The 57,671-nt window shown below is 41.1% G+C and carries 61 protein-coding genes and 6 tRNA genes (2 of these 67 only partly in view); 7 read left to right on the forward strand and 60 right to left on the reverse strand.

The genetic code is table 11. The features are described from left to right. From P9989_RS12735 to P9989_RS12780, 10 genes are all read right to left on the reverse strand, one after another. Nucleotides 1-1,018, reverse strand: the 5' portion of a protein-coding gene (locus tag P9989_RS12735; protein ID WP_283075286.1) for a peptidoglycan D,D-transpeptidase FtsI family protein. Its footprint begins 1,100 nt before the window's first position; 1,018 of the gene's 2,118 nt are visible here — the first part of the coding sequence; it begins with the start codon at nt 1,016-1,018; its stop codon lies beyond the left edge, outside the window. A gap of 90 nt (nt 1,019-1,108) precedes the next feature. Beyond that, the gene (locus P9989_RS12740) at nt 1,109-2,344 is read right to left on the reverse strand and encodes an MFS transporter (protein ID WP_283075287.1); all 1,236 of its coding nucleotides are present in this window, start codon (nt 2,342-2,344) and stop codon (nt 1,109-1,111) included. A 105-nt stretch (nt 2,345-2,449) separates the two neighbouring features. Beyond that, nucleotides 2,450-3,064, reverse strand: coding sequence for a superoxide dismutase (locus P9989_RS12745; RefSeq protein WP_283075288.1), 615 nt, complete (start codon nt 3,062-3,064; stop codon nt 2,450-2,452). A 233-nt stretch (nt 3,065-3,297) separates the two neighbouring features. After that, a tRNA-Phe gene (locus P9989_RS12750) sits at nt 3,298-3,373 on the reverse strand. A 204-nt stretch (nt 3,374-3,577) separates the two neighbouring features. Beyond that, nucleotides 3,578-3,654: transfer RNA gene (locus P9989_RS12755), tRNA-Met, on the reverse strand. 255 nt (nt 3,655-3,909) lie between these two features. Continuing rightward, nucleotides 3,910-4,002, reverse strand: a tRNA-Ser gene (locus P9989_RS12760). Between the two features lie 9 nt (nt 4,003-4,011). Next, nucleotides 4,012-4,088: transfer RNA gene (locus P9989_RS12765), tRNA-Ile, on the reverse strand. A gap of 4 nt (nt 4,089-4,092) precedes the next feature. Then, nucleotides 4,093-4,168: transfer RNA gene (locus tag P9989_RS12770), tRNA-His, on the reverse strand. A 100-nt stretch (nt 4,169-4,268) separates the two neighbouring features. Then, nucleotides 4,269-4,342: transfer RNA gene (locus P9989_RS12775), tRNA-Met, on the reverse strand. A gap of 210 nt (nt 4,343-4,552) precedes the next feature. Further along, entirely contained in the window at nt 4,553-6,190 is a 1,638-nt protein-coding gene (locus P9989_RS12780) for a Na/Pi cotransporter family protein (protein ID WP_283075289.1), read from the reverse strand. A gap of 204 nt (nt 6,191-6,394) precedes the next feature. Between P9989_RS12780 and P9989_RS12785 the strand changes: the two genes are divergently transcribed. Further along, nucleotides 6,395-6,895 carry a DUF1189 family protein gene (locus tag P9989_RS12785; protein WP_283075290.1) on the forward strand — a complete coding sequence of 167 codons (501 nt, stop codon included), beginning with the start codon at nt 6,395-6,397 and terminating at the stop codon, nt 6,893-6,895. A gap of 37 nt (nt 6,896-6,932) precedes the next feature. Here P9989_RS12785 and P9989_RS12790 read toward each other — a convergent pair whose 3' ends face one another. Beyond that, nucleotides 6,933-7,577 (reverse strand): NfeD family protein, encoded by a 645-nt coding sequence (locus P9989_RS12790; protein ID WP_346274845.1) that lies wholly within the window; start codon nt 7,575-7,577, stop codon nt 6,933-6,935. Nucleotides 7,578-7,844: 267 nt separating this feature from the next. Here P9989_RS12790 and ispG point away from each other — a divergent pair, with 267 nt between their 5' ends. Beyond that, nucleotides 7,845-8,948 carry a flavodoxin-dependent (E)-4-hydroxy-3-methylbut-2-enyl-diphosphate synthase gene (gene ispG / locus P9989_RS12795; protein WP_283078909.1) on the forward strand — a complete coding sequence of 368 codons (1,104 nt, stop codon included), beginning with the start codon at nt 7,845-7,847 and terminating at the stop codon, nt 8,946-8,948. A 43-nt stretch (nt 8,949-8,991) separates the two neighbouring features. Here the strand turns inward: ispG and P9989_RS12800 are convergent, their stop codons facing one another. Then, entirely contained in the window at nt 8,992-9,405 is a 414-nt protein-coding gene (locus P9989_RS12800; protein WP_283075291.1) for a DUF4190 domain-containing protein, read from the reverse strand. Nucleotides 9,406-9,602: 197 nt separating this feature from the next. Between P9989_RS12800 and P9989_RS12805 the strand changes: the two genes are divergently transcribed. Beyond that, nucleotides 9,603-9,887, forward strand: a complete 285-nt coding sequence (locus tag P9989_RS12805) for a DUF2624 domain-containing protein (RefSeq protein ID WP_283075292.1) — start codon at nt 9,603-9,605, stop codon at nt 9,885-9,887. Between the two features lie 32 nt (nt 9,888-9,919). On the opposite strand, the gene P9989_RS12810 is transcribed toward P9989_RS12805, so the two are convergent. Together P9989_RS12810 and P9989_RS12815 are read right to left on the reverse strand one after the other, a co-directional pair. Next, nucleotides 9,920-10,813 (reverse strand): deoxyribonuclease IV, encoded by an 894-nt coding sequence (locus P9989_RS12810; RefSeq protein ID WP_283075293.1) that lies wholly within the window; start codon nt 10,811-10,813, stop codon nt 9,920-9,922. A gap of 17 nt (nt 10,814-10,830) precedes the next feature. Next, nucleotides 10,831-12,156, reverse strand: a complete 1,326-nt coding sequence (locus tag P9989_RS12815) for a DEAD/DEAH box helicase (RefSeq protein WP_283075294.1) — start codon at nt 12,154-12,156, stop codon at nt 10,831-10,833. A gap of 159 nt (nt 12,157-12,315) precedes the next feature. On the opposite strand from P9989_RS12815, the gene P9989_RS12820 reads away from it, so the two are divergent. Further along, nucleotides 12,316-13,263 (forward strand): 4-hydroxy-3-methylbut-2-enyl diphosphate reductase, encoded by a 948-nt coding sequence (locus P9989_RS12820; RefSeq protein WP_283075295.1) that lies wholly within the window; start codon nt 12,316-12,318, stop codon nt 13,261-13,263. Nucleotides 13,264-13,303: 40 nt separating this feature from the next. Here the strand turns inward: P9989_RS12820 and P9989_RS12825 are convergent, their stop codons facing one another. The 35 genes from P9989_RS12825 to gpr form a co-directional block, all read right to left on the reverse strand. Beyond that, nucleotides 13,304-14,416: a Nif3-like dinuclear metal center hexameric protein gene (locus tag P9989_RS12825; protein ID WP_283075296.1), complete on the reverse strand. Its 1,113-nt coding sequence runs from the start codon at nt 14,414-14,416 to the stop codon at nt 13,304-13,306. Beyond that, nucleotides 14,413-15,120 (reverse strand): tRNA (adenine(22)-N(1))-methyltransferase, encoded by a 708-nt coding sequence (locus P9989_RS12830; RefSeq protein WP_283075297.1) that lies wholly within the window; start codon nt 15,118-15,120, stop codon nt 14,413-14,415. The genes P9989_RS12825 and P9989_RS12830 overlap by 4 nt, the downstream gene beginning before the upstream one ends. A 63-nt stretch (nt 15,121-15,183) precedes the next feature. After that, on the reverse strand, nt 15,184-15,546 hold the full coding sequence (cccA, locus tag P9989_RS12835; RefSeq protein ID WP_283075298.1) for a cytochrome c550: 363 nt from the start codon (nt 15,544-15,546) through the stop codon (nt 15,184-15,186). Nucleotides 15,547-15,980: 434 nt separating this feature from the next. Beyond that, nucleotides 15,981-17,108 (reverse strand): RNA polymerase sigma factor RpoD, encoded by a 1,128-nt coding sequence (rpoD, locus tag P9989_RS12840; RefSeq protein WP_283075299.1) that lies wholly within the window; start codon nt 17,106-17,108, stop codon nt 15,981-15,983. A gap of 33 nt (nt 17,109-17,141) precedes the next feature. Continuing rightward, nucleotides 17,142-18,959 (reverse strand): DNA primase, encoded by a 1,818-nt coding sequence (gene dnaG / locus P9989_RS12845; RefSeq protein ID WP_283075300.1) that lies wholly within the window; start codon nt 18,957-18,959, stop codon nt 17,142-17,144. A gap of 61 nt (nt 18,960-19,020) precedes the next feature. Then, entirely contained in the window at nt 19,021-19,221 is a 201-nt protein-coding gene (locus P9989_RS12850) for a hypothetical protein (protein WP_283075301.1), read from the reverse strand. Between the two features lie 233 nt (nt 19,222-19,454). Then, nucleotides 19,455-20,267 carry a pyruvate, water dikinase regulatory protein gene (locus P9989_RS12855; RefSeq protein ID WP_283075302.1) on the reverse strand — a complete coding sequence of 271 codons (813 nt, stop codon included), beginning with the start codon at nt 20,265-20,267 and terminating at the stop codon, nt 19,455-19,457. Between the two features lie 28 nt (nt 20,268-20,295). Next, nucleotides 20,296-20,925: a transcriptional regulator CcpN gene (ccpN, locus tag P9989_RS12860; RefSeq protein WP_283075303.1), complete on the reverse strand. Its 630-nt coding sequence runs from the start codon at nt 20,923-20,925 to the stop codon at nt 20,296-20,298. 74 nt (nt 20,926-20,999) lie between these two features. Continuing rightward, nucleotides 21,000-23,087, reverse strand: a complete 2,088-nt coding sequence (gene glyS / locus P9989_RS12865; RefSeq protein ID WP_283075304.1) for a glycine--tRNA ligase subunit beta — start codon at nt 23,085-23,087, stop codon at nt 21,000-21,002. Beyond that, nucleotides 23,080-23,964: a glycine--tRNA ligase subunit alpha gene (gene glyQ / locus P9989_RS12870; protein WP_283075305.1), complete on the reverse strand. Its 885-nt coding sequence runs from the start codon at nt 23,962-23,964 to the stop codon at nt 23,080-23,082. The genes glyS and glyQ overlap by 8 nt, the downstream gene beginning before the upstream one ends. A 326-nt stretch (nt 23,965-24,290) precedes the next feature. Continuing rightward, complete coding sequence (recO, locus tag P9989_RS12875; RefSeq protein WP_283075306.1) at nt 24,291-25,037, reverse strand: DNA repair protein RecO; 747 nt, start codon at nt 25,035-25,037, stop codon at nt 24,291-24,293. An 18-nt stretch (nt 25,038-25,055) separates the two neighbouring features. Continuing rightward, nucleotides 25,056-25,193 carry a YqzL family protein gene (locus tag P9989_RS12880; protein WP_390307315.1) on the reverse strand — a complete coding sequence of 46 codons (138 nt, stop codon included), beginning with the start codon at nt 25,191-25,193 and terminating at the stop codon, nt 25,056-25,058. A gap of 109 nt (nt 25,194-25,302) precedes the next feature. Continuing rightward, on the reverse strand, nt 25,303-26,208 hold the full coding sequence (gene era / locus P9989_RS12885; RefSeq protein ID WP_283075308.1) for a GTPase Era: 906 nt from the start codon (nt 26,206-26,208) through the stop codon (nt 25,303-25,305). Between the two features lie 28 nt (nt 26,209-26,236). Continuing rightward, nucleotides 26,237-26,611, reverse strand: coding sequence for a diacylglycerol kinase family protein (locus tag P9989_RS12890; protein WP_283075309.1), 375 nt, complete (start codon nt 26,609-26,611; stop codon nt 26,237-26,239). Continuing rightward, nucleotides 26,592-27,065, reverse strand: a complete 474-nt coding sequence (gene ybeY / locus P9989_RS12895; RefSeq protein ID WP_283078910.1) for an rRNA maturation RNase YbeY — start codon at nt 27,063-27,065, stop codon at nt 26,592-26,594. Before ybeY ends, P9989_RS12890 begins: the two co-directional genes overlap by 20 nt. Before the next feature lie 425 nt (nt 27,066-27,490). Then, the gene (locus P9989_RS12900; protein WP_283075310.1) at nt 27,491-28,453 is read right to left on the reverse strand and encodes a PhoH family protein; all 963 of its coding nucleotides are present in this window, start codon (nt 28,451-28,453) and stop codon (nt 27,491-27,493) included. A 2-nt stretch (nt 28,454-28,455) separates the two neighbouring features. Further along, nucleotides 28,456-29,667, reverse strand: a complete 1,212-nt coding sequence (gene yqfD, locus P9989_RS12905; RefSeq protein WP_283075311.1) for a sporulation protein YqfD — start codon at nt 29,665-29,667, stop codon at nt 28,456-28,458. Next, entirely contained in the window at nt 29,667-29,963 is a 297-nt protein-coding gene (yqfC, locus tag P9989_RS12910; RefSeq protein WP_283078911.1) for a sporulation protein YqfC, read from the reverse strand. Before yqfC ends, yqfD begins: the two co-directional genes overlap by 1 nt. 72 nt (nt 29,964-30,035) lie before the next feature. Further along, entirely contained in the window at nt 30,036-30,536 is a 501-nt protein-coding gene (locus tag P9989_RS12915) for a hypothetical protein (RefSeq protein ID WP_283075312.1), read from the reverse strand. Nucleotides 30,537-30,565: 29 nt separating this feature from the next. Then, nucleotides 30,566-31,552 (reverse strand): flotillin-like protein FloA, encoded by a 987-nt coding sequence (floA, locus tag P9989_RS12920; protein WP_283075313.1) that lies wholly within the window; start codon nt 31,550-31,552, stop codon nt 30,566-30,568. Nucleotides 31,553-31,574: 22 nt separating this feature from the next. Next, nucleotides 31,575-32,891, reverse strand: a complete 1,317-nt coding sequence (locus P9989_RS12925) for an NfeD family protein (RefSeq protein WP_390307163.1) — start codon at nt 32,889-32,891, stop codon at nt 31,575-31,577. Nucleotides 32,892-33,005: 114 nt separating this feature from the next. After that, nucleotides 33,006-33,449, reverse strand: a complete 444-nt coding sequence (locus P9989_RS12930) for a GatB/YqeY domain-containing protein (protein ID WP_283075314.1) — start codon at nt 33,447-33,449, stop codon at nt 33,006-33,008. A gap of 21 nt (nt 33,450-33,470) precedes the next feature. After that, a complete protein-coding gene (rpsU, locus tag P9989_RS12935; protein WP_079530318.1) occupies nt 33,471-33,644 on the reverse strand; it encodes a 30S ribosomal protein S21 in 174 nt (57 codons plus the stop codon). A 288-nt stretch (nt 33,645-33,932) separates the two neighbouring features. Continuing rightward, nucleotides 33,933-34,604 (reverse strand): deoxyribose-phosphate aldolase, encoded by a 672-nt coding sequence (gene deoC, locus P9989_RS12940; RefSeq protein ID WP_283075315.1) that lies wholly within the window; start codon nt 34,602-34,604, stop codon nt 33,933-33,935. 96 nt (nt 34,605-34,700) lie between these two features. Beyond that, the gene (locus P9989_RS12945) at nt 34,701-35,456 is read right to left on the reverse strand and encodes a 16S rRNA (uracil(1498)-N(3))-methyltransferase (RefSeq protein ID WP_283075316.1); all 756 of its coding nucleotides are present in this window, start codon (nt 35,454-35,456) and stop codon (nt 34,701-34,703) included. 7 nt (nt 35,457-35,463) lie between these two features. Continuing rightward, nucleotides 35,464-36,408, reverse strand: a complete 945-nt coding sequence (gene prmA, locus P9989_RS12950) for a 50S ribosomal protein L11 methyltransferase (protein WP_283075317.1) — start codon at nt 36,406-36,408, stop codon at nt 35,464-35,466. Between the two features lie 119 nt (nt 36,409-36,527). Next, nucleotides 36,528-37,655 (reverse strand): molecular chaperone DnaJ, encoded by a 1,128-nt coding sequence (gene dnaJ, locus P9989_RS12955; RefSeq protein ID WP_283075318.1) that lies wholly within the window; start codon nt 37,653-37,655, stop codon nt 36,528-36,530. A 145-nt stretch (nt 37,656-37,800) separates the two neighbouring features. Beyond that, on the reverse strand, nt 37,801-39,630 hold the full coding sequence (gene dnaK / locus P9989_RS12960; RefSeq protein ID WP_283075319.1) for a molecular chaperone DnaK: 1,830 nt from the start codon (nt 39,628-39,630) through the stop codon (nt 37,801-37,803). A gap of 37 nt (nt 39,631-39,667) precedes the next feature. Beyond that, nucleotides 39,668-40,216 carry a nucleotide exchange factor GrpE gene (grpE, locus tag P9989_RS12965; RefSeq protein WP_390307170.1) on the reverse strand — a complete coding sequence of 183 codons (549 nt, stop codon included), beginning with the start codon at nt 40,214-40,216 and terminating at the stop codon, nt 39,668-39,670. 201 nt (nt 40,217-40,417) lie between these two features. Then, on the reverse strand, nt 40,418-41,434 hold the full coding sequence (hrcA, locus tag P9989_RS12970; protein WP_283075320.1) for a heat-inducible transcriptional repressor HrcA: 1,017 nt from the start codon (nt 41,432-41,434) through the stop codon (nt 40,418-40,420). Between the two features lie 99 nt (nt 41,435-41,533). Beyond that, a complete protein-coding gene (gene hemW, locus P9989_RS12975; protein ID WP_283075321.1) occupies nt 41,534-42,673 on the reverse strand; it encodes a radical SAM family heme chaperone HemW in 1,140 nt (379 codons plus the stop codon). A gap of 64 nt (nt 42,674-42,737) precedes the next feature. Further along, nucleotides 42,738-44,552, reverse strand: a complete 1,815-nt coding sequence (gene lepA / locus P9989_RS12980) for a translation elongation factor 4 (RefSeq protein WP_390307175.1) — start codon at nt 44,550-44,552, stop codon at nt 42,738-42,740. Nucleotides 44,553-44,773: 221 nt separating this feature from the next. Then, nucleotides 44,774-45,025, reverse strand: a complete 252-nt coding sequence (locus P9989_RS12985; RefSeq protein WP_283075322.1) for a hypothetical protein — start codon at nt 45,023-45,025, stop codon at nt 44,774-44,776. 15 nt (nt 45,026-45,040) lie between these two features. After that, nucleotides 45,041-46,201, reverse strand: coding sequence for a stage II sporulation protein P (gene spoIIP, locus P9989_RS12990; RefSeq protein WP_283075323.1), 1,161 nt, complete (start codon nt 46,199-46,201; stop codon nt 45,041-45,043). Nucleotides 46,202-46,283: 82 nt separating this feature from the next. Beyond that, nucleotides 46,284-47,381, reverse strand: coding sequence for a GPR endopeptidase (gene gpr, locus P9989_RS12995; RefSeq protein ID WP_283075324.1), 1,098 nt, complete (start codon nt 47,379-47,381; stop codon nt 46,284-46,286). 152 nt (nt 47,382-47,533) lie between these two features. Between gpr and rpsT the strand changes: the two genes are divergently transcribed. Beyond that, on the forward strand, nt 47,534-47,794 hold the full coding sequence (rpsT, locus tag P9989_RS13000; RefSeq protein WP_283075325.1) for a 30S ribosomal protein S20: 261 nt from the start codon (nt 47,534-47,536) through the stop codon (nt 47,792-47,794). A 128-nt stretch (nt 47,795-47,922) separates the two neighbouring features. Here the strand turns inward: rpsT and holA are convergent, their stop codons facing one another. After that, nucleotides 47,923-48,924, reverse strand: a complete 1,002-nt coding sequence (gene holA, locus P9989_RS13005; RefSeq protein WP_283075326.1) for a DNA polymerase III subunit delta — start codon at nt 48,922-48,924, stop codon at nt 47,923-47,925. Between the two features lie 340 nt (nt 48,925-49,264). On the opposite strand from holA, the gene P9989_RS13010 reads away from it, so the two are divergent. Further along, on the forward strand, nt 49,265-49,399 hold the full coding sequence (locus P9989_RS13010; protein WP_283075327.1) for a YqzM family protein: 135 nt from the start codon (nt 49,265-49,267) through the stop codon (nt 49,397-49,399). Nucleotides 49,400-49,428: 29 nt separating this feature from the next. Here the strand turns inward: P9989_RS13010 and P9989_RS13015 are convergent, their stop codons facing one another. The 3 genes from P9989_RS13015 to P9989_RS13025 form a co-directional block, all read right to left on the reverse strand. Beyond that, nucleotides 49,429-51,699: a DNA internalization-related competence protein ComEC/Rec2 gene (locus tag P9989_RS13015; RefSeq protein ID WP_283075328.1), complete on the reverse strand. Its 2,271-nt coding sequence runs from the start codon at nt 51,697-51,699 to the stop codon at nt 49,429-49,431. After that, nucleotides 51,696-52,277 (reverse strand): ComE operon protein 2, encoded by a 582-nt coding sequence (locus tag P9989_RS13020; RefSeq protein WP_283075329.1) that lies wholly within the window; start codon nt 52,275-52,277, stop codon nt 51,696-51,698. Before P9989_RS13020 ends, P9989_RS13015 begins: the two co-directional genes overlap by 4 nt. Before the next feature lie 78 nt (nt 52,278-52,355). Next, entirely contained in the window at nt 52,356-52,940 is a 585-nt protein-coding gene (locus P9989_RS13025) for a helix-hairpin-helix domain-containing protein (protein ID WP_283075330.1), read from the reverse strand. Between the two features lie 76 nt (nt 52,941-53,016). Between P9989_RS13025 and comER the strand changes: the two genes are divergently transcribed. Next, entirely contained in the window at nt 53,017-53,820 is an 804-nt protein-coding gene (comER, locus tag P9989_RS13030) for a late competence protein ComER (RefSeq protein WP_283075331.1), read from the forward strand. Between the two features lie 69 nt (nt 53,821-53,889). Here comER and P9989_RS13035 read toward each other — a convergent pair whose 3' ends face one another. The 7 genes in view from P9989_RS13035 to yqeH are tightly spaced (at most 12 nt apart) and all read right to left on the reverse strand, a layout consistent with a single transcriptional unit that may run on beyond the window. Continuing rightward, nucleotides 53,890-54,612, reverse strand: a complete 723-nt coding sequence (locus tag P9989_RS13035) for a class I SAM-dependent methyltransferase (RefSeq protein WP_283075332.1) — start codon at nt 54,610-54,612, stop codon at nt 53,890-53,892. After that, the gene (gene rsfS, locus P9989_RS13040; RefSeq protein WP_283075333.1) at nt 54,613-54,966 is read right to left on the reverse strand and encodes a ribosome silencing factor; all 354 of its coding nucleotides are present in this window, start codon (nt 54,964-54,966) and stop codon (nt 54,613-54,615) included. Beyond that, on the reverse strand, nt 54,956-55,555 hold the full coding sequence (gene yqeK, locus P9989_RS13045; protein WP_283075334.1) for a bis(5'-nucleosyl)-tetraphosphatase (symmetrical) YqeK: 600 nt from the start codon (nt 55,553-55,555) through the stop codon (nt 54,956-54,958). Before yqeK ends, rsfS begins: the two co-directional genes overlap by 11 nt. Next, nucleotides 55,539-56,111: a nicotinate-nucleotide adenylyltransferase gene (locus P9989_RS13050; protein ID WP_283075335.1), complete on the reverse strand. Its 573-nt coding sequence runs from the start codon at nt 56,109-56,111 to the stop codon at nt 55,539-55,541. Before P9989_RS13050 ends, yqeK begins: the two co-directional genes overlap by 17 nt. 12 nt (nt 56,112-56,123) lie before the next feature. After that, nucleotides 56,124-56,414 carry a ribosome assembly RNA-binding protein YhbY gene (gene yhbY, locus P9989_RS13055; RefSeq protein ID WP_283075336.1) on the reverse strand — a complete coding sequence of 97 codons (291 nt, stop codon included), beginning with the start codon at nt 56,412-56,414 and terminating at the stop codon, nt 56,124-56,126. Nucleotide 56,415: 1 nt separating this feature from the next. After that, nucleotides 56,416-57,249, reverse strand: a complete 834-nt coding sequence (gene aroE / locus P9989_RS13060) for a shikimate dehydrogenase (protein WP_283075337.1) — start codon at nt 57,247-57,249, stop codon at nt 56,416-56,418. A 12-nt stretch (nt 57,250-57,261) separates the two neighbouring features. Continuing rightward, nucleotides 57,262-57,671: the 3' portion of a ribosome biogenesis GTPase YqeH gene (yqeH, locus tag P9989_RS13065; RefSeq protein WP_283075338.1), read on the reverse strand. 691 nt of this gene lie beyond the right edge of the window; only the last 410 of its 1,101 coding nucleotides appear in the window; the start codon falls outside the window, past its right edge; it ends in the stop codon at nt 57,262-57,264.

The following is a 57,671-nucleotide window of genomic DNA, read 5'->3' on the forward strand; positions in this document are numbered from 1 at the left end:
CTAAGAATCGATTTTCATATGGAGCCTGCTGAACAGCTGAAATCAACTCTTCTTTTACGATTTGATCGACTTTACGCTGCAGCTCCATATCAATTGTCAACACAAGATCTTTCCCTCGAGATCCTTGTCTGACTACCTTAGAATCAACAATATTATTGCTGCTGTCAGTCGTGTATTGAACCTTTTCTTTTACTCCACGCAGCACTTCTTCATATTGCTGTTCTAGGCCACTGACTCCTACACGATCATTTCGACTATAGTCCAGTGACATGTAATATTCTAACCGTTCCCGAGGCACTCCCTGTTCTCGACTGGTAATGTCCCCTACATAATTTTTAAATGTATTCCCAAAAGGATATTCTCTTTCCCAGTCAGAAGTCACATTAATGCCTGGCAATTCTGACAGGTGCTCTGCAACAGTAGAATATTCTTTTTTAGAAATGTTTTCATTTTTAATAACATGTGGTGCTAAAGCATAAGCCTTATCCAATTCCTTTTTAATCGCAATTACTTCTTTCGTTTGGTCATCGTAAGAGTTTACTTCTTCTTCTTTAATACTATCTAACTGAAGTTGATACACTTCTCCATTATCAAGACCTGTTGCCTCTTCTTTCGTTATACGTTTTCGTACCTCTTCTTCATTTTCCAGAAAAAAGTACTCTTTTAAATCACGTGTAGTTAATACATCCTCAAATTCCATATCCATGTATTTTGCCAGCTTTTTCGCAAGTTTTAATTTGTCTTTAGGCTGGACACCCTTTGGCGGTGTATATGTAATCGAATAGAGTGGTTCATTAACAACAATTGGCCGTCCAAAGCGGTCATACATTTCCCCTCTGGGTACTGGAATCGTCGTTGTTGTGTTTTCCGTGCGGTTAACTTTTTCTTGTGCTGCTTCCCCGGTTAAAATTTGAACAACCCCCAATTGTAGGATTAGAGCTGCAAATAATAAGAAAACAACAAAAAAGATAATATTTAAACGGAAAGGGACATGTGATTTTTTCTTTTTCTTCCCCATATTTTTCCTCTCCCCTTGCTAACAAAGTTCCACATTACAGTATATCATTTATACCCCTGCCATAATAGTCGAAGCACGGAAGAAAAAGTTTCATTCCTGGACAAATTTCATTTTTTTCAAGTTGATATCTTTAATAAAGAAATACACGAGTAAATGGCCAGCACCTACGATTAGCAGGATATATGGTATTCCTGTTTCAGGCGGAATGATCATAATGGCCAGTAAAAAAGTAAGAATTGATAAAACCCGGCCTCCATCCAAGAAAATCTCCCTTACCACAATGTATTCTATCCGCATTTCCCCAGCGTTCCAGGACTTCCCAATTACATCATACGTCAAAGACACATAAGGAACGTAAAAGAATGGGAAGAAAATACCCGCAATAGCACCATAAAGAAGAAGCAGGCCAAGGCTGTCACTTATGATTAACAAAAACACAGAAAGCGACAAGGCCAATCCCGCAAAAAATATCGCTTTTTTCCTGTATCGTGGCCTTACCCATTTGCCTACTAAAAAGAAAAACAAGAACGAAAATCCAGAATAAACCAGATTAAAGACACCTAGTGAAAATTCACTTTTCGTCAAAAGGAAGATCCATATGGATACAGCAAATAAGAACGTACCTTCACGAAACCCCTGGGATACATGTGCTTGTAAAATTCGATTCCAACTGTCATTATTTTTTCTTTCATCCATGATTCTTCTGAATGAAAAGTTTCCCTTGGCCTTTCGTCTCGATAATCCAAAACTTACTATAACTGCAACGATAAACAACGTAAATGAAATACCGAAAATCACGGTATAGCCAGTAAAGTTATCTAATCTCGAAATAACAAACCCCGCAAAAAGCGGCCCCGTCATTCCACCAAACGATTGAAGAATCCCTAAAAACCCATTAAAGAAATCTCTCGTGTCTGGTTCTGTAATTTCAAATGTCAATACGTTAAAGGCTAACCAGTAAAACCCATAACCCACTCCAAGCAGAGAGCCCAAAAACAAATTATACGAAGCTGCCTGCTCCCCTATTATTAAAACCATTAGAAAAAATAAAGAGAGAACGGTTACCCCCGCTCTCAAAACGATGACTCGATCTATCCGTTTCGTCCATTTTCCAGCCAAAATAAATGTCAAAGGCTGCATAATATATATACATAAATTATATAAAGCAATCTCAGAATAACTGTTCGATTGTTTCCACAAGTAAATATTAACAAACGTACTCGACAGAAAAATCCCAAGAGAATACAGACCACCAATTAGTAATAAAAGGAGTAGATCTCTTGATACATTCTCTTGATTAAGCCAAGTCTTCAGCATTCTCATCATAGTCGTATATCTCCTTTACATTCTGTTCTTAGTGTTGGCAGAACAGAAGCAGATATACAAAAAAGAACGGCACGGAAATTTCCGTGCCGTTCTTAACTAGCTGACTTATTTAGCTGCTTCGTAACGTTTCGCTACTTCATCCCAGTTTACTACGTTCCAAAATGCTGCAACATAGTCAGGACGACGGTTTTGATAATTCAGGTAATAAGCGTGCTCCCAAACATCAAGACCAAGGATTGGAGTTTTACCTTCCATGATCGGAGAATCCTGGTTAAGCGTGTCAATGACTTCAAGCTCGCCATTATTTACTACTAACCAAGCCCAGCCTGAACCGAAACGGCCTTTGGCAGTTGCTTCGAATTTCTCTTTAAACTGGTCGAAGCCACCGAAAGTATCGTTGATTTTAGTAGCAACTTCACCAGTTGGCTCACCGCCGCCATTTGGAGAAAGAACAGTCCAGAACAAGCTGTGGTTCGCATGTCCACCACCATTACGACGAACAGCCGTACGAATATCTTCTGGGACAGCAGAAAGATTATTCGCTAAAAGCTCATCCAATGATTTGTCTTGAAGAGTTGACTGTCCTTCAAGAGCAGCATTTAGCTTCGTTACATACGTGTTATGGTGCTTCGTATGGTGGATGTTCATTGTCTCCTTGTCGATAGTTGGTTCTAGTGCATCGTAAGCGTAAGGTAATTCTGGTAGTTCAAATTTAGCCATGATTAAACTCCTCCTTTTTATAATATGTACAACTGATTAGTTCTAAGGAACCTCTCTATTGTACAATACCAAACGGTTTTTTTTGTTGCAAATTATTAGCATAACAAAATTTGCAATCCACAATTTCAATACCCTTTACCATTTTCTGATAAACATTAAATATGGTTCAAAATTATTTATTTTATAATTTGGAAATAAAAAAACAAGCAATCTTTTGCTTGTTAACGTTAAAGTGGTGGCTCGGGACGGAATCGAACCGCCGACACACGGATTTTCAGTCCGTTGCTCTACCGACTGAGCTACCGAGCCATGATTAATGAAATTTTCGTCCCTGATTTTGTGTCCAAGTAGATTCGAGGATGATCTGTGTTCGTCTCTTATAAGCTCAACGCTCTTCACAAAGACTCCCAAGCAAATTCCCCAAGATGTATTGCGGCTTCTCTACCGAGCCAGACTTTATGTAATTGGTAACCCGCTTCTGGGAGCTGACATTTTTTTATTCATAAAATCATTTGGTTGCGGGGGCAGGATTTGAACCTGCGACCTCCGGGTTATGAGCCCGACGAGCTACCAGACTGCTCTACCCCGCGACAATGTGGACGAACCTTTTATTAGGTTCCCATAATATTTTTAGTAAGACTGCTCCTCACGTTGCAAGGATACTCGTTGAAGCTTACGCTCGTCGCAAAAAAAGACTGCTCCTCACGTTGTAAGGATATTCGTTGAAGCTTACGCTCGTCGCAAGACCTTACAGGGATGTTTAGCAAGAAGTTTGACGGTCTTGCTCTACCCCGCGATAATGTGGATGAACCTCTTATTGGGTTCCCATTAGATTAATAATAGAATGGCGGAGGAGGAGGGATTCGAACCCCCGCGGGCCGTGAAGCCCCTGTCGGTTTTCAAGACCGATCCCTTCAGCCAAACTTGGGTACTCCTCCGCGATTTTATGGTGGACCCTGCAGGACTCGAACCTGCGACCGATCGGTTATGAGCCGATAGCTCTAACCAGCTGAGCTAAGGGTCCAACATGGGGCGGCTGATGGGAATCGAACCCACGAATGCCGGAACCACAATCCGGTGCGTTAACCACTTCGCCACAACCGCCATAATTAAAAGGGAATAGTATGTATGAAATTCACTCTATATTTAATGATGGATAATCGCTATCCAAGTTGACCTGAAACCATCAAACACGAGTTATTAGTAGCGGCGGAGGGGATCGAACCCCCGACCTCACGGGTATGAACCGTACGCTCTAGCCAGCTGAGCTACACCGCCATATTGATCGCTACAACGAAGCGACGCATATTAATATACCATGTTTGAAAACTGTCTGTCAACAACAATCTTTTGCATTTATGTACAAGTTATTTTTGCGACAAAAATAATATAGCATGACCTGCCACTGCTTTCAATACTTTTCATTAAAAATTTTTATAAAAAAACAGGAGGACGAATAAAAAGTAATGCCCTCCTGTTTTTGCTGCGTTATAAGCTTTCTTTTTCTCCGAGAACTTCTTCTGCAATATTCACCGCATGATCGCCTATTCGCTCAAGGTTGCTCAGCATGTCTACAAAAACAATTCCTGCTTGTCCAGAACAGACTCCTTCATTCATACGAATAATGTGTTTTTTACGGTAACTGCGTTCCATACGATCTAACTCATTTTCTTTCTGTACGACGGCCAAAGCTTCTTCCCTGTCCATACTTTCAAGTGACTTGGTCGCTTGTTTCACCGTCATTAATGTTAAATCAAGCATATCATTCAAGTCTTTTAGTGCCTGTTCAGTTAAATCAATTTTATTTGAATTCTTGTAATCGATCAATTCGATAATGTTTTCAAAATGGTCTCCAATACGTTCAATATCTCTTACGGAATCCATTAAAGCCGAATGCTTATGACTATCCTCATCTGTTAAAGAAGCTTGTGAAAGGGAAACAAGGTAATCAGTTATTTTCCTGTCTAAGTTATTGAGTGCTTCTTCAATTTGCATAGCCATTTCAGAATGCTTTTTCTGTTTATTATTTAAATACAAACTGGTTTCTTCTAAACCTTTGTAAGCATACTCACCCATGCGGATGACTTCTTCCTTGGCTTGATCTAAAGCCAGGGATGGAGATTGTTCAATGAAGATGGGGTCTAGGTGTTGCGGTTTGAATTCTATAACTGAATCGTCACCTGGTATAAGTCGGGTTACAATCCATGCTAAAACTGCTATAAACGGGAATTGTACAATAGTATTTAAAATATTAAACGATCCGTGGGCAAATGCAATGGTCATCTCAGGCTCAAGATTTAGCGCCTCCCTCAGCCAATCAACATAAGCTGTATAAGGAACTAACAGAATCAGAGCTATCGTGGTCCCAACCACATTAAATATAACATGGACGAATGCTGCTCTTCTGGCTGCTACACTAGCACCGATGGCGGCAAGAACGGCTGTTATCGTTGTTCCTATATTATCACCAAACAGTACAGGCAGCGCAGCATCCAGGCTGATCAAACCTTCCCCGAACAGACCTTGTAGGATCCCGATTGTTGCACTGGAGCTTTGTACAATTACGGTGAATAATGTACCAATAACTACCCCAAGGATCGGATTGTTACTCATGCTAACGGTAAGTTCCTGGAATGCCTCTAATGAACGGAGTGGTTTCATTCCTCCACTCATTAGTTCAAGACCGAAGAAAAGTGAACCTAGTCCGAATATAGTTTGTCCGAGATAAGTGACTCGTTTATTTTTAAAGAAGAATATTAAAAATGCACCAACAGCTAAAATAGGAAGACCATATGCTTTAATGTCGACACCAATAATAAAGGCAGTCATCGTCGTCCCGATATTGGCCCCCATAATGACACCAATCGCTTGGCGAAATGACATAAACCCTGCGTTTACAAGTCCTACAGTTAATACTGTCGTCGTCGAACTACTTTGGACTAAAACAGTTACTAAAGCACCAGAAAGAACTCCTAAAAAAGGGTTCCTCGTGAAACGATCCAGCAAATCACGTAGACGATCGCCTGCAACCTTTTGCAGACCATCTCCCATATATTTAATACCAAAAAGGAATATACCAAGACCGCCAATGAATTGAAATATCATCTGTTGAACATTGATATCCACTTTCCTCCACCCTTTCTCATCCAAATTACATTTTTTTATCTCTATAAACACCTTTCTCATTATTGCCGATCAAGATTTGGTTTGTAAAGGCAATCCAGAAATCTTAACATTAAATTTACAATCTTTTTTCTATAGTTTTGTTTTACTTGCATATATAGGGGATTGTCGATTACTATTGAAACGAAAATTAAAGGAGATATAATCATGAGTAAAACGCAACAATTAATCAAAAGTTTCTATCATTTCAAGATGCTCGCAGCCTTCCGCATTCAGCCAGTAGGCAAAGCCATCAGCTACCTCTTTTATTTAAGTTTAGTTGTCCTTATTCCTGTACTAGCCAGTTCAGTCTATACATATTTAAGTGGTCAAGATACAATTAACAGTACAATAAACAGAGGAATTTCAAGCGGTATATTTGTTGTGATCTTCCTCCCGTTCATTTTTTTCTTAATCGCGCTCAGTCTATTTGTACTCGTGTCCACAATCGCAGCCTTGGCCATCCCCTACATACGGATTAGAGGTTTACGTGCTGACTACAAACAGTTATGGAACATTTCTGCATTTGCAATCACTGCCCCTACCCTGGTCCTTGTTACTGTGGAATCGTTCATTTGGTCTGGTTCAATGCTGATTTATCTTTATTTATTTTTTACACTGTCTTATGTTCTATACACACTTAGCTATCTCCCTAAACGCCCTAAATAACCCCTTTACAATTAATTGTAAAGGGGTTTAGGTGACATCACTCTTCATTTAGCTTTTTCACAAGAATTTTTGTACCATCTACAGCCATGACTTTTACTTGTTCATCCTTGTAAATCCATTTTCCGTTTGATAATGCACTGTAATCTTCACCATCAACTTTAATCGTACCTGACGGCCTCATATCAGTTAATGCTTTGCCTGTAAGACCGACTAATCCGCTATAAGATTCTTTCATTGAGTTATATCCCATCTCTGTAGATAATTGATCAACAAGCGTAATTTTCGTCCACATTTCACGCCGCTTAAATACTTTAAGAAATAACAGTGAGGCAGCTCCCCCCAATAGTACTCCAATTACACTATACATTCCGGCTATCCAGTTCGGGGCACTCAGACTTACAGCAATAATCATAGCTGCACCCCCGATTGTGGCGAGCGTCCCATCATTCACCACTTTTCCATCTATTATAATGAGAACTAATCCAAATAAATAAACAACCATCATCATTACAAACATCTCAAAAGTTAAATAAGAAGAAAAGTAAATGGTTATAAACCCTAATCCCATCAAGCCTAGTAGTCCTCTCATATTGACTAACAATTCACCGACTAGAAACATCGTGCCAAATAGTGTAATTAAAAACACAATCCAATTATAAGAAAGTAAGTCCACCTGTTTCACACCCTCTCGCCTTCACTTCAAAGATAACATATATACGATTCATGTTTAGAAAACGTTTCATATTAAGCGATTGATTTTAAAACGGTGTAAACCATGATATAATCTGTTAAGCTGTTGACAGGAGTTAAGCTTTGACACAAAATATTTACATTCTAATGTCTCTATTCAAGAGGCATGACTTCTCATTTGCAAGAATACCCCTTATAATTAAGGATGGTTATGAAGTAAAACCTTGTTTCATATATAAAGGAGCGATTCTATATGGCAATAACTCACAGAAAAGATACCCGTCCTGTAAAGGTGGGAGATCTTACGATTGGTGGAGCAGATCAAGTCGTGATCCAATCCATGACAACGACTAAAACTCATGATGTAGAAGCTACGGTCGCAGAAATTAAACGTCTTGAAGAAGCAGGCTGTCAAGTTGTCCGGGTCGCTTGTCCTGATGATCGTGCAGCAGATGCCATCCCTGAAATAAAAAAACGTATTAACATTCCTCTTGTTGTAGATATTCACTTCGATTATAAAAAAGCGTTAAAAGCAATTGAAGGTGGAGCTGACAAGATCCGCATAAACCCAGGTAATATCGGTAAACGAGAAAAAGTTGAGGCAGTCGTGGAAGCTGCCAAAGCTAAAGGAATTCCAATTCGTATTGGGGTGAACGCAGGCTCATTAGAACGCCATATCTTAGAAAAATACGGTTATCCTACCGCTGAGGGCATGGTGGAAAGTGCGCTGCATCATATTAAAATCCTTGAAGACCTTGATTTCCATGATATTATCGTTTCACTTAAAGCTTCTGATGTTAAATTAGCCATCGAAGCATATGAAAAAGCGGCCGAAGCCATTTCCTACCCTCTTCACTTGGGAATTACTGAATCTGGTACGCTGTTTGCCGGAACGGTGAAAAGTGCAGCAGGGCTTGGAGCTATCCTAAGCAAAGGGATTGGAAGCACTCTAAGAATAAGCTTGAGCGCCGACCCTGTCGAGGAAGTTAAAGTGGCTCGTGAACTTCTTAAATCCTTTGGGCTGGCATCAAATGCCGCTACACTAATTTCTTGTCCTACATGCGGACGGATTGAGATCGACTTAATTTCGATTGCTAATGAAGTCGAAGAATATATTCAGACGATCAAAGCTCCGATTAAAGTAGCTGTTCTCGGTTGTGCTGTGAATGGACCGGGCGAAGCTCGTGAAGCGGATATAGGCATAGCAGGTGCAAGAGGAGAAGGACTTCTGTTCCGTCACGGGGAAATTATCCGTAAAGTACCAGAAGAAATAATGGTAGACGAACTTAAAAAAGAAGTGGATAAACTTGCAGAAGAGCATTATGAAAAAGAACGTTTAGAAAAAGAGAAGCAAAACGCGTAAATATAAAAAAGGTGGACCAACAATGGTCCACCTTTTTTCTGCGCTAAAATATATTGGCTGCCGAGGCAAAGAATAAGGAGAACAAGATAGATACAGCACTGATAATAAGTGCCATATTTCCAAGTGTATCTGCACCTTGACGTTTACCAATAATACCGAAAACGATCCCCACTATCCCTAATAAAAGGGGAGCAAAGAAAAAGGATAAGATAGCTGCGGATAGCCCTACCCAAGCCATACCTGTATTCACTTCATCCTGCATCGTGGTTTCACGCTCATCAGAATTCATTGACTGATTCATCGGCATGGTTTCTGCAGCAAATTCTTCCTCATAGCTGTCTCCGTATACTGGATCATTAGATCTTTCTTCAGCATCGCTAACTTGTTCTAATTGATCTTCAGTTTCCGGAGTTTCTTCCGTATTTTGATTCTCTACCCTTTCTTTGGGTTCATTCATGAGATCACCCTCACTTTCTAATTGGAGAATCAAGTTTAGTATGTGAAGGGATCTCTTTTTTAATGAAGGAAGTTGATGGGAATTAACGAGGCAAATAAATCATTTTAAAATAGGCTAAAAAATAGGCTAAATTGTGGAACAATTGTCTTCTCCTATCATACGTTGTAAGGAATAAGGAAACGGAGGAGTAACAATATATGAAACATGTGGCACAACAGATTGTGATGCAGAAATTAAGGCAATTAACTGTTGAAGACATCCTTCATTACAGTCAAAAGTATCAGATTAAAGTAACTAAAAGCGAAGCAGCACAAATTGTGTCCGCTCTAAAGAAAAATCAGGAGAATCCTTTCGATCCTAAAGGAAGACAACGGATGCTGAAAAATTTAGCAGCCATCACTTCTGCCGATACTGCTAAATCAGTCAACCGCATACTCATTAAACTTGCTAAGGAACACGGAGTTGAACATTGGCTTCAATAACAAAGAGAGTGCTTGCAGGCACTCTCTTTGAATTATTGTTCCATAATTTTTTCTTTTAATCCTTCATCATATTTTCCCGCTTTCAGCATATCAATTTCAAATCGGTAAGGAGGCTGTTTGTTTTTCTTATCCTCTCCAACATATGGGGTTTCAAGAATTTTTGGAACATCTTTAAAACTCGGATGATGAACAACATAATGCAGCGCCTCAAACCCGATATGCCCAAAACCAATATTCTCATGACGGTCTTTTCTTGCCCCTTGAGCGTTTTTGCTATCGTTCACATGAACTACTTTAATACGATCCAATCCGATAACTCGGTCAAATTCTTCGAGGACACCGTCAAAATCTTCTACAACATTATAGCCAGAATCATGAATGTGACAGGTATCCATACAAACAGACAGCTTTTCATTTAACGTTACACCTTCGATAATTTCTGCAAGCTCTTCAAAGCTGCGTCCGCATTCTGATCCCTTACCGGCCATGGTTTCTAAAGCAATTTGTACATTCTGATCTTTGTGCAGCACTTCATTCAATCCTTCAATAATCTTAGGGATGCCCTTGTCGGCACCCTGTCCTACATGTGATCCAGGATGCAAAACAATTTGCTTAGCACCTAATGCTTCCGTCCGGTCAATCTCATTCTTTAAAAAGTCTACCCCTAGTTGAAAGGTTTCAGGCTTTGTTGTGTTGCCGATATTTATAATGTATGGCGCGTGAACAACAAATTCATCGATGCCGTTCGTCTTCATGTGGTCAGTTCCGGCTTCGATATTTAATTCTTCAATTGGACGCCTTCTCGTATTCTGGGGTGCACCAGTATAGATCATAAATGTAGATGCCCCATATGATTCAGCCTCTTCACTAGCACCTAGCAGCATTTTCTTCCCTTTCATGGAAACATGTGAACCAATCTTCACCATATTTTCCCCTCCCATAACTATTTCCGCTTACCGCGATAACTGTTTCTTTTTAACTTTTTCGCATTTTGATCTATTTTCCGCTTCATCTTCTTTTTGTAACCTGGCTTAACCTTTTTCGGTTTTCTAACCAGCTGTTTGGCTTGCTTTTCCATATCAGATTCTTTGCGAGTTCGCTTTTGCCGTTCTTTATAGGAATGAGTTTCTTTCCACTCCCCGTTGGTCACTTCATAATAGGTAAATGTAAGACCGCGCTTCTCCAAGTTTTCAATCAAAGGTAAATCATCCTGTGAATAAAGATTGATCGCTGTCCCTTCCAATCCCGCTCTAGCTGTTCGGCCCACTCTGTGTATATAAAATTCTTCTTCTTTCGGCATTTGTGCGTTTATGACATGGCTGACTCCCTGAATATCAATTCCTCTAGAAGCAAGGTCAGTGGCTACAATATATTGATACTTCAGCCCCTGGATGTCTTTAAGCATACGTTTCCGCTCTCTCGGGGACAAGCCGCCGTGAATGATTCCAGTTTTTAAACCTCGGTCTAACAATTTATCGGCTAACTCATCAGCCTGTCCCTTTCCATTGGTGAATATAATCGCTAAATAAGGTTGAATGCTTTCCGTAATATTCATGATTACGTCAGCAGGCTCTTTATGGCGCAAAGCAACTAGGCGATGTTCCATCGATTCAGGGGAAGGCTTTTGATCTTTTATTTGAATATGAGTCGGGTTCGTAAGATATTTCTTCAAGAACGGCTGAAGACGTTCTGGAATAGTTGCTGAAAATACTAGCATCTGAAGCTCCTCATTCATACGAATAAGGATCTGGTCTACCTCTTCAATAAATCCTAAATCCAGCATTAAGTCTGCCTCGTCAAGTACAAAGGCATTTGCTTGATATAGATCGAGAGCTTCCTCTTTCACCATATCTAAAATCCGGCCAGGGGTCCCTACGACTATGTGAGGCGGGTTTGATGACAGTTTATCTATCATCTTTTGCTTGTCAGTGCCGCCAATCACGAGTTTCGCTCTCCACACTTCGGTTTTACCCGCAAACTGAATCGCTTTTCTTACTTCATCATAAATCTGTGTAGCCAACTCCCTGGTTGGAGCCGTCACCACAAACTGTACATGATTGCTGTTTTCGTTCAACTGGTTGAATAGCGGTAATAAATAGGCGTGCGTTTTTCCAGAGCCTGTATGTGACTGTCCTATCAGACTTTCTCCCCGTAACGCTGCCGGGATGACTTCTTTCTGTATTGGTGTCGGCTGATTAAAGCCTAATTGGTCTATAACTTGGTCAACGCTATTATTAATCGCGTATTGCTTAAATGAATGATTACGCATTCCTTAACTCCTTTAAAATAAATTGTTCCTTCTCTATTATAACCTGAGACTAGAGAGAATTGCACGAGGATGTAGACATTCTTTGTCATCTGTGCCATTACCATTTATAATAAGGGTGGAGACGAGAAATAGTTTGGCTTATAGAGGAGGACTTATTAAATGGAAGTCATTAAGATCGCACCTCGCGGTTATTGCTACGGTGTGGTGGATGCTATGGTAATTGCCCAAAACGCTGCCAAAGATCCCAATCTGCCACGCCCTATATATATTCTAGGTATGATTGTTCACAACTCACATGTAACGAATGCATTTGAAAACGAAGGTATAATAACAGTTGACGGTAAAGATCGTCTCGGGCTGCTGGAGGATATTAACGACGGTACAGTCATCTTCACAGCCCATGGTGTTTCACCGGAAGTTAAAGAACGAGCGAAAGCAAAAGGACTGACAACTCTTGATGCAACTTGCCCTGATGTTACGAATACTCATAATTTAATTCGTGACAGAGTGGCAGAAGGCTATGAAATCGTTTATGTAGGTAAAAAAGGCCACCCTGAACCAGAAGGCGCAATAGGAGTGGCACCAGGAAAAGTTCACCTCGTACAAACAGAAGAAGATGTAGAAGACCTGAACCTAGACCATGATAAGCTTCTCATTACGAACCAGACAACGATGAGTCAATGGGATGTTTATGATGTAATGGAAAAAGTCAAGGAAAAGTATCCTCATGTGGAGAAGCATCAAGAGATTTGTATGGCTACTCAAGTACGTCAAGAAGCTGTATCCGAGCAAGCTAAAGATGCTGACTTAACACTCGTGGTCGGTGATCCGATCAGTAATAATTCAAATCGACTTGCCCAAGTGTCTCAGGAAATTGCCGGTACACCGGCCTACCGTATTGCTGATATATCCGATTTAAAACTGGAATGGCTTGAAGGAGTGCAAACAGTAGCCGTTACTGCCGGAGCATCTACTCCCACACCAATTACAAAAGAAGTCATTAAATTTATCGAACAATACGATCCCGTAAATGAAGACGAATGGAGCCTTGAATCAAAAGTAGAACAGAAAAAGATTCTTCCTCGTGTAAAAGCGAAAAAGAAATAACACACAAAAATGCCACCGGCTACGGTGGCATTTTTGTGTGTTACATAAAGCGAAATGGTTCTGTTTGAGAACTTGAAACGACAAACGTAACCTCAGGTCCGCATTTCTCTTGCAAAAGCTCCTGCAGCTTAGGTGCCACAACTTTTTCCACATGATGCCCTGGATCAATTAATGCTAGCCCCATTTGCTCAGCATCTTGTGCGAGATGAAAAGAGAGATCTCCCGTAATATATACATCCGCGCCTGTCTTCTTAGCGTCATGGATATACTTTTCCCCACTACCTCCAAGGATGGCAACTGTCTTAATCAATTGATCAGGGTTCCCTACATACCGTAAAGCTGGGATGTCGTACTGTTGCTTTACTACATGGCATAATTCACTTAAGGTCAACTCCTTTGAGAGTGTTCCTACTCTTCCTACTCCCCTCTTTTCCCCATTATTAAGTACTGGATAGAGGTCATAGGCTGCTTCCTCATAAGGATGTGCGTGGTTCATAGCATCCAGTACGGCTGAGAGTCTGGACTTCGGAAAAATGGTTTCAAGACGATATTCATCAACTCTTTCTAACTCCCCTTGCTTTCCGATGAAGGGATCTGTACCCTCAAGCGGAATAAACGTCCCTTGACCTTTCGACTGAAAAGTACAATGACTATATGCGCCTAAATGGCCGGCCCCTGCTTCACTTATAGCATTTCGAAGAGTATCAGCATAGTCTTCAGGTACAAAGACCGCAAGCTTTACTAAGTCATCCTGCCCTGTCTCTATCATGGGCACCAGATCTTCCAGTTCCAAAAGATCTGCCATCACATCATTTACTCCTCCAGCTGCAACATCTAAATCCGTATGAGCCGCATAAACAGTGATATCATGCTGGAGCAGTTTACTAATGACTCTGCCTTTTGGTGTGTCTGTATTAATTTGCTTTAATGAAACAAACAATAAGGGATGATGGGCAATAATTAAATCCACATTTTTTTCGATGGCCTCGTCTACTACATTTTCCAATACATCAAGTGTGATCATCACTTTGCTCACAGGCTTATGTAACGATCCTACCTGAAGACCTACATTGTCCCAATCAAACGCATAGTGTTTCGGTGAGATCTCGTCCAACTGTTGAATGACACCCTTTGCCTTAATGGTGCTTGTCATTGTTCAAGAGCCTCCTTTATCCACTCTAATTCGAATTGAAAACGTCTCATCTTCTCTTCATCAGGTTGTTTTGAGCCGCTTATCTGTTTTAAAATATTCTCCTTTTTACTTTTTTCCTGCTTCCATTTCTTTTTAAACACTGAATTGTTTTCCTTTAATAACAATGGCCCTAACCACAACTGTTTTTGCAGATTTTGATGGTCATAGTTTTTTCCTGGCTCTCCTCTTTCAGCAACGAGTACTTCGTAAATATGGCCATTCTCTTCAAGAATTGTTTCCTGAACTAAGCAAAAGCGATTTTCGTAAAACCATTGACGGATTGTGCGGGCATCAATGTTAGGCTGGACAATAATTCTTGATACTCGACCTAACTTATCTTTTCCGTTTTCTAAAATATCCCGAATAAGCGGCCCACCCATACCTGCTATGACAACTTGCTTCACTTCATCTGCTTTTAATACGTTTAAGCCATCCCCTAACCTGACATCTATCCGACCTGCTAACTCATGTGAATAGACTTCTTCAACGGCACTCTGATAGGGACCTTTATTTACCTCTCCAGCTACAGCACTGGCTTTATGATCATGGAGACAAACATAACAAGGAAGGTAAGCATGATCTGAGCCGATATCAGCGAAGCATGCTCCCTTTGGCAAGTATTCTGCCACCTTTGCCAGACGCTCTGACAATCGAGTTACCTTCATACATCACTTTCCTTTCAAAAAAGAAAAGCTTTCTGGAAGGAACAGAAAGCTTTTCTCATCGGTTTATTTTTTTTCGGCCAACCATTGGGCTAGCTTCGCTGCTTGCTCTCCTGTATAGAGACCTGCTGGCATCTGGGAGCCTTTACCATTTATAATAATGTCTTGTATTTCTTTTGCAGAGTAACGACTTCCGACCTGTTGCAGGTTCGGCCCGACGCCTCCACTCAAGTCACCACCATGACAGCTGGCACATTTAGCCTGGAACATTTCTTCCGGACTAGCATTTGCCGTCTGCTCTTGTGCTCCACCTTCTTCTTCATTCTGAATTGCTTCTTTTTGATTTACACCTATCCCTGAAATAACAATCATAGCCAAAATTCCTAAAACAGCAATAATTGCAAAAGGAATCACAGGGTTTCTCTTCATAACTTGCATCCTCCTTATGTATTCCTCTTTTAGTGTAACAACTATCTTACAGACTATACTTATTTTACTTGAAAACCTCTATTTAGAAAAGGGAAAACGTATGAAAACTTGTAAAACAATTAGAAAACTTTGCAAGAGAAGACCATAGCGACCTGCTGCCTTTTACCTAATAGAGAATAAGCCCCCTATTAAACACGTCTTTTCAATAGTTGTGGGATGTAATTGAGCATCAAACAAATGTCGACAAAAGCCCTGTTTGCAATATGAAGCTCAATTCAGTAAAATAAATGACAAGAAATGAAAGGAGCCATAATCTCTTTAATGATGGTCTCCATGCGATGGCCTATTGTGTTCTCACACATATTAATGTAAAAAAAAGGGACCCACATACTAAACGGTTTTAGCAAGGGACCCTCGTAAACAAGGACTTGATTCTATTCCATAAAATCTTTTAATCGTTTACTTCTGCTAGGGTGTCTGAGCTTACGAAGAGCTTTTGCTTCGATTTGACGAATGCGTTCTCTTGTTACGCCAAATACTTTTCCAACTTCTTCAAGGGTGCGTGTACGTCCATCATCCAGCCCGAACCGAAGGCGAAGTACATTCTCTTCACGATCAGTCAAGGTATCCAGTACGTCTTCTAGCTGTTCTTTTAATAATTCATAGGCAGCATGGTCGGATGGGGAGGTAGCTTCCTGATCTTCAATGAAATCACCGAGATGGGAATCATCTTCTTCTCCAATCGGAGTTTCAAGAGAGACTGGTTCCTGAGCAATTTTTAAGATTTCACGGACCTTATCAGGAGTAAGTTCCATATCCTGAGCAATTTCTTCTGGAGTCGGTTCACGCCCCAAATCTTGTAGTAATTGTCGCTGAACGCGAATTAACTTATTGATCGTTTCAACCATGTGAACAGGAATTCGAATCGTACGCGCCTGATCGGCTATAGCACGTGTGATAGCTTGTCTAATCCACCATGTGGCATACGTGCTAAATTTGTACCCCTTACGATAATCGAACTTCTCAACAGCTTTAATTAGGCCCATATTACCTTCCTGGATTAAATCTAAGAAGAGCATTCCCCGGCCTACATATCTTTTTGCGATGCTGACGACTAATCGTAAGTTCGCTTCTGCAAGATCGCGTTTCGCTTCCTCATCACCATTTTCAATGCGTTGAGCCAAACTGATTTCGTCCTTGGCAGATAGAAGGTTAACTCTTCCTATTTCTTTCAGGTACATCCGAACAGGATCGTTTATTTTAACACCTGGAGGTACGCTCAGGTCGTTTAAGTTAAATTCTTCTTCTTTATTCAATTGCTGCATACTAGGATCCTGCTCCGAGTCACCGATTACCTCTACACCCTGCTCATTCAAATGCTCGTAATACTCATCCATTTGATCTGAGTCTAACTCAAAGCTTGAAAGTTTCTCTGCCACTTCTTCATAGGCGAGAGCCCCTCGCTTTTTACCCATTTCAAGTAATTGCTCTTTTGCCTGATCAAGGGTCAATTCATTTTCATTTTCTTTAGAACGTGATGGCTGTTGTTGCTTATCCGCCATAAGTCCCCCTCCTTCCGACTATCCAATACCAGTTTAATGAGTGTTTTTCAACTCTTGTTTTCGTCTCAAAATTTTCATGGCAATCTCTGCTGCTTTTATCGGCTCATTGTGCTGTTCAGCTCGTTTAAGCTCAGCCTCTAAGCTCTTAATATCGACCCGATCACTGTTTTCCAATCGAATCTGATGAATATAGTCATCAATTTCCTTATCCGACACTTCCTCATCAGCCAATGGTGCCATAGCTAAATGGATAACAAGGTTTCTCAAAGATGGATCTTCAATCCGTTCAACAAATTGACTAATATCTGATTCATGACCGTCTTCATAATATGCGTAAAGATGCGTGACAATGACCTGATGTTCGGTAATATTAAACGAACCACCTAATTCTTCTTGAACTTTATCAGCAATAAAAGGGTTTTTCAACATATATGCTATCAGCTTTCTCTCAGCATTATGAAAAGCCGGGAGCAGTTTATGATGAACGTTTTTTGGGCTTGTAGAATTAGTATGTCGCCTCTTATCCATGCTATCCAGTTTAGACTGATGGAGTCTGAGCTGTTCCACTTCATCCTTTAAGGTACTAATGGACATTTGAAATTCTTCTGCTATTTCGTTCAGATAATGTTCCCTTTCAATTGCGCGGTCTAATTGTGCAACCTCTTGTAATACCCTTTCGATAAAAGTAATCCGATCTCCTTCTAATTGAAGATTAAAGCTTCGCCTTAAATAGCGGATCATAAAAGAAGTATATGGATCACTAGCATCTAATATTTCACGCCTGAAGCGATCGCCGCCAAATTTTTTAATGAATTCATCCGGATCCATTTCATTCGGCACCCGGGCTACATTCGTTTCACAACCAGCTTTCTTTAGCAGCTTTGCTGCTTTAACAGCAGCCTCTATCCCTGCGTCATCGCCGTCATAACAAATAATAACCTTGTCGGCATAACGTTTTATAAGTTGGGCTTGGGTATCTGAGACTGATGTACCCATGGTGGCAATCCCATTCTGGATGCCTGTCTGATCTGCAGATATAACATCAGCGTACCCCTCAAATAAAATAATCTGGTTTTGTTTTCTAATGGACCCCCGTGCCAAATCAAAATTATACAGAAGGCGTCCTTTTTGAAACAGGTCAGTCTCTGGACTATTTAAATACTTGGGCTCCTGCGCACCAGTTGATCGTCCAGCAAAGGCTACTGTTTTACCGAGATGGTTACGGAGAGGAAACATAATTCTTCCTCTGAATCGGTCGAAATACCCACCTTGTTCATTAGTATTCAATAAACCAGCCTTTACCATTTGCTGAGGATGAAAACCTTTCTTTTCTAAAAAGGTTACTACGAAGTCATTCGAACTTGGAGAATACCCTAGCTGGTGTCTATTTATCGTGTCTTCCGTAAAGCCACGTTGTAATAAATACTCGTAGGCGTCTTGTCCTTCTTTCGAATTTCGCAATAAATGATGATAAAGCTTTGTTAACCAGGCGTGCGCATCCAGAATACTCTGTGATTCCGGGTCATGCTCCGGCTGTTGAGTTTCATTGAATTGTTCTGGCAAGGCCTGGCCAGTCTGGTCAGCTACCCTTTTTACCGCCTGAAGGAAACTATATCCTTCTATTTCCATTAGAAAAGAATAGACGTTCCCACCCTTTCCGCATCCAAAACAATGAAAGATTTGTTTATCCGCGGATACGGAAAAGGAAGGAGTATTCTCACCGTGGAAGGGGCATAATCCGAAATAGTTCCTACCCTGCTTCTTTAATTGAACATATTCGCCCACAACGTCTACAATATCTACCGCTTTGCGAATTTCATCTACTTTTTCCTCTGGAATGTGTCCAGCCATTTTTATCACCAAATTACAAAGATTATCACTCGATCCATCTACTCCTATCATTCGTCAGGATTTATTTCAGGGCATGCACAAAATTCTCACGATTTTGTTTTGTAACCATCTTTACTCTTACTGGATCGTTTGATGCCTGAAATAATTCTGAACCATGATCTTCTGTATAGCCCTCTCCTATTAGTTTACCTCTAGGAGTAATAACGTAAACCTTACGAGCAATAAGCAATACAGCTATGGTCTTTGTTTTAGCATAATTCAATAATTCTACAATAAACCAAAGAATCCTTCCCATTTCTTAATGTTTTATTTTTCTGAAAGTAATTAAGACTTCTATCATTTTTTCACAAAAATCCATTATAATACATTGGATCATAAAAATCTATAATTTTCTTTCGAATTTTTTAACACCCAAAGCTAAACCGCCATGTGTTCTATGTTTGACCCCAACAAAAGCCGCGCTACAGAAAGCGCGACTCATTTATTCTGTTAATATTATTTTAAAGAATCTTCTCTTAGCTTATTAACAATAACATTAGCTGTTTCTTCAACCGCCTTATGTGAAACATCAATAACATGGCAGCCAATTTTCTCCACTACATGATTAAAATGCTCGATTTCCTGATGGATGCGGTCCATATTCGCATAACTTGCCTGTTCACCTAATCCAAGCGATTTCAGACGTTCTTTTCGGATATCATTTAATTTCTCCGGGCTGATCTTCAGACCAATACACTTATTTGGATTTACTTTAAACAATTCGTCTGGCGGGTCGACCTCAGGAACAATCGGAACATTCGCCACCTTTAATCGTTTATGAGCTAAATACTGGGATAAAGGTGTCTTAGAGGTCCTCGAGACTCCGATCAGGATAATATCCGCTTTGGAAATCCCTCTGGCATCTCTGCCATCATCATACTTAACAGCGAATTCAATCGCCTCCACGCGCTTGAAGTAATCTTCATCCAATTTATGGACAAGACCTGGCTCAAGCCTTGGTTCAGCGTTAAAGAAACGCTGCATAGCATCCATCATAGGCCCCATAATGTCGATGCATTCAATATTTTCCTGCCTGGCTCTGGCTAAAAGATGCTGCCTGAATTCTGGTGCTACCAAGGTAAAGCCTATCAATGCCTCGTGCTCTTTTGCCTGGGCAATTGTTTCATTGATGGTCCCTTTATCCTCTACATATGGTATTCTCTGAACATCGAAAGGGCCATCGTCGAATTGGCTGAGTGCAGCCTTTACAACTAACTCAGCAGTTTCTCCTACAGAATCAGATAGGATATAAATACATGGTTTCTTCATCCGTCATCCCCCATTTCATAGGAGTTGCTCATAGGTGTTGATCTCTTGCAAGCTCCACTAAAGCTTTAGTAATACTGGTTTTTGTTAAACGACCTACAACTTCTAATCCTTGATCATTAGGTTTTACGACGGGCAGGCCGTCGATTTGCTTTTCAATCAGCTTTTGGGCGGCATCTAATAGCAAATCGTCCTTTTCACAAATGGATATGTTAGGCATTCTCGTCATAATAATATGAACGGGTATAGATGTTAAATCTTGATTTCCTATGCTGGCTCGTAATAAGTCTTTCCTCGAAAGTACCCCTACGAGTAATGATTGTTCCTTCGTAACGAATAATGTCCCCACGTCCTCCAGAAACATTGTACAAATCGCATCGTAAACAGAAACATCCTCTTCCACCACAATGGGCAGCCCTTGATATTCATGTACTTTAAACTTTTTCAGCTTTTCAGTTAAGAGCTCCGACCCGGTTTTCCCGGTAAAAAAGTAACCTACCCGGGGACGAGCATCTAAAAATCCCGCCATTGTTAAAATGGCTAAGTCAGGCCGTAATGTAGCTCTAGTCAAACTTAATTTATCTGCTATATTCTCACCAGTAATCGGTCCGTTGTCTTTTACAATTTGGATAATTTGTTCTTGTCGGTTGGATAAATCCATTCCTTCACCACCTAATCACTAACTGTGACATACTATTTAACTATTATAGCACATTATTAGGAACTTGAAGGCTGTTAAAACTGCTGTTTCCATTGGATCGCATTAAAATCTGCAAAGGACATGATGTCATCAGAAATTAAATGTAACAATCCCAACCGGTTCTGTTTTACCTTTTCATCCTCAGCCATCACCATCGTTTTATCGAAAAACAGATGGATAGGTTCAGTAAGCTCAGTTAACTTACGCAACGCCTTCTCCGGCTGTTCAGTTGCCATCAATTGCTTATATTCGTCATGCACCTGCTGGTAACTCTCATAAAGATCCGCTTCTGATTTATTCTCAAATAGCTCCGGATTCACTTCAGAAGTTACAGCTTTCTCCGCAAGGTTTAAGACCCGGCCCAATGCTTCCTGAGAGGACTTGAAACTCGGATCCTGTCGTTTATCAGCAAGTATCTTAGCCTTTTCGATGGTTACGGGATAGACATGGATCCCATGAACTAATACAGCTTCAACGATATCAGGTTCAATCCCTTCATCTTTCAGTAAGTATGAGGCACGAATCGTAAAGAATTCCTGAACATCCTGCTTTACTTCTGCTTCATTTCGTTCAGAAAGCTGTTCTTTCGCGTAAAGTTTATAAACTATATCAAGCAAGTGCTCCAAAGAAACCGGCCAATTGTTCTGTCTCAAAATCTGTAATACGCCAAGCGCCTGTCGTCTTAACCCATAAGGATCCTGTGAACCGGTTGGGATGATCCCGATTGAGATGGAACCAATAATGGTGTCCAATTTATCAGCAATGCTGACCACGGAACCAATCACGGTTGCAGGGAGCTCTCCACCAGCTTGTGTAGGCATATAATGTTCTCTGATAGCCACTGCGACGTCTTCCTCCTCACCGAATAGACGAGCATACTTCTCACCCATAATCCCTTGAAGTTCAGAAAACTCATCAACCATATGTGTGACCAAATCAAACTTGCAAAGTTCTGCTGCCCTGATGGCTTTAGCAGCTGCCGCCTCAGAGAAATCAAGCAGTGTACTTATTTCGTCGGTAATCGCTTTTACTCGGTCCACCTTATCAGCAAGTGTTCCGAGCTCCTCCTGATACACCATTTTTTGAAGCTTAGCTGCTTTCTTTTCCAGCGATCCTTTTTGATCCTCTCTGTAGAAAAACTGAGCATCAGCAAGTCTGGCTTTTAATACCTTTTCATTCCCACGAGACACTGTATCTAAATGTTCACTATTTCCATTTCGAACCGCAACAAAATACGGCTGAAGGCTGCCGTCTCCCCCCCTGATAGGAAAGTAACGCTGGTGTTCCTTCATAGATGTGATAAGCGCTTCTTCAGGTACTTCTAGAAATTCATCACTAAATGCACCACTGAAAACAGTAGGGTATTCAACGAGGTGAGTCACCTCATTAAGCAGTGCCTCGTCCTTCATAATCAGCCAGTTTTCGGCCTCTTCCAGCTGTGATAACTGTTCCACAATGAGTTGTTTCCGCTTATTTACATCTGCAATTACGAACTCCCGCTCCATGACAGTTTCATACTCTTCAGCCTCTGAGATAGTTGGGCTGTGGCTTCCCAAAAACCGGTGACCATAAGTATGTTTAGCAGATGTCACTTTCCCGATCTGGAAAGGAATGACGGTATCCCCATATAAAGCAACGATCCAGCGAATAGGCCTGATGAATCGAAGGTCAGAGTTTCCCCACCTCATATTTTTAGGAAAGCTCAGGCCTAGCAGCACTTCTCTAAATCCTGCTAATAACTGGAAGGATGATTCACCTTTTGTAAACTTATTGATATGAACATATTCCGTTCCATTTATTTCTTTAAAATAAATGTCGTCAACTTTTTGTCCCTGTCCTTTTGAAAAACCGATAGCGGCTTTTGACCAATTGCCCTCTTCATCCAGAGCAATCTTCTTTGCCGGGCCTTTCACTTCTTCTTCCATATCAGGCTGTTGCTCAGCCACATCGGAAATTTTTACAGCAAGGCGTCTTGGTGTCGCATAACCTTGGATCGCTCCGCAGGGTATGCGATTTTCCTTAAACCAGTCTTTAGTACGGACAGTAAGCTGATGTAGAGCATCATCAATAAATCTTGCTGGCATTTCCTCAAGGCCTAGCTCAAATAAAACGGTCCTATTCATGACTTCCCTCCTCCTTTAACATTGGGAATCCTAGTCTTTCTCTTTCTTCTACATAGGTTTTAGCTATTTTCCGTGCCAAATTCCTTACCCGTGAAATATATCCTGTTCGTTCTGTAACTGAAATAACGCCTTTGGCATCTAACAAGTTAAAGGTGTGTGAGCATTTCAAGACATAGTCGTACGCCGGGAATACAAGTCCTGCTTCCATAATACGTTTAGCCTCTTTTTCATAAATAGAAAAGAGTTCAAACAACATTTCATCATCGGATTGCTCAAATGTATAGACAGAATGCTCATATTCAGGTTGAGTGTAGATGTCACCTACAGTAACGCCGTCTGTCCACTCTAGTTCGAATACATCTTCTTTATCCTGGATGTAGGAAGCTAAACGCTCAATTCCATAAGTGATTTCAGCAGACACGGGACGTGCTTCTAGACCGCCAATCTGCTGAAAATAAGTAAATTGAGTAATTTCCATTCCGTCTAGCCATACTTCCCATCCAAGTCCTGCTGCTCCTAAAGTCGGGTTCTCCCAATTGTCCTCTACAAAACGGATGTCATGCTTGGCTGGATCAATCCCCAGTGCAATTAAAGAATCTAAGTATAATTCCTGAATGTGATCAGGTGAAGGCTTCATAATGACCTGAAATTGGTGATGCTGGTAGAGCCGATTTGGATTTTGACCATACCTGCCATCTGCTGGTCTTCGAGATGGTTCCACGTATGCCACATTCCAGGGTTCGGGCCCCAGACTTCTAAGTAATGTCATAGGGGACATAGTTCCTGCCCCTTTTTCAGTATCATACGCTTGCATAAGTAAACAACCCTGGTTAGACCAATGATTCTGCAAGGTTTGGATCATCGTTTGTATATTCAAATTCATTTACCTCCTCTTTCAAATTGATATCTAGAGAAAATTTCCCGTTACATGAAACCGCACATAAAGAAACCCCGTTCCTATGCCTCACGACATAGGGACGGGGTTTCCGCGGTTCCACCCTACTTGCCTGCCATTTACTTAAAAAATAGCAAGCCGCTTTGAAACGATCATGCTCCAGACTGCCTTCATCGAGTTACACAACCTGTCTTTCACCACCACAGGCTCGCTTGTAAAATGTGTAAGTGTCGATTACTACTTTCCTTCATAGCATCAGTTTTTATTAGTAATGAAATCATACTGAATCTTTAATCATTTGTCAATCATCATTCCTTAAAGAGATCTAACTGTTTAAGAAACTTCCTGGATTTTAGAAGATAACCTCCATAGCGATCATAGTATTCATCTAAGAGCTGACGGAGTATTTGCTTATTCTCTTCTTTCAAGGATATTTCCCCTAACCTTTTAACGTCCATATGTAAAAATAAACGTAACAATCGGGATAGAGGCTCTGGTAACCGATAAGCTTCCGGATCAATGTGCCGGCAGCGATTACATAATAAGCCGCCTTCGATGATCGAGAACACATAAGGGCCTTGCTCCTTCCCACAGTTTATACAACTGTCAACTTTTGGAGCAAAGCCTGCTTTTCTATACAATTTCATTTCAAACATCATCGATAGTATTTCGGGATCCTTCCCTTCAGCCATCCACAACAGAGATTGTAATAACTGCTCAAATATAAAGGGATCTGGCCGCTTCTCTTCAATAAGCTTGTCCGTCAATTCAGCCATGTAGGATGCGTAAGCTGTCAAAATAATATCTTCACGGATAGCCCGAAGAGAAGCCATAACTTCTCCTTGACTTAATGAACCTAACCCAGAACCAACATAGATTAAATATTGGCCGTGAATAAATGGTTGTGTAATTGAGGCCATTCGGCTTTTTGGCTTCTTAGCTCCGCGAGCCATGACCCCGATCTTTCCTTTTTCTCTCGTCATCAATGTGATTATTTTGTGTGTTTCCCCATAATCCCTCGTTCGTATAACAATACCTTCCACATTCTCTAACAAAGCAATCACCTGCTTTAGTTACTGCCCGGTATCTTCCTCACCCTGTTCTGTCACTGCTGAAACTAATGACTCTTCTGACGCATTTTCCATTTCCAGTTCCTTCATCAACAAATAGGTTTCTATGTTTCCTGTCTGTCTAAACACGTTCCATGACATGTTATTCACAAGAAACACCGCCTTTCGTAGTATCATTAAAAAAGAAATGTCATGACATACTTAGGTTGCTTCATATGAGAAAAACGATAAGGCTTAATTTTTTCCAAATTTAATACTCGTCTTCATTGTATCCAAAATCACTTAGCTGGACTTGGCGGTTCCGCCAATCCTTTTGAACTTTCACCCAAAGTTCTAGATAAACCCGACTCCCTAATAAAGCCTCAATATCTTTCCGAGCTCGCTGACCAATTTCTTTCAGCATACTCCCTTGTTTACCAATGATAATTCCTTTTTGCGATTTACGCTCTACAATGATTGCTGCTTGCACGTACACTGCATTTGAATCCTGTCTCGGTTCAATACTTTCGATGACTACAGCAATCGAATGTGGGATCTCTTCCCGCGTCAGGTGCAATACCTTCTCTCTGATAAATTCACTAATAATGAAGCGCTCGGGATGATCGGTTATTTGATCCTCCGGGTAGAACTGCGGCCCTTCCGGCAAATGACCTTTAACCACTTGCAGCAAATGTTTAACATTATTGCCTTCTAAAGCCGAAATCGGCACAATTTCTTCAAACTCAAATTTCTCTCGATATTGGTCAATTAGCGGCAAGAGCTGGTCAGGATGCACCTGATCTATCTTATTGATGACCAGAAAAACGGGCTTATCTACCCGTTCAAGCCGATCCAAGATAAACTGATCTCCACGTCCATATCCTTCTTCAGCATTGATCATAAACATAACGGCGTCGACTTCATTTAATGTATTTTCCGCTACATTGACCATGTAATCTCCCAGTTTATGCTTCGGTTTATGAATGCCGGGTGTATCAATAAAGATCACCTGGGCATCTTTCTCCGTCAACACGCCGGAGATTTTATTTCTTGTCGTTTGCGGCTTATCACTCATAATAGCAATTTTTTCGCCAATGACATGGTTCATAAACGTGGACTTCCCAACGTTTGGACGGCCGACTATTGCCACAAAGCCAGATTTAAATTGTTCTTCCATAATTCTTCCTCCATCAAACTTTCTTGATTTATAAGACCATCATAAGTTTAGGGAAAAATATACATATCCCAACGAACACTGATCCTATAGCTGTTATCAATACCGCAGCAGCGGCCATATCTTTTATAATGCCCGCTAACGGATGGTGTTCGGGTGCTAAATAATCTAACACACGTTCAATACTCGAATTAATGACTTCCATAGTTAATACTAGCGAAATCATCGTAATAAGAACAGCCCATTCAGTCCAGGAGATCTTAAGGTATGCACCTAGTAAACACGCCATGCTGGCCACTATAAGATGGATACGGAAATTCCTCTCCGTTAAAAAGACTTCCTTAAGGCCATTTAATGCAAACCGCAGTCCTATTAGCTTTCTTTGGTTACGATCTCTTGAGTCCATACTCTTGTAAAATTTCCTCTTGACGAGAAAACATTTTCTTTTCATCATCTTCATCCATGTGATCATATCCAAGAAGATGCAAAAACCCATGCAAGGCCAGAAAGCCTAACTCTCTTTCAAATGAATGATCAAATTCTTCAGATTGTTCTTTAGCTTTGTCCACTGAGATAACAATGTCACCTAGAACGGCAGGCATTTCATCCGTTTTGACTTCAAGTTCACCTTCACCCAATTCTTGCATAGCAAAAGAAATGACATCTGTAGGCTGGTCTTTTTGCCTGTAATCCCGATTTAATTCTTGAATATAGTCGTTATCCACGAACGAAATGGATACTTCGGATTGAGCAGGTACCTGTTCTTTTTTCGCAGCAAACTCGACCAATCTTTGAATAAGATCTACAAATGCTTCATCAACTGAATCTGTCTCATCTTGAAAATCAATCTGAATCATTATTTAGCCTCCTTTACGAATGTATGCTGACCGGGATTCTAAATCCTGGGATTCGCGGTCTCTTTGGGTTGTCGTATTGGATCAGGGTACCTGAAAGGCATTTCAGTTGTTTGCTCGCCCAATTCTTCCGCATAAAAATAAAAATACTCAGTAATGTTGTACCATAAAACTGTTTAACAATATCAATAAAATTTCTTTCGTAAGTTTTTCCTTTACTAATAATTCTGCCCCATCATAAGGATGGTTAATGATATCGTAGCACTTTGTTCAGGTTTTAGAAAATCGAGTCGGTTTTTCATGCCTATTTTATTTTCGGAAAACCTGTTGCGGCAGGAAATATGTAATAAAAGGGCTCCTTTACCGTAACAATGAACTCACAACTCACGCCTTGCAGAATTACATATGAAATAAGGCCCGAATGACGGGCCTTATGACTGGTCGTGTTCGTAAGCGTCAATAATTCTTTGGACTAGAGGGTGCCTCACCACATCTGTTTGATCTAAGTGAATAAATGCAGATCCTTTCACATTACCCAGTTTCTGCTCAACAACCTTTAAACCAGACGTAACCCCTTTAGGAAGATCCACCTGGGTGATATCGCCAGTTATAATCATTTTTGATCCAAAGCCAAGACGCGTTAGGAACATTTTCATTTGCTCAGGTGTTGTATTCTGAGCTTCGTCCAATATAGCAAAAGCATCGTCAAGGGTTCGCCCTCTCATATATGCCAGAGGTGCAATTTCTATCGTCCCTCTGTCGATTAATCTGGCTGTATGTTCGGCACCAAACACATCATGTAAAGAGTCATAGAGAGGCCGCAAATAAGGGTCAACTTTTTCCTTCAAATCACCTGGAAGGAATCCCAGGCTTTCTCCTGCTTCTACCGCGGGTCGGGTAAGAATGATCCGTTTTACATCACCATTTTTCAGTGCATTGACCGCCATCACAACAGCCAGATAGGTTTTCCCCGTCCCTGCAGGTCCTATCCCGAAAACAAGGTCATGATTTTTGATCGCTGACACATATTTTCGCTGACCGAGGGTTTTTACTCGAACAGACTTTCCTTTCGAGTTCTTTGTGATTTCATCCTCAAAAAGGGCTTCAAATTGATTGATTTTTCCTTTTTTCGCAAGCTCTACCGCGTATACAATATCGCGTTCTGTTATGGATAACCCCTTACGAATAATGGCTAGTACAGCCAGTAAAATTTCTTCTACTAATCGAACATGCTCAGCTTCCCCTGAAACATTTACTCGTTCACCTCGTGAAATGATGGAGACGTTCAATTGTTCTTCAATTTGCTTTAAATTTCTATCTTCTGTACCGAATAAAGCCAGAGCTTCTGCCGGATTATTCAGTTGGATATCGATTGTTTTTAAGTTTCCTTGCATACTCAATCTCCTTGGGTTACATACTTGGTCACTGCAATGTTCTCATGTACTTTGAATAAAAGGATTAATTTTACTTTACCATTCTCCTCACGCTCGTGCAAAACTTTTTCGTTTATGATCTCTGCCTCTTCATCCAGCTTCTGTTTTAAGTCTCTTTTAGCTGAAATGATCCCCTGTTTAACAGGGTCGCTTGCTGTTTGAACATCCTCCTGGACATACATATCCTGGACTTCCAATCTGAATGGCAATTCCCAGCCAAACAAGTCCCAGCTCTTTTGAGATGTTTCTACTCTTAGATTTCTCTCATCCGTGTTCCACCATCCCCATATCGGTATTTTTATGGAACCTATGCTCAGGGAATAAGCTGATGACTTTTCTCCATCTGTAAGCTGCAATTGCCGCTCTTTAGGAACTTGAACTTCTGCTCGGTACCATGTTTCAGCGATGACTTCTCCTTCAGCTTCAATATACCTGCTGCTCTCGTCTTTAGATTTATCTTTGTCTACTTCATTATTATCTTCTTTTAGTTTACCTGTAGCCAGCTTCGTCCCTTTTTCAACGAATTGATTAACAGAGACTAACGGTCTGCCTTTTGTGATAAACATTTTCTTTATTATGCCCTTTTTTGATGCAACTAAATCAGCTGGCCGCGTCGTTTCATCCGGATCCTGTCTCGTTTTCATAACCCCATAAAGCTGATAACTCGTCCCCTTTTTTTCCACACCAATCCAAAGCAGATCAGGTACATCCTCCAGCAGGAGTCGTTGTACCTCATTAGGATCTTTCATTCCAATTGTCAATTTTCCTTCCGTTACCCCATAGGATTCTAGCTGACTCTCGACTGTTGCTTCAAGCTCTGGAGGCAAACCTTTAATCTGTACAGACCATAACGTATTGGCCAGTAAAAACAAGGCACAGATTCCGCATAGAAAAGCAGTTAGTACTGCCTTTTTAGCAAGGAGCCGATGGAATAAAAATGGAATTCCCTGTCGATCAATAATGTGGATTTTACAACGGTATTTTTTCCGAAGTCTTCTGTAAATTGCCCAATCTTTAAGACGTATAGTCATTTGTACTTCTTTGGCGGATAGCTGCTTTACATTTGTAATGTAAGCCCCTTCTCTGGTACAAGCTTGAAGAAATGCTTCAATTAATACCCCTTTAACAGTTACCGTGACTAGTCCATATAAATAGTCTAATTGGTTCCTTGCCATTACTTCCCTCCTTTCTTTGGATCCGGATAAAATTCTATGGAATCAAGCGTGCCTTCTAAGAGCAGTTCTTCCTTTAACATCATTTTAATTCGTAAACTTTCCCCTTTTATTGAGAGATGTCCGTCACGATACTTTAAGCGCACTTCCCGATCTGAGAAAAGCAAAAGTCCTGTATGGTTTTCTATGTAGGCATGGATCGACCCAATCGTTGTTATGCGAGGCAGATCAAGCATAACGTCAGAAGGCAAATCGAAATAACGGCCGACCCATGTACGAATTTGCTGCTGCCATTTCACCATTCGATTTCCTCCTTTCTCTTATACATACGAAAAACGCACGAATTGTATCACTACAATTCGTGCGTTTTTTTATCTTTTTCTGGGATTCGAACGATGTGGCTTATAAGCCCTTGGCGGGCCAAGGATTTCTGACATAATGATGCCATCTGCCAACCTTTGTTGGTTCCAATGCCTGGAATACCGAATGGCGTTCTTCTTTTGCGTGCCATAGTCTACTTGTATCCCATCTGGACCGTAGGGCGCTCCTATGCCAGTTTGAGTGGAAGAAGTGAGGTCTTGCCCCCTATTCTTCTGATACTCCTGTAATTCTTCCTGACGCTTTTGTTTTTCATCGTAGTAGTTTCGAGTACGTGTCTGGCTGTCAGGTATGTTTTCATCTCTTTGCTCAGAAACTTCCTTAATCGCTGGTTCAGGAGATGCCGCAGGTCCTGTCGGTACAGAGGAGGATGGCTTGCGAGAGCCCTTTTCTTGCTTTTTTTTATTTAAACCAGAGAAGAAACTAAAGATCCCCCCTATCACAGCTGCCACGACGAGAAAATTGCTAAATAGTATTTCAAGAATATCTCCCATATCCATTCTCCTTTATAACATGAGGAAAATTATTGTTCTTCATTATCTTGATCAGACATATCACCTAAGGTTTGTCTCATATCTGTGTCAGCATTTATATTTTGATAATTCATATAGTCCATTACGCCCATCTTTCCCGAGCGGAGTGCTTCTGCCAGTGCCTCAGGTACTTCAGCTTCTGATTCAACCACCTTGGCCTGCATCTCTTGAACACGCGCGCGCATTTCTTGTTCTTGTGCAATCGCCATTGCACGACGTTCTTCAGCTTTTGCCTGAGCAATATTTTTATCTGCTTCTGCCTGGTCTGTTTGCAAAATGGCACCAATGTTTTTACCAATGTCAATATCAGCGATATCGATTGATAGAATTTCAAATGCAGTTCCTGCATCCAACCCTTTTCCTAATACGTTCTGCGAAATCCTGTCCGGGTTTTCCAGAACTTTATTATGGTTAACACTGGAACCAATAGTAGAAACAATGCCTTCCCCGACTCGTGCGATAACTGTATCTTCTCCAGCACCACCAACGAGACGGTCAATATTAGCGCGAACCGTGATACGTGCTTTTGCTTTGACTTCAATCCCATCAATAGCTACCCCGGCGATGAAAGGCGTTTCAATCACTTTCGGATTCACACTCATTTGCACAGCTTCCAGCACATCACGCCCCGCTAAATCAATAGCTGCACAACGCTCAAAGCTGAGTTCAATATTGGCGCGTTGAGCAGCGATCAGGGCATTTACTACTCTGTCAACATTTCCTCCCGCCAGATAGTGACTTTCTAATTGGTTTGTATCCACATTTACTCCTGCTTTGTGCGCTTTGATCATTGGGTTAATGACTCTGGATGGAATAACTCTTCTTAACCGCATACCGACTAATGTAAAAATACTTACCTTTACCCCTGCAGCCAGTGCACTGATCCATAACATCACTGGAATAAACGTAAACAATACAGCTATAACGATAATGATAATGCCTATGATAATAATGGGCATAAGTTCTTGTAAGCTCATTTATTACTCCCCTTTAACAATTTTAGTTTTCTTCACGAACAACAATTCTTGCACCTTCTATTTTCACAATTTTCACCTGCTGATTAGAAGCGATGAAACTTCCTTCTGATACGACATCTATACGCTCCTCATCAATGAGAGCCGTGCCGGATGGCCTTAGGGGTGTGATCGTCTCCCCTTTCAATCCAATCAGTTCAAGGCGGTTCACTGTCGAAACATAACCTTTCTCAGACGAGGTGGAATCATTGAGAATAACGTGCCGGAAAAATCCTCGCTCAAAACCGATCGTTTTTATAAGTATTATCGAAACAACAATCGTTAACAGTAAAGCAATCCCAATACTCATCGCCATATGACCCATATCTGCTGACGACAACATGAGCGACGCTACCACTGCTGCTATCCCTGCTATTCCGGCTATGCCTCCAGGCAGAAATAGTTCCGCTACAATCAGACCGATTCCTAAGATTAACAGGACAATGGCTTCATAGCCTGCGAGCCCGGCAACCACGTGACCGTAAAAGAAAAGTATTAAAGACAATGCTCCCATTATCCCCGGAATGCCAAAACCAGGGGAGTATAACTCAACAACCAGGCCAATACTGGCAATCGATAATAAAATAGGTATAACAACCGGATGGGTGAGAAAGCGCGCAAAGTTCTCTGCCAGTGTTGGACTCGTTTCAACGACCTTGGCATCGCTCATGCCAATTTCATGAAGCAATTGAGTCCGATCATTCACAATTCCTTCCGCATAACCGACTTCGACAGCATCTTCAGGTCCTAGTGTTAAAAACTCCCCTTTAGCTGCTCCATACTCAGGCAGATTCACACTGCTATCCGCCATGGCCCTTGCATATAAAGAATCGCGGCCGTTTGCTTCGGCAGCTGAAACCATTGCAGAAATCCAGGCTGACTGTGCTTTCTTATCAGCAGCAGTCCCATCTGAATTAATTACACCTGAAGCGCCCATCGTAGCTTGAGGCTTCATATAAATTTGATCAGCACTCAGCGCAATATACGAACCTGCCGAATACGCCCGACTGGCCACAAAGGCTGTATTCGGAATATCTAAACCGGCAAGCAGCTCACCAATATCTCCGGCCGCGTCCACCCTCCCTCCAGGCGTATCAATTTCAAATATGATATGATCTGCTCCTTTTTCAATGGCTTCATCCGTCGTACGTTCAAGGAAAGAGACCATGCCGCTTTCAACCGTATTTTCAACTGGGATCACGTAAACCAACTGGCCTTTCCCTTCAGCGTTCACATGATCACTAATCGGACAAAGAATGAGGAACAGGGGCACAATGAATAGGGAACGAATAAACCATTTCAAACATTTCACCTCCTTGACTCTGGCACACTGCTTACTACTAATACGGGACACCTATGTAAGAAGTTTCATAAAATATAAAAGGCCCCTCTTTTTATCAAGAGAGACCTTTACCATTTAAGATAATTGCTTAAGTACGAGTTTATTCACCTTTGAGCCTTCTGTTTTACCTTTTACTTTAGGCATCACAGCACTCATGACTTTCCCCATGTCGCTCTTAGATGAAGCCCCTACTTCTTCAATTGTTTCTTGAATGATTTGTTCAAGTTCTTCTTCTGTAAGCTGTTTCGGCATGTATACTTGTAAAATCTCAATTTCTTCATTAAGTCCTTCTACAAGATCTTCGCGTCCAGCTTCTTTAAACTCTTGGAGGGAATCTTTCCTCTGTTTCACCTCGCGAGATAAAACAGTCAGTTCATCTTCTTCTGACAAATCTTCACCCAGTTTAATCGCCTCGTTTTGCATCGAAGCTTTAACCATACGAATGACTCCAAGGGTTTTCTTATCCCTCGCTTTCATCGCGGTCTTCATATCCTGGTTTAGACGTTCTTGAATTGACATCTAGTTAACACCCTCTTTTAGTCACTTGCGCTTTCTAGCGGCCTCAGACTTTTTCTTACGGCGTACGCTAGGCTTATCGTAATATTCACGCTTACGATATTCTGATAATGCACCGCTTTTCGATACATCGCGCTTGAAGCGACGAAGAGCATCTTCAAGAGACTCGTTTTTACGGACGCGAGTTGTTTTTGACATGCTATTTCCCTCCCTCCAAAGCAAAAAAACTGTTTCTATAAAGTGTAGAGAACTCCCACACCTTCGACAATTATATTATATAGGTTTTATATGGTCAACTTTTTTTATTATTCCTGCTAATTGAAATCTCTATAAACTTAGTAAGCTATCCACCTTAAAATAGGTCGATCTCCCAAGATAGAGCGGGATATTCAACTGCTTTAAGTCTGGGGATCCACTTTTGTTGAAAAATTCTGGTTCTTAATCACAGGTTATAATCTGACCAATAAAGCAACCAGCTCTCGCGCTCTAATAATCAGATGTTCCTGTGCCCCCGTTGACAATAGCAATTCCGGCGCTTGCCCCAATACGAGTTGCTCCCGCTTCAATAACAGCTCTAACACCTTCGTAATCGCGCACACCACCAGAAGCTTTCACACCTAAGTCCGGGCCCACAGTTTTCCGCATCAGGCTGACGTCTTCAACCGTTGCGCCACCGCCTGAGAAACCTGTTGATGTTTTAACAAAATCGGCTCCGCCATCTTTAGTTAATTGTGAAGCTGTAACTTTTTCTTCATCAGTCAGCAGGGAAGTCTCAATAATCACCTTTACTAGTGCCTTGCCTTTAGCCTCATTTACAACGGCTTCAATATCAGCTTGTACAGCTGCGGTATTTCCTGATTTCAATTCACCGACATTTATCACCATATCCACTTCTGTGGCACCGTTTTTAATAGCCTGGCGTGTTTCAAATACTTTTGTCTCTGTTGTCGTTGCACCTAGGGGAAAGCCAATAACGGTACATACTCTTACGTCTGTACCCTGTAGCAATTGTGAACTATATTCCACCCAGTAAGGGTTTACACAAACAGACATAAAGCCATGTTCTTTTGCCTCATTGCAGATTTCGGTAATCTTATCTTTAGAAGTATCTGGTTTTAGCTGTGTATGATCAATCATTTTTGCTAGATTTTGTTCCATAGAAATTTATCCCTCCATTTAGTTGTCCGTACATCTCTTTTATAATAGCATGTCATATTAGAAAAAGCGAGTATCCTGAAAGGGCATTTATAACCTTCATGGTAGTTCTTCTATTTGATAAGACAGACTGGATAGAAAATATAGTGGAGCGGTTTCCATTCGTAAAATTCTCGGTCCTAATCGTACAGGAAGGAAGTCTGATAAGAAGAGTTGATCTGCTTCTTCAGGAGTAAATCCGCCTTCTGGACCGAATAGAATAATCACGCTCTGTCCCCTCTTTACCTGTTGTAATTGCTCCGCCAATGAACGGTGATTTTCCGATCGTGCTTCTCTCTCATACGCGATCATTTTTACGTCATACTGGTAGCTCTGCCTGATCAGCTCTGTCATGGACATAACATCAGATACGTCTGGAATTGTGGACCGCTCAGACTGTTCGCTCGCTTCCTTGGCTATTTTTTGGAGCCTGGAAATTTTCTTCTTCGCTTTCTTTGCATCCCACTTTACCACCGACCGTTTCGCTTCAAAAGGAATAAAGGAGCAAGCACCAAGTTCCGTGCCCTTTTGAACGACTTGTTCGAGCTTATCCCCTTTTCCGAGACTTTGAACGATCGTGACTTTTACCGGAAGTTCTTTATCCTCTGTTACCCATTCCCTCACAGCACCCGTTACCTTTTCACCTGGTGCGATCTTATCGATTTCACATAAAGCCGGGCCATGAACAGGATGGATACAGATAAAAGCGTCTCCTTCCTGCATTCTCATCACCCTAGTCATATGATGGACATCATCACCTTTAATGACTACGCCATCTTCTGTCCAATTCGTTCGATCCACAAAATAACGCTGCATGGTTAAATCACCTTATTTTCGGCTTTTTAGCTATGATAGAAATCCAATCTTCCATTCGGTTCGTTTCCACAATCTCAAACCCGGACTCTTGAAGCCGGTTCTTTACGAGGTCTTTTTTTCCCTCAATTATTCCTGAAGTGATAAAATACCCATCAGGTTGCAGCAAACGATAGGCATCGTCTACAAACTGGACAATAATTTCCGCAAGTATATTCGATACAATTAAGTCTGGTTCGATGGTTACTTCATGTAGAAGGTTATTTTTAGCCGATGTTACCTGATGTGCAACTTGATTTAACTTCGCATTATTCATCGTACTCTTCACGGCTACTTCATCAAGGTCAAACGCATGGACATGGTCTGCTCCTAGCAGTACCGAAGCTACACTCAAAACTCCTGATCCTGACCCAACGTCGAGAACAATATCATCTTTCGCTAAATACTGCTCTATGGCTTGCAGGCTTAAGACTGTTGTTGGATGAGTACCTGTTCCAAATGCCATCCCGGGATCCATTTCAATAATTAACTCATCACTTTGTACGGGTGTATAGTTTTCCCATGTCGGGATGATCGTAATTTTTTCAGAAATCTTTACTGGTTTATAATATTTCTTCCATGCGGTAGCCCAGTCTTCTTCATGAATTTCGTTAAGTGTCACATCATTATGCCCAATGTCGATGTCAAACATCTTTAAGTTGTTAACCGATTGTTTAATTGCATCAACTGTCTCGGATAAAAAACTATTTACTGGTAAATAGGCCTTCACATGGACCCCTTCCTCGGGGTAATCTTCTGGATTCAATTCATAGATCTCACCAAACCCTGTTTCCCCTTTATCCATATCCTGAGGGTCTTCTATCACCACACCGCTAGCTCCCGACTCATGCAGGATATTGGAAACGGGCTCAATTGCTTCATTTGTGGTGTGAATACAAACTTCAGACCATTTCATAATTGATCAACTCACTTCTTTAAGATTATGTACAAAAAGAGTGCCAGGAACTTTGGCACAGGTAGTATTCCATAAGCTACCGATTCATCCACGTCCAGACACTCTTTCATTAATAAATATCATTCACCTTTAAATGCACGTTTCATTCGATCAAAAAAGTTCCCATGCTGCTCTTCTGTTACCTCATTGCCACTAATTTCACTAAATTCTCTAATTAGCTCACGTTGACGATCTGTCAGATTTTTCGGCGTAATTACACGCATCTTCACATGCTGATCTCCATGACCGCGGCCAAGGACATTTGGAGAACCTTTATCTTTCAAACGGAACGTCTTACCTGTTTGCGTTCCAGCCGGCACCTTAAGTTTAACCTTCCCATGCACAGTTGGCACCTCGATTTCATCCCCTAAGGCAGCTTGGGCAAATGTTAATGGCATTTCACAAAAGATGTGGTCCTGTTCACGTTCAAAAAATTCATCTGGCTGCACACGAATAACAACAAACAGATCTCCTGCTGGGCCACCGTTGACACCGTCTTCCCCTTTGCCAGGTACACGAATCTGCTGTCCTTCGTCAATACCTGCAGGAATATCGATGTGTATTTTGTTTCGTTTCGTTACACGCCCATCTCCTCCGCAAGTATTACATTTTTCTTTAACGATCTGACCGCTTCCTTGGCAATGATGGCACACTCTTCGGTTTACAACGCGGCCAAATGGCGTGTTTTGTTCCTGGTTAATCTGACCGCTTCCCTGACAGTGTGAACAAGTCTCTGGTGAGGTTCCAGGCTTAGCACCCGATCCTTCACATGTATCACACGTTTCTTCGACAGGAAGCTCAACATCTGTACTCTTACCAAAGATGGCTTCTTCGAACTGCAGCGTCATAGAGTACTGGAGGTCCGCCCCTTTGCGTGGAGCATTAGGGTCTCGACGACGTCCGCCGCCTCCGAAGAACATATCGAAAATATCTCCGAAGCCGCCAAAGTCTTCGCCGCCGCCTCCGAAACCACCAAATCCTTGGCCTTGCGGGCCGGCATGACCAAATTGATCATATTGGGTACGTTTCTGTTGGTCACTCAGTGTTTCATAAGCTTCTTTAGCTTCTTTAAATTTATCAGATGCATTTTCTTCTTCACTGACATCTGGGTGATATTTACGTGCTAGTTTACGGTAGGCCTTCTTAATATCCTGTTGAGAAGCATCCTTAGATACACCTAGCACTTCATAATAATCACGTTTACTCACTTGTTGATCACTCTCCCAGGCGCTATTACATAAGATTTATATTAACATTCTCGTTTAGTTTTAAGCAAATAGTTCATCACTAAAGCATACGTGAAAAAAGTCAAAGTCAAGAAGATCCTGACTTTGACTTTTCGTTTCAACCTGCTTACTTTTTATTTTCGTCTTCGTTTACTTCTTCGTAGTCAGCGTCAACTACATCATCTTCTGCACCTGATTGTTCACCTTGAGCTGCTTCTGCTTGCTGCTGTGCCTGCTCATAAAGTTTAACGGATAAGTTTTGAACTTGCTCCTGCAGTGCTTCTTTTTTCTCTTTAATTTGATCAAGGTCTTCACCTTCAAGAGCTGTTTGAAGCTCTTCTTTAGCTGTTTCTGCGTTTTGTTTTTCTTCATCGGTTACTTTATCTTCAAGATCTTTGATCGTTTTATCTGTCGTGAAGATTAGCTGATCAGCTTCGTTGCGAAGTTCAATCGCTTCACGTTTCTTCTTATCTTCCTCAGCATTTTCTTCTGCTTGACGTACCATTTCCTCTACTTCTTCGTCGGAAAGACCAGAAGAAGACTTAATAGTGATGGATTGTTCTTTGTTCGTCCCCATGTCTTTGGCACGTACATTAACGATACCGTTCGCATCAATGTCAAAGCTCACTTCGATTTGTGGTACACCGCGTGGTGCTGGCGGGATATCAGTCAATTGGAAACGACCAAGTGTTTTGTTGTCCTGAGCCATTTCACGTTCACCCTGAAGTACGTGGATATCCACGGCTGTCTGATTATCAGCAGCTGTAGAGAATACTTGAGAGTGACTTGTCGGGATCGTCGTGTTACGTTCAATCAGTTTTGTTGTCACAGATCCCATTGTTTCAATACCTAGTGATAGTGGTGTTACGTCAAGAAGAACAACATCTTTAACGTCCCCTTGTAGTACTCCACCTTGAATAGATGCACCAAGTGCTACTACTTCATCCGGGTTAACCCCTTTAGAAGGTTCTTTTCCTACTTCTTTCTTAATTGCTTCTTGTACAGCTGGAATACGAGTGGAACCACCAACAAGAAGTACCTTGTGAATATCGTTTGAGCTCATGCCAGCATCCTTCATTGCTTGGCGTGTCGGCTTCATAGAACGTTCAATTAGATCTGAAGCAAGCTCTTCGAATTTCGCACGAGTTAAATTCATTTCCAAGTGTAACGGTCCAGCTTCACCAGCTGTAATAAATGGAAGAGAAATTTGCGTTTGTGCAACACCGGAAAGGTCTTTTTTAGCTTTTTCAGCGGCATCTTTCAGGCGCTGTTTAGCCATTTTGTCTTGAGAAAGGTCAATTCCATTCTCTTTCTTAAACTCTGCTACCATGTGGTCCATGATTACTTCGTCAAAGTCATCTCCACCCAGACGGTTGTCACCAGCTGTAGCTACAACTTCAAATGTACCTTCACCAATGTCAAGGATAGATACATCAAACGTACCGCCACCAAGGTCATAGACTAAAATCGTTTGATCTTGGTCTTCTTTATCGATTCCGTACGCAAGAGCCGCTGCTGTCGGCTCATTGATAATACGTTCTACTTCAAGACCGGCAATTTTACCAGCGTCTTTCGTAGCTTGACGTTCAGCATCGTTAAAGTATGCAGGAACCGTTACGACAGCTTTCTCAACTGTTTCACCAAGATAGTCTTCAGCATAACCTTTAATGTACTGAAGAATAGCAGCTGAAATTTCTTGTGGAGTGTATTCTTTACCTTCCACTTCTACTTTATAATCAGTACCCATATGACGTTTAACGGATAGAATCGTGTTTGGGTTAGTGATTGCCTGACGCTTGGCTACTTCACCTACCTGGCGTTCACCATTCTTAAATGCAACCGCAGATGGGGTTGTCCTGTTACCTTCTGGGTTAGGGATTACTTTAGCTTCCCCGCCTTCCATTACTGCCACACAAGAGTTTGTAGTACCTAAGTCAATACCAATAATTTTACCCATAGTCGTGTATCCTCCTCTAACAATTTATCTTATCAATTTATTGATTTACTTTTACCATAGCCGGTCGGATAACCCGATCGTTTAAACGATAGCCTTTTTGCAGCTGTTCTACAACTACATTGGACTCAAAGTTGTCGTCCTCAACTTGCATCACTGCTTGATGTAAATTTGGATCAAACTCTTCCCCTTGAGCTGGGATTTCCTCGACACCCTCTTTGACAAGAGCCTCCAGGAATTGGTCATACACCATCTTCATTCCATTCGCGAAGTTTTGGGCTGTATCTCCATCCACTTCGACTTGCAAAGCTCTTTCAAAATTATCAAGGACCGGGATCAGCTCTTCAACAATTGATTGCGATCTATACTTTCGATCCGCTTCTCTTTCCTTTGAAGTTCGGCGGCGAAAATTATCATAATCAGCCTGAAGTCTGAGCAAACGATTCTGAACTTCTTCCTTTTCTTGCTGAAGCTGTGACAGCTCGTCAGAGGATTCCTCAGTCTCGGACTGTTCCCTATCAAATTCAACTGTTTCTTCATCAGTTTCTGGTTCAATGATTTCTTGTTCTTGTTGATCTTTTTCTTCCACGACTTACACCTCCTTGGTTCTTATTCACCGTTATTGACTATAACATGAAAAAATATCCGAAGAAAAGCAAAGGCGGCCAGATTTATATCCTGTATGCTAACAGGCAAGTGTGTGCCACTGCTATTCCGAAAAAGCAATAGACAAAAAGAAGCGATGGGAGCCTTTCATCCCATCATCGCTTGTAAAACTTAAAGGCATAGATTAATACCAACCTTTAAATGTTTCTGTCATATGCTTGGATAAAACACTTAACAATGAAATCACCCGATTGTACTCCATACGTGTTGGACCGAGCAAAGCAATCGTCCCAACCTGCTCGTTTCCAAGGGTATAGCTTGCGGTGATCAGGCTGCAATTTTGCATAGCATCAAAAGGATTCTCATGTCCAATCCGAACATGAAGACCTTGTTCGCCTGACCTCAACAAATCTGCCATTTCATTCTCCTGTTCGATTGTAGCAAAGAGCGAACGAACTTTCTCAAGATCCTTGAACTCAGGCTGTGTGAGTATATTGGTTTTCCCCCCAATATAAAGCTTAGCTGGCTGTTCATCCATCAAAGCAGCTTGCATATATTTAAATGCCTGCTCATCCATGTGCTCCCTGACTAACTCTCGAACTTCAAATTGGAGTTTTTCATGCAAATGGATTAGTGGAACACCGCGCAAACGCTCATTTAAAATGTTAACCATTTTCTCAAGCTGAGCCGGCTTCATTTCAACAGGGACATTGAAAGCTCTGTGTTCAACATGACCTGAATTCGTAACTAAAATGGCGATTGCAGACTGTTCATTAAGTGGTACAATCTGCAACTGCTTCAACTTTGTTTCGAATACTTCGGGGCCGAGTATGATCGACGTATAATTAGTCAAATCAGATAAAATCCCGGCAGATTTCTGTACGACCCGTTCGAACTCCATCATACGATCCTTAAATGCCTCTCTGATTGTTTTTACCTCTTTGTTTGATAGTCGCAACGGAGATAAAAGATGATCGACATAAAAACGATAACCTTTCTCTGATGGTACCCGTCCCGAAGAAGAATGAGTTTTTTCAAGATAACCCATTTCCTCAAGGTCTGCCATTTCATTACGTATGGTAGCTGAACTATAGGTTACAGCATCTTTTTTTGAAATTGACCGCGAGCCTACTGGCTGTGCAGTCAGGATGAAATCATCAATAATCACTTGCAGGATTAACAATTGTCTATCAGTTAACATCGATGATCACCTCTGTTAGCACTCGAATTGAGTGAGTGCTAAATCTAATAATAAATTATCAAAAGGGTGTTGAGATGTCAACGAATTTCCTTTGATTTTTCACGAATCAAGCAAAAATTCCTGAAAAACCTCATTACCCAATATTTTCCCTTTATCTGTTAAACGAATGCTGTCATCCCCCACTGTAAGGAGTCCACGCTCCTTTAATTTAGGTACAGCATCTTTAAATACTTCATTAACAGTTCGTGAGTATTTACCTTTAAAGTGTTTTAAAGAAACGCCGCTTGCTTTACGTAAACCCAGAAACATCTCTTCCTCCATTTGCTCTTTCAATCCTACCGGCTCTTCATGCAGGATGGGACGGCCATTCGCCTTTGCTTGCTTTACGTATGCCGGTAAAGGACGGATGTTTATCGTTCGTTTTCCTGGCACATAGCCATGGGACCCTGCCCCAATCCCGTAGTAGTACTCATTATTCCAGTATGTCAAGTTATGCTTACTTTCAAAACCTGGCTTGGCAAAATTGCTAATTTCATATTGATTGACACCTTGATCAGCAAGTTTCCTTTGCAGCAACTCATACATTTCAGCCTCGTCATCTTCAGGGGGTTTAACGAGCGTTCCCTTCTTATACCTTTGATAAAAGACTGTCTTTGGTTCAATTTGGAGAGAGTAAGAAGAGTAATGCGGAAGCCCAAATTGGAGAGCCTCGTCAATTGTTTCTTCAAATGCCCCCACCGTTTGTCCTGGTAAGGCATACATCAAATCAATACTTATATTCGTTAGTCCCGCCTGGATGAGACGATCAACATTCGTATACACATCTTTGACTTGATGCACTCTGCCAATCTTTTCAAGCATGTCATCATCAAAAACTTGGACTCCTAACGATATTCGATTAACTCCGTATGCTTTGAGAAGCTTCACTTTTTCCAGATCCAAATCTCCAGGGTTAGCTTCAAACGTGTATTCTTCACACGCTGGAATATCAAAGTGCTCATCAATCATTCTCAACAGTCTTTCTAACTGACTGAGAGTAACTACGGTTGGCGTTCCTCCACCAACAAAAATCGTCTTCACCCTGGCTTTACCACCTGGAATGTAAGTGTGTATCTCCTGATAAAGAGCCTCCATGTACTCATCTGCTAATCGTTCGTTATAGAAGAACTTTGTAAAATCACAGTAATGACAGATCTGTTGGCAAAAAGGGATGTGAATATATGCGGAGGGGATTGTCATGGTGTTCCACCTTTCATAAGGAAAACCGCAAGATACGATCTCCTGCGGTCTTTACCTGCTCTTATTAATCATCATTAATCTCTAATACAGACATAAATGCTTCTTGCGGTACTTCTACAGAACCGACCATCTTCATACGTTTTTTCCCTTCTTTTTGTTTTTCAAGAAGTTTACGTTTACGTGAGATGTCTCCGCCATAACATTTGGATAATACATTTTTCCTCATCGCTTTAATCGTGGTGCGGGCAACAATTTTATTGCCAATTGCTGCCTGCACTGGCACTTCAAATTGCTGACGAGGAATTAGTTTTTTTAACTTTTCAGCAATGATTTTACCACGTTCGTACGCAAAATCACGGTGCACGATGAAAGAGAGAGCATCGATTGTATCGCCATTAAGTAAAATATCCATTTTCACAAGATTAGATGCTCGATAACCAATCAAGTCGTAATCAAATGAAGCATAACCTTTCGTCTGTGACTTCAATGAATCAAAGAAATCATAAACAATTTCAGACAATGGAATATCATAGACAACATTCACTCGATTATCATCAAGATATTGCATGTCCATAAAATTCCCGCGTTTGCGCTGGCAAATTTCCATTACAGGCCCAACATAATCATTGGGTACCATAATGGTTGCTTTAACGTACGGTTCCTGGACATCTTCAACCTTCTGATGATCAGGCATCATAGATGGATTATCGACTTCGATTTCTTCTCCATCCGTTAACGTAACCTGATAGATCACACTCGGTGCGGTAGTGATCAGGTCAATTTTGTATTCACGCTCAATCCGTTCTTGAATAATTTCCATGTGGAGCATTCCCAAAAATCCGCAACGGAAGCCAAACCCAAGGGCCTGAGAGGTTTCTGGTTCAAATTGAAGTGAAGAATCGTTTAACTCCAATCGCTCAAGCGCATCTCTTAAGTCATTATAATTATTAGCATCCACAGGGTATAGTCCACAGAATACCATCGGATTCAGTTTCTTATAACCCGGCAGCGGGGTTTCTGCTGGTCGAGCAGCTGAGGTAATCGTATCCCCTACCCGTGAATCACCGATATTTTTTATAGACGCTGTTAAATAGCCTACATCACCAACATGAAGTTCTTTTAACGAGGTTGGTGTCGGTTTGAAAACGCCTACCTCATTCACTTCAAATTCTTTTCCTGTAGCCATCATCTTGATTTTATCGCCAACTTTTATAGAACCCTCGCGAACACAAGTATAAGCTACTACTCCGCGATACGAATCGTACAGCGAGTCAAAAATCAGCGCTTTAAGAGGATCATCTGCATTTCCTTCAGGAGCAGGAATATCTGTTACAATCCGCTCTAAAATTTCATCAATCCCTACTCCTTCTTTTGCCGATGCTAAGATGGCATCTGAAGCATCAATACCGATAACGTCCTCAATCTCTTGTTTTATCCTCTCCGGATCTGCACCAGGGAGATCAATTTTATTAATGACCGGGATGATCTCCAGGTCATTCTCCAACGCTAAATATACATTTGCTAACGTCTGGGCTTCAATTCCCTGAGCAGCATCTACAACTAGTATGGCTCCCTCACATGCAGCCAGACTGCGGGACACTTCGTATGTAAAATCGACATGTCCAGGGGTATCTATTAAATGAAACGTATAATCCTGTTGATCATTGGATGTATAGTTCAGTTGAACAGCATTAAGTTTAATGGTTATGCCCCGCTCGCGTTCAAGGTCCATCGCATCTAAAAATTGTTCTTTCATTTGTCTTTGTGTTAAAGCTCTTGTTTTTTCAAGAATCCGGTCAGCCAATGTCGATTTCCCATGATCGATATGGGCAATAATCGAGAAGTTACGGACCCTTTCCTGTCTAGATTGACTTGTCAACTTCATCACTCCTACTAATTTCACACGCAGTCAACTAGCCTGATTATAGCAATAGGTGCACGAATATTCAATGCAAAGAGCAAAAGCGCAAGCGACCCGGTAAACACGATAGAGGAAATTCAACTAAGGATGGCTTCAAGGAAGTTCGTTAAGGTCACTCTTCAATGCATATAATTCCAAAAGCAAAACACAAGCCGCCCCTCCGGACGGCTTGTGTTTTATCAAGTTTTCACAAAATCTGAGAAAAACATAAGAACAAGGTCAACTCCCGCTCCAACTCCAGTTCCTATCCCTACCGCTACATCAACAATAAACGGAGTCTCCTCTTCAGCCATCTCAGGGGTGCACGACTTTTCAAGCTGTAAACTAGTTTTTTGAGAAGAAGTTGGTTCAGTTAAGGATTGGCTCGTTCCAAATAAAGCACCGGCCGCGAATAATAGCATGCATACAAGTAAGATCAAAAGCCCCCTCATATCGTTTCCCCCTGATTATGAATCTGATGATACTTTCTCTGCCTTCTGCCAGTAGTAATCACTAAACACTTCTGCCATTGCATCTGCTGTCCGGTACGCCTCATCCAAACTATTATATTTGCCCCCAAATTCAATTAACAATGCTCTGCCAAATAAATCTTGATTGTATATACCATTTGACCCACTACCTTTTTTAGTAAGAACGCCCCGGCTCAATCCAGGATATTGCTTTTCCATCATTTGATGGAGTTCTGTAGCAATTTTTAAATTTTTTTCATAATCCGGATGCTTTGCTCCTATTACAAAAATCGTTCGAGCATAAGTTTCTCCATCAATCTCCGTCGTGGTAACATCCCTAGGTACACTATCTCGGTGAAGGTCAAAAATATACTTGATGTCATCGTTTGTGGCAATGGCTTCTTTAACGACTGATCTTGAAGCAGCATATGAACCTATTCCTTTTTCATTTGCTGTAGTAGTGATATCTGATTGACTCACTTTTGTTCCAATGCCGTTGGCTTCCAGTGCTTCCTTAAGACGCTCACCTACTTTTGTGATATTTACTTTATCGTGAAAGGCATGCTTTGTTCCTTCTGGTAAATGTGGAAAGAACGATTCGCGATTGTGTGTAGAATAAATAAATACTACATTACGATCCCCTGTATCTTTTTTGTTGTCTTTTTCTGGTGGCGGTACCTTTTCATTGTTTTCTGGTTCTACAGCTTCCCTGTCTTGTAACACAACATCGAGCGGTGGTTGTGATTCTACCGGCAAGTTCGTGTAGTTGGTTCCTTCCCCTGCAATAATAATTTCACTATTATAGGAGGATAGGCCAGGGATCTCCCTCCCAAGAAGACTTCGAGGGTCATTCGGGGTTACGCTCGTCAGCATTTTAAAAGACAAATGCGAAAGGCTCGGAAGGTCTGCCCCTTCCGGATGAGCATTGGCATAAATTTTATTTTCCATTTCAAATAAATATAAGAAGTCACTTCCTTCAAGCTGTGTAGTAAAGTTCTGGATGGTTTCTGAATAAAGGCGATACGTCGTTTTGGCACCTGTAAGAATTCCGATCCCGATAAATAACAGCAACAAAATGGCTAAAGACAGGACAAGCCACTTAGACCAGCGTTTTATGTAGTTTCGACCTTTTTTTGGATACTTTTTGATCGGTGACATCGCTCTGATCCTCTCCCTATTTTAAACTCTAGTAAATGGTATGTTAGAGAGAGGAATCATAGAACGAAATCTCTAATGATTATTAAAATTTAGTATAGGATTGAGCATCACCGTCTTCTATGACCGGATGTAAAGCACCGTTAATTCCTGCAGAAACCAGATGGGCCATATCTTCAACAAATGAGTCGACTTCTTTTGGAGTTACCATCAAATTATGTCCAAGCGGCGTTAAAACTTCTTTAATAAGCTGCCTTTTTTCCGCTTCTTTCAAAGTTCCCAGCATTCCAAGAACCGCTTGACTTTGCTCTTCACTTGGAAGGTCTTCTTCTGTCAGCTGTTTTCTTTTTTCAAAAGGATTGAGAGCGGGAGATAAGGCGTTAGATGGACGATCCTTCTCACGCCATTCTCTGCCAAAGTGTTTTAATACATAATCTATCGCGTCGTTCGTAATCGTAACAGCATCGACAACTGTCGGCACGCCAATGGAAAAAACAGGAATACCGTATGTTTCCTTGCTGATTTCCTTACGTTTATTGCCAACACCCGATCCTGGATGGATCCCTGTATCAGATAACTGAATCGTCGTATTAAGGCGATTGATAGAGCGAGAAGCCAGTGCATCGATTGCAATGACAAAATCCGGGTCGGTTTCATGAATGATTCCATGAATCATATCACTTGTCTCAATCCCTGTTATTCCCATGACTCCAGGAGTTACAGCCGATACATTGCGGTAACCTTCTGCTACGGTTTCAGGCTGAAGTTCAAACAAATGACTGGTAACGACCAATTCATCTATTGCGAAAGGGCCAATTGCATCAGGTGTTACTCTGTGATTGCCTAATCCGACGATTAAACAGCGATCTGTATCTTTAATATCATTATCAGCTAACAGTTTTTTTATTTGTTTGGATAAACAAGTGGATACTTTCACCTGCATCTTTGTATCCTGTTTTCGAATAGCTTGTGATTCAATCGTTATATAGTTTCCTGCCTTTTTGCCGATCCTGTCAGCACCTTCCGGATCTACTTTGACATAGGTCAGTTTGATATCATCAAGCTGTTCTTCTGTGACATTCACACCATCATGACCTTTTTGCGCGGGGTCAGATTCCACATTCATTTCATGGGCCTCTAAGGCCAGGTCAGTTCGTACGGAAAAACGTTCTTCTATAGCCATATTTACGACCTCCTTTTGCCCATTTTCCCCTATATAAATAGATACTATGCAAATCAGCTGTTAGAAATCTATTGAAAACAAGGGCTTGCTTTGGTAAAATGTCTCTTGTTCGACATGAACGACTCTTATGTTTTTACCTGGGAGGTGAAACCATGCCTAATATTAAATCAGCTAAAAAGCGCGTACGTGTTAACGATGATGCCCGTTCATTAAATGCAGCATTCAAATCTGACATGCGTACTGCGATTAAACGTGTTGAGAAGCTTGTAGAAAGTAATGATACGGATAACGCTAAACAAGCTCTTACAACAGCGGTTAAGAAAATTGATAAAGCGGTCCAACGCGGTGCCCTTCATAAAAACAATGGTAACCGTAAAAAATCTCGCCTGAGCAAATTAGTTCACGCTAGTTAATCGTCTAAACGTTTTTTATGACCAACATGCGATCCTGGAAGCAGGATCGTTTTTATTTTATTAAAGATTGCTCTACATTGAGTTTTGACCGAATAAAAGCCTTCAGGGGTTCCTCCTGAAGGCTTTTATTACACCATTTCACGGTTCTTAATATGAATAAGTTGATATAATAACATTTCAAAGGCCAGCCCTTTTTCCATTTGTCCTTGTTTCATGATGTAGTCTGTTTCAGCCAGCTGCTGAATAATCTCATTTAACTCTTCGCTCGTAAAAGCTCTCTCCCTTTTAAGAGCCATTTTAATAACAAACGGATGGGCTTTCACATAACTCTTCATTTGATTCTGGGCATAACCTTTTTGTTTAAGCGTTTTCACTTGACTAATAATCCTAAATTGAGAAGCTAACAATGCAATTAAAGCAATCGGTTCTTCATTAGCCTTTACTAAGTCTTTATAAAGCCTAATGGCTCTCCCAAGATCTTTCTCCATCACTGCATCCACTAATTTAAGACCCGATGCTTCAGCACTATGCGACAGTAAGTTCTCTGCAAGTTCACGGCTGACTACCCCGCCTGTTTCTACATGTAATGCCAGCTTTTCAATTTCTTTGCGCAAGGCCATCAGGTTTGTCCCAATTTCCTGAGCAAAAAGTTCGAAGACTGATTCCGGGATCGTAATTTGTAAATCCTCTGCTATCGACTTTATCCACTTGTCCATATCCCACTCGCGAATAGGCTGACATGGAAGTACTTCGCCAATTTTTTTTAACTGTTTGAATATTTTTTTACGCTCATCTAATTTTTCGTAAGGAGCAATTAAGATCAGGACCGAATAATCTGCCGGATTGTTTATGTACTGTAGCAATGCTTCTACGTTATGATCAAAAGAAAGTTTGTCTGGTTTTGCCTTAAGAAAAGTTGGATGATAGGCGATAACCACCTTATTGTCTCCTAAAAAAGGAAATGTTTCAGCATCCGTCACTACATCTTCAACGGGTGTTTCTTCTAAGTCATATTGCGAAATATTAAAGTCGCGGTCTTTGACACTCAATGTCTGCTCGATAATTTTCTGTTTATGTTCTTGTATCAGATAGCTTTCGGTTCCATATAATAAGTAAATCTGTTTAGGCATGTTCTCTAATCCCTTCTCACCTGAAAAAAAGGGGTGCGGCAGCGCCCCCTATTGGGTACATTCGTGTATTTATTTTATTGTTCATTTTCAATTCTGTCAAAAAACGCCGCCGCACCATCTATATGAACGTCACCATCACAGCCCCGGGATGCTGTGAGAGTAAACGATATTGTTCCCCTCATGTGTATAGTGTGACCGCTCAGGGCAGAATTATCTGTGACAAGTCTTGCTAGAAGAGGCAGAGGATTGTTAGAAAAGGGATATTTAATTTCCTTTTCTAAGAATGTGGATTTTTTAAAAACTTTCGCTTATAATAAAAAATGACATAGGAGGGGTAACAATGAACGAATTTAGAAAGGATATACAATCTAAGACGAATGACGTAATTGATTCTGGTTTAGGATTTGTATTCTCATTTGTTTTCTTTTTCGTCATCTTCTTCATAGGTGTAATATTCGAAGTTATTGGGCGATAATTTAAAAATTGAAGCTAAAGGGCTGCCTGCTAAGGCAGTCTTTTCTTATTTTCTTCATTATACGGAAGAAAGGTGGAAAACGTTCCTGTTTGTTTACTGAATTGATACTGCACGGCTCCATGCAAATCTGTTCTAAAAAGGATTACGTTTTTCTCCAAGAGCCGGTCGACAACTTCCTTATGCGGATGCCCATAACGATTATCAACACCCGATGATATTAGGGCTACGTCTGGAGCAAGACTGTTTATCCATTTAGCAGACGTAGATGAATCACTGCCGTGGTGACCTACTTTTAGCACATTTGTCGTTAACGATGGATAATTACTGAGAATCTTTTCCTCAATTGAAGCGGTGCTATCACCGGTAAACAACCATGATTTTCCTCCTAATTTAGTATAAATAACAACAGAATTTTTATTTGTTTCTTGCTCATCTCCACGTGGATGAAGCACATTAAACTCATAACCATCCAATACAATGGTATCTCCCTGATCAATTACATTTACACCTGGCTGATCGATTGCATGATAAGGACTTACATAAATCTCGGCGACATTAAATGATTGTTGTAAGCGATCAACACTGCCACTATGATCATGGTCCATATGTGAAATCAAGAGGGCATCAATTTTCTTTATTCCTCTTGATTTTAAAAATGGTTCGATAATTTGATCTGCAATTCTGTCGGGGTTACTGCTGAAAACCGGTGACCCAGCTGCATCAATCATAAGGATCCCTTTTCTGTGGGGCAGCTCCACGACGAAAGAGTCACCTTGCCCAACGTCTAACATAGTTACAGTGCCTTGACTAGAGATATATGGTTTTACCGAATAACACATGAGAACAACGACCGTACCTACCCCAAAAAGGAATGCTTTCTTTAACCGCTTCCGAACCCAGTTGATCATCATTAAGATAAGGACTGCAAAATAAGCTAAGATCCATTCTAATGGAAGTTCACCAACTACCCATTGAATGTTCAATGGTTCACTCACACCTCTAATCCAGTTTAAAAAACTTTCATGAAAAGCAACAGTAATTGTAGATAAGGTAACTGTCAAAGTTGGAATAAAGAAAGCTAAGAGAACGAGAAGAAATAGAAGCGGGATAATAATAAATGAGAAATAAGGGACGAGCAATATATTGGCAAACAGCGAGAGTGGGTTAAATTCATAAAAGTGGTGTAGTTGAAGGGGAAGAATTACAGCTTGACTTATGAAACTGATCATTATTGAGGCAATCCACATGTTTTTATTGCCTAATAGTGGATAAGACAGAAGTAAGCTAAACGTTACGATGAATGAAAATTGAAACCCGAGATTATAGAAATATGCCGGGTTGAATACTAATAACAACATAGCTACGATTGCTAGAACATCAGTGGCGGCAACTTTTATTTTCCATTGCATGATGAACAAAAGAAAAACAGCCATGAGACATGCTCTAAGAACCGGAGGGGCTGCTCCTGAAATAAAACTGTAGGCCGGAAGAATAAATAGAACCATTCTTCTAGCTTGATCTACCGTTGTAAATCCAGAACGGTATAGAATCAAGTACACCCCGCCTAAAAAAAGCCCTACGTGAAGGCCAGAAATGGCTAAGATATGAGATAAGCTGAAGTCCCGGAACCATTCTACAGTTTCTTCTGGAAGATATTGAGTGTCTCCAAAAACGAGTGCAGAGGCCCAGCCAAAAGCTCGTGGACTCATGGATTTCTTCACCTTAGAGATCATAGCATTTCTAGCTTTAAAGGCATTGTGCAGGAAGGATTGACCCTTACAGGATATTTGATCGGCCGATTCCGCCGATATTTGAACAGTAATATGCTGATTTCTTAAATAGTCCTGATAATCAAATTGACCAGGATTACGTGCTCCTTCAGGCAAGCCAGCCTCTCCATTTATAACACATTCAGCACCAAATTTGAGGTGTGCCCGCACATAGTTAATTTCTTCTGGCTGGTCCGCTGTTTTAAAATAGACGACCATCGCCTTTTCATCTCTATCCTCCAGCTTCAATGTAGTACTGATCGTGCTTTCTGTTTCAATTAAGGGAGAAATAATCTTACCTTTGAGAGGGTGATGTATGGTCGAAGGATTAGTGGGGACTTGAGGAGTAAAGTAAATGAAGCCAAAGATAAAACAGACGGAAAGGGTGACTATCCAGGTTAAGGACTTTTTCAATGTGGCTATCCACGCGATAAACAGTCCTAACAAAAGATAAGTCACCGGCCGAGCCGTTTGAGATAAGATTCCTCCCCCGACTGTTGCTAAAACGAGGAGATGGATATTTCCCTTCATAAACGTTGAGTTTTATTCACTTTAAAAAGATGTTGAGCCTGTTGCTTAAGCTCATGCAGTTCCTCTGAACTATGGCCGCTTCGTTCAAGCCTATGTAGAAGGTCATCCACCAGCTGTTCCTTCTCCATTGTTTGTGGGTCAATCAACTTTTCATCCCGATCCACCTTATGGATCTCCACACCTGCCTGCTTGAGTAATTCGATGGCATATGGATGATTTCGATAATCTTCACTATAATAAACAGCCTTGATACCGGCCTGAATAATGGCCTTAGTGCAGTGAAGACAAGGAAAATGCGACACGTATATTTCAGCTTGTTCGGTAGCGACGCCAAATTTAGCACACTGCAGGAGCGCATTCATTTCTGCATGAATCGTTCGCACACAATGGCCATCAATCACATAGCAGCCTTCATCCATACAGTGGACTCCCCCGGAGACACTCCCATTATAGCCCCCAGCAATCATGCGTTTATCTCTTACAATTACCGCTCCTACAGCTAATCGTTCACAAGTGCTCCTTGACTTTAATAAGTGACTTTGGGCAATAAAATATTGATTCCAAGAGATACGCTCCATGTGTTTCAAACTCCCTTTACTAGCATTTTAATGTATCAAGTTTACCGCTTTATTCGACAATCAGTCAAACCCAACAGATCAAGGTACCTGGATCACATCCAGCATATTTTCTAGTGTTTTTTCTCCAATTCCCGAAACATCCAGTAAATCTTCTGGTTTTTTAAATAAACTATTTTCCTCCCGATGTTTGATAATCGCTTCCGCTTTAGAAGGTCCTATTCCTGGTAAAGCCTGTATTTCTTCCACACTTGCTTGATTAACCCTTACTTTCCCAGTACTTCCACCCCCAGAAGAAGCTGAAGAAGAACTGCTCCCCTCCGGAGCAGTAGTTGCCACTAAAATGACCATTTCATCAACAATCTTCTGCGCTAGATTAACACTTGTCTGATCAGCTTCCTTTGTCATACCCCCAGCCATTGAAATAGCATCGTTTACGCGCAAGCCAGCTTCTAACTCATAAATGCCAGGACGAGCAACTTCTCCCTTTACATCAACGACCAGTCTCTTAGCTGCAGAATCAGCTTCCGTAAAGTCTGTTTCCTCATTAGGGATACTATCACCTTCCTGAATAACCAGTTGCTCTTCATCTTTCTGAAGGAAAAACACGAGAATAAACAAAACAGGAATTACCAATAACCATGCATATCTTTTTAAGAATATCACAGAAACAAGGTCCCCTTTCATAATTCAATTTCTGAAGAATAAAGTTATTAAGTAAACGAAAAAGGAGGGATTCTCCATGCGCTATGGAATCATTGGGACGGGAAATATGGGGAGTATGCTGATTAATGCCTTTATTTCTAGTGGAGCGGTCGACGCAAATGATGTAACTATTTACAATCGCACTCGTAAAAAAGCGGAATGGATTCAAAATCAATTTAAGGAAATTACAGTTGCAAATTCTGTTAAAGACGTCGTCAGAGAAAGCGAAGTGGTTTTTATATGCGTAAAACCTCATGATTATAAAGATATTTTAAGCCAATGCTCACCTAATGCCTCGCAATGTCTTGTCTCAATCACGAGTCCTGTAGCTGTCAAAGACCTGGAAAACATTACATCCTGCCAAGTAGTAAGAACTGTTCCATCTATCACAAATCGGTCCTATTCAGGGGTCAGCTTATTTACGTACGGTGATCGCGTTTCTGACTTTTATAAAGACGAATTACATTCGATTTTCTCCCATATTTCAAAACCTGTAGTAATCGAGGAAGAGTCCATCCGTTCGGCATCAGATATAGTCTCATGTGGCCCGGCGTTCATAAGTTTTCTGTTGGAAAATATGATTTCGGCAGCTCAGGAAGTGGGTGGAATGTCCAAGGAGAAGGCAACACAGCTAACGGAGGAAATGATGATTGGTTTAGGTACATTGCTGGAAAAACGCATTTACACTTTACCAGAATTAATGGAGAAAGTAACAGTCAAAGGCGGGGTCACCGGTGAAGGAATTGGAGCTCTTGAGGACCATATCGGGGATCTTTTTCTTGAAATGTTTAAAGCAACACATCGAAAACATAAAGAAGATAAACGAACGATACAATTATAACATTCGACATTCCTCGTGAATTTCCTGCAAAAAAAATAAAGGACCTTCGAAAAAATTCGAAGTGTCCTATCACTTTTGACAAACAAAAAACAGCCGATCCCCTTGATCAGCAGGGTTTACCGAGAAGTCAGCTGTAACAAGCTGTAAGGTAAAACCTGCTTTTTCTATGGCCGTTTGTAATGTTTCTAAATTATATCCCTGTTGGAAATGCTGTTCATCAAACCGTTGGTAATCTTGATGATGCCGTACAAAGAAGGTCAAATCATGGATCACGGAATATTCTTTTTCCCCAGGGTCACAAAACCACACATAAGAAAGGTCATCATAGACTTCTGCAAAGGTTTGTCCACACAAATCATTGATAAGGTGTTCGACAGAATGGACATCAAACAAAAATAACCCTCGTTCATTAAGAGCCTGATAAGCATGTTTGAAAACAGCTTCAAGGGATGGTACGTCGGTAATATAGTTCAACACGTCGCAAAAGCTGATAATACAGTCATAATCGTGGAGGCCTTTTAGTTCAGTCATATCTTGCCTCAACCATTGAATGGTCTGGTCTTTACTGGCTGCCATAGTCAACATATCTTCTGACAGATCAACTCCGGTTAGCTGCCAGCCGTGACCAGCTAACCGTGTCGTAATCTCACCCGTACCACACCCTAAGTCCAAAAGGCGTTGTGCTCCAGAATGATAATGACTCACCATGTGCTTTGTCCACGTAACCCATTGGTCATAAGGGGCATCCTTCATAAGCAGATCATACACTAATGCCATTTGCTGATAGCTCATTTATCCATCAATACCTTCAACGGCTATAGTTTCAGCGTCACCCCATAGACGTTCAAGGTTGTAATAATTCCGCTCATCTTTATGAAAAATATGGCAGACTATATCCGTAAGATCAACCAAGATCCAGCGTGCTTTATCGAACCCTTCCATTCTTTTTACTTCAATACCATTTTCTTCTGCCTGTGCTTTGACTTCTCTGGCGATTGCTTGCACCTGACGTTCGTTTGACCCTTCACAAATCAGGAAGTAATCAGCAATTAATGATACATCCGTCATATCAAGCACGACAATGTCATTCGCTCGTTTTTCATCACAAGCTTTGGCAGTTAATGTGACTAACTCTTTACTTTCCATCGTTTTCCTCCCTTGAATTATTCTTTATTTCTAATAAATCATTATATGCATGGATGGTGTCAGGGTAAACGGATCTGCTTTTATTAGTTAAAAATTGTATGGTATTCGACAATGCTTGCAAACAAGCTTGGTCTAAATTCGATTCTGCCGTTTTTCTTACTTCCTCCACACCAGAAAATCCTCTTCCAGGTTCAATATAATCAGCCAAAAAAACAACCTTGTCCATAATACTCATATTTTTCTTCCCGGAAGTATGACACGCAATAGCAGATTTGATAGCAGAATCAGCCAAACCAATTTCTTTTTCTAGCATGACGGCAGCCACTGGCCCATGCCAGAGTTCATGATGATGGTTCAGCAAATCCTTCGGTAAGCGCCGATCACTAATAATCCAACGCTCCATATCCTCTTTAGGTTTATACTTTGCATAATCGTGTAAAATAGCCGCTTTTTCAGTTAGTTCTTGATTTGCACCAAACCGATTAGCTAAAATAAGTGCAGTTTCAGTTACCCGAACAGTGTGTTCATATCTCGTTTTAGTGAGATGAGGCTGAACAAATTCAAGTAATTTTTCACGACTTAAGTGCATACAGCGAATTCTCCTTTATAAAGTGGTGAACAGCCTCAGGAATAAGATAGCGTACCGTAAAACCTTTTTTTAACCGCTCACGAATTAGCGTTGATGAAATATCGATTCGAGGAACATCTATCATGACAACGTCTTTCGTTGTGTCTCTTTTAGAGCCTTCTCGTCGAACACCAACAAAAGTGATAAGATTTTTCAGTTCTTCAATCCTATACCAATCCTGCAAACTGTCGACCATGTCTCCCCCAATAATAAAATAAAACTTATCGTCTGGATAATCTTCCGTCAATTGCTCCATTGTATCAAAAGTATATGACTTACCCTGCCGGATCAGCTCTAGGTCAAGACTATGAAACCGCTTGTTCTCCTGAATAGCTTTCGTCACCATTTCCAGCCTCTCGTCTGATGAAACAGCCGCTTTCTGTTTATGTGGAGGAAGATACGAAGGAATAAACCAGATCTCATCTAATTTCATTGCTTCACATACTTGCTCTGCAATTATCAAGTGCCCCTGGTGTGGAGGATCAAATGTTCCGCCAAAGATTCCTATTCGTTTCATAATGGCTCTCCTTTACGGTAATTCGATTTGTTTATTATTCGCTGACTCCTTGTACAAAATAATCGTATTACCGATAAGTTGAACAAGGTTTGCCTCTGTATCATCAACAATCTCTCGTGCAACTTCAGAATTATCTTCAAAGCAATTTTGCAAAATACTTACCTTTATTAACTCTCTTTTTTCAAGTGCTTCTGATATTTGAGTAGTCATATTTTCATTAACTCCAGCTTTACCTACTTGAAATATCGGCTGAAGCTTGTGGGAGAGACCTCTTAAATACTTCTTCTGTTTACTTGTTAACATACTATTCTCCTTTCAGTTTCTCTTCGAATGCTGTCATTATCCTAGAGGCGGCAGTAGACTTACCAGACCAAATTTCAAAGGCAAGGATCGCTTGGTTTAATAACATCCCATGGCCATAATGAAGCCGTGCCCCCTGTCGTTCAGCTTCTTTTAATAAAGAAGTCTTTTTCGGGCGATAAACAATATCACTTACAATCGTATTGGCATTGATGCCTGTAAGGGAAATAAGCGTCCGGTTTTTCTCCGGCGCCATGCCTACTGAAGTCGTTTGAATTATCAGATCATACTGCGAGAGGTCTTCTTCTGCTTGCTGCAAGGTAAGGGCACTTGAAGTTGAATGTGCTTGTAAGTCTTCAATGACCCGCTGCGCTTTTTCAACCGTCCTGTTCGCCACATTTATCTTTTTTACCCCATGCTTAAGTAAGGCATAAAAAATACCCCTCGCGGCTCCACCACTGCCGAGAATGAGCACTTTGTCCGATGATTTCAGAGCATCATCGTATTGATTAAGCAAAGATGCCGCATAACCTCGTCCGTCAGTATTGTATCCTATTAAACGACCGTTATCGCTTTTCACAGTATTGACTGCACCCAGAAACTTAGCAGCTTCGTCTAACTCGTCCAGATAAGGGATGATCTTTTCTTTATACGGCACGGTGACATTAAAACCGTTAATTTTGCTGCCCTTAAGCTGCTCCATCTGATCTGGGAACTGTTCGGGATTACATTCATACAAGCTATATTCTCCTTCTATGCCATGCATGGTCAGCAGGCGATGGTGAATCCACGGAGAAAGAGAATGAGCGATCGGATAACCTATCAACCCTAATTGCATGTGATCTACCTCCTATATTAATGAGTTTCTTAGAGATACCCGAACACCTTCAGGTGCATAAGCTGTCACAGTTAGATTCCCTTCTGGAACAGTGATCCATCCCAACCCTGAAAACACAACATCCGTCTTCGGTCTCTCAATTTTAAAGGTTGTTCCCTTTAACGGTGGAAGCTGCTCAATTGTTTGCGAATCGGGGGGTGATAGTAACTCACCTAAATGGTGCTCATACAATTCATCGGCTTTTTCGAGCTTTGTTCGATGTATTGGCATATCATTAGAAAGGTAACAAATAAATGAACTGCGCTCCCCTGCTTCAAAGTCTAAACGAGCTAAACCACCGAAATATAAAGTTTGTTGCTCATTTAATTGGTAAACTTTCGGCTTCACTTCTTTCCTTGGTGTAATCACCTTTAAATCCTGAT

The organism is Halobacillus naozhouensis, assembly GCF_029714185.1.
GTDB lineage: Bacteria > Bacillota > Bacilli > Bacillales > Halobacillaceae > Halobacillus_A > Halobacillus_A naozhouensis.

What these genes read in the sequence shown, in the direction of transcription:
- rpsT (WP_283075325.1), top strand. Translation starts at nt 47,534, where the DNA reads ATGCCTAATATTAAATCAGCTAAAAAGCGCGTACGTGTTAACGATGAT.
- P9989_RS13035 (WP_283075332.1), bottom strand. Translation starts at nt 54,612, where the DNA reads ATGAGCTATCAGCAAATGGCATTAGTGTATGATCTGCTTATGAAGGAT.
- holA (WP_283075326.1), bottom strand. Translation starts at nt 48,924, where the DNA reads ATGCCTAAACAGATTTACTTATTATATGGAACCGAAAGCTATCTGATA.
- dnaG (WP_283075300.1), bottom strand. Translation starts at nt 18,959, where the DNA reads ATGGCTGGACACATTCCAGAGGAAAAAGTAGATGAAATTCGCAAAGCG.
- P9989_RS12745 (WP_283075288.1), bottom strand. Translation starts at nt 3,064, where the DNA reads ATGGCTAAATTTGAACTACCAGAATTACCTTACGCTTACGATGCACTA.
- P9989_RS12740 (WP_283075287.1), bottom strand. Translation starts at nt 2,344, where the DNA reads ATGATGAGAATGCTGAAGACTTGGCTTAATCAAGAGAATGTATCAAGA.
- floA (WP_283075313.1), bottom strand. Translation starts at nt 31,552, where the DNA reads ATGAGCTTACAAGAACTTATGCCCATTATTATCATAGGCATTATCATT.
- P9989_RS13010 (WP_283075327.1), top strand. Translation starts at nt 49,265, where the DNA reads ATGAACGAATTTAGAAAGGATATACAATCTAAGACGAATGACGTAATT.
- P9989_RS12880 (WP_390307315.1), bottom strand. Translation starts at nt 25,193, where the DNA reads ATGTCATGGAACGTGTTTAGACAGACAGGAAACATAGAAACCTATTTG.
- cccA (WP_283075298.1), bottom strand. Translation starts at nt 15,546, where the DNA reads ATGAAGAGAAACCCTGTGATTCCTTTTGCAATTATTGCTGTTTTAGGA.
- P9989_RS12785 (WP_283075290.1), top strand. Translation starts at nt 6,395, where the DNA reads ATGAGTAAAACGCAACAATTAATCAAAAGTTTCTATCATTTCAAGATG.
- yqfD (WP_283075311.1), bottom strand. Translation starts at nt 29,667, where the DNA reads ATGGCAAGGAACCAATTAGACTATTTATATGGACTAGTCACGGTAACT.
- P9989_RS12945 (WP_283075316.1), bottom strand. Translation starts at nt 35,456, where the DNA reads ATGCAGCGTTATTTTGTGGATCGAACGAATTGGACAGAAGATGGCGTA.
- hrcA (WP_283075320.1), bottom strand. Translation starts at nt 41,434, where the DNA reads ATGTTAACTGATAGACAATTGTTAATCCTGCAAGTGATTATTGATGAT.
- P9989_RS12890 (WP_283075309.1), bottom strand. Translation starts at nt 26,611, where the DNA reads ATGGACTCAAGAGATCGTAACCAAAGAAAGCTAATAGGACTGCGGTTT.
- P9989_RS12855 (WP_283075302.1), bottom strand. Translation starts at nt 20,267, where the DNA reads ATGAAGAAACCATGTATTTATATCCTATCTGATTCTGTAGGAGAAACT.
- P9989_RS12820 (WP_283075295.1), top strand. Translation starts at nt 12,316, where the DNA reads ATGGAAGTCATTAAGATCGCACCTCGCGGTTATTGCTACGGTGTGGTG.
- prmA (WP_283075317.1), bottom strand. Translation starts at nt 36,408, where the DNA reads ATGAAATGGTCTGAAGTTTGTATTCACACCACAAATGAAGCAATTGAG.
- P9989_RS12985 (WP_283075322.1), bottom strand. Translation starts at nt 45,025, where the DNA reads ATGAGGGGGCTTTTGATCTTACTTGTATGCATGCTATTATTCGCGGCC.
- P9989_RS12800 (WP_283075291.1), bottom strand. Translation starts at nt 9,405, where the DNA reads ATGAATGAACCCAAAGAAAGGGTAGAGAATCAAAATACGGAAGAAACT.
- P9989_RS13020 (WP_283075329.1), bottom strand. Translation starts at nt 52,277, where the DNA reads ATGGAGCGTATCTCTTGGAATCAATATTTTATTGCCCAAAGTCACTTA.
- dnaK (WP_283075319.1), bottom strand. Translation starts at nt 39,630, where the DNA reads ATGGGTAAAATTATTGGTATTGACTTAGGTACTACAAACTCTTGTGTG.
- P9989_RS12930 (WP_283075314.1), bottom strand. Translation starts at nt 33,449, where the DNA reads ATGTCAATTCAAGAACGTCTAAACCAGGATATGAAGACCGCGATGAAA.
- aroE (WP_283075337.1), bottom strand. Translation starts at nt 57,249, where the DNA reads ATGCAATTAGGGTTGATAGGTTATCCGATCGCTCATTCTCTTTCTCCG.
- P9989_RS13015 (WP_283075328.1), bottom strand. Translation starts at nt 51,699, where the DNA reads ATGAAGGGAAATATCCATCTCCTCGTTTTAGCAACAGTCGGGGGAGGA.
- era (WP_283075308.1), bottom strand. Translation starts at nt 26,208, where the DNA reads ATGGAAGAACAATTTAAATCTGGCTTTGTGGCAATAGTCGGCCGTCCA.
- gpr (WP_283075324.1), bottom strand. Translation starts at nt 47,381, where the DNA reads ATGGCTATAGAAGAACGTTTTTCCGTACGAACTGACCTGGCCTTAGAG.
- rsfS (WP_283075333.1), bottom strand. Translation starts at nt 54,966, where the DNA reads ATGGAAAGTAAAGAGTTAGTCACATTAACTGCCAAAGCTTGTGATGAA.
- rpoD (WP_283075299.1), bottom strand. Translation starts at nt 17,108, where the DNA reads ATGGCGGATAAGCAACAACAGCCATCACGTTCTAAAGAAAATGAAAAT.
- P9989_RS12830 (WP_283075297.1), bottom strand. Translation starts at nt 15,120, where the DNA reads ATGAAGGTAACTCGATTGTCAGAGCGTCTGGCAAAGGTGGCAGAATAC.
- rpsU (WP_079530318.1), bottom strand. Translation starts at nt 33,644, where the DNA reads ATGTCAAAAACAACTCGCGTCCGTAAAAACGAGTCTCTTGAAGATGCT.
- yhbY (WP_283075336.1), bottom strand. Translation starts at nt 56,414, where the DNA reads ATGTTAACAAGTAAACAGAAGAAGTATTTAAGAGGTCTCTCCCACAAG.
- P9989_RS13050 (WP_283075335.1), bottom strand. Translation starts at nt 56,111, where the DNA reads ATGAAACGAATAGGAATCTTTGGCGGAACATTTGATCCTCCACACCAG.
- P9989_RS12900 (WP_283075310.1), bottom strand. Translation starts at nt 28,453, where the DNA reads ATGCAAGGAAACTTAAAAACAATCGATATCCAACTGAATAATCCGGCA.
- ccpN (WP_283075303.1), bottom strand. Translation starts at nt 20,925, where the DNA reads ATGGATTTATCCAACCGACAAGAACAAATTATCCAAATTGTAAAAGAC.
- P9989_RS12915 (WP_283075312.1), bottom strand. Translation starts at nt 30,536, where the DNA reads ATGGGAGATATTCTTGAAATACTATTTAGCAATTTTCTCGTCGTGGCA.
- deoC (WP_283075315.1), bottom strand. Translation starts at nt 34,604, where the DNA reads ATGGAACAAAATCTAGCAAAAATGATTGATCATACACAGCTAAAACCA.
- P9989_RS12810 (WP_283075293.1), bottom strand. Translation starts at nt 10,813, where the DNA reads ATGGTGAAGATTGGTTCACATGTTTCCATGAAAGGGAAGAAAATGCTG.
- P9989_RS12805 (WP_283075292.1), top strand. Translation starts at nt 9,603, where the DNA reads ATGAAACATGTGGCACAACAGATTGTGATGCAGAAATTAAGGCAATTA.
- glyS (WP_283075304.1), bottom strand. Translation starts at nt 23,087, where the DNA reads ATGAATAGGACCGTTTTATTTGAGCTAGGCCTTGAGGAAATGCCAGCA.
- yqeK (WP_283075334.1), bottom strand. Translation starts at nt 55,555, where the DNA reads ATGCACTTAAGTCGTGAAAAATTACTTGAATTTGTTCAGCCTCATCTC.
- P9989_RS12815 (WP_283075294.1), bottom strand. Translation starts at nt 12,156, where the DNA reads ATGCGTAATCATTCATTTAAGCAATACGCGATTAATAATAGCGTTGAC.
- hemW (WP_283075321.1), bottom strand. Translation starts at nt 42,673, where the DNA reads ATGACAATCCCCTCCGCATATATTCACATCCCTTTTTGCCAACAGATC.
- spoIIP (WP_283075323.1), bottom strand. Translation starts at nt 46,201, where the DNA reads ATGTCACCGATCAAAAAGTATCCAAAAAAAGGTCGAAACTACATAAAA.
- comER (WP_283075331.1), top strand. Translation starts at nt 53,017, where the DNA reads ATGCGCTATGGAATCATTGGGACGGGAAATATGGGGAGTATGCTGATT.
- P9989_RS12825 (WP_283075296.1), bottom strand. Translation starts at nt 14,416, where the DNA reads ATGACAAGCACCATTAAGGCAAAGGGTGTCATTCAACAGTTGGACGAG.